The sequence below is a fragment of the Nitrospira sp. genome (assembly GCA_030692565.1).
In the GTDB taxonomy this organism is placed as follows: Bacteria; Nitrospirota; Nitrospiria; order Nitrospirales; family Nitrospiraceae; genus Nitrospira_D.
On sequence record JAUYAO010000026.1, the window covers coordinates 1 to 57,671 of the forward strand.

Genomic DNA, 57,671 nt, shown 5'->3' on the forward strand with positions numbered 1-57,671 from the left:
GGGGGGGGGGGGGCCTTATTGGCGCGGCGCCCGCCCCCGCCGATGACTACCTCTGCAGCAAGGCCAAAGCCTGTTGCGGGAGGTTGTTGGCCTGCGCCAGGACCGAGATACCGGTTTGGACCAGGATCTGGTTCTTGGTAAACAGCGCCGTTTCCGAGGCAATATCGGCGTCTCGGATACGTGATTCTGCGGCGGTGAGGTTTTCGCTCGTCACCTGCAGGTTCGCAATCGTCGCTTCGAAGCGGTTCTGGATCGAACCGTATTCGGCGCGGGCGGTTGCGATGGCGCTGATCGCGCTATCGATGTTGGCCAGTGCGCTCGTGGCATTGGCTGAGGTGGATACGTTCACGGAGCTGATGCCCAGTGAATTCGTGGTAATGTCGTTGAGATCGAGGCTGAGTGAGTTGCCTGCTCCGCTTCTGAAGCCGATCGCGATGGAGAAGCTAATCGTGCTGCCGCTGGTCAAGGCCTGGCCGTTGAATTCGGTGACCTGTGCGATACGATCGATTTCCGACCGCAACGCCACGAATTCCTGATCGATGTACGACCGTTCCGTGTTGCCGACCGTGCCGCTGGCTGACTGAGAGGACAATTCCCGGAGCCGCGACAGGAGGTTTCCGATCGTCGCCGCCGCGCCGTCGGCGATCTGCGTCAAGCTGATACCATCCGAGGAATTCCGGACGGATTGATTGATGCTGCGGATCTGCGCCCGCAAGGATTCGGACAATCCGAGACCGGCGGCATCGTCCGCGGCCCGCGTAATCCGAAGGCCGGATGAGAGGCGCTCGACCGAGCGTCCCAATTGGTTGGTGCTGATCGATAAATTCCGCTGAGCGGAAATCGATGCCGGGTTGTTGTTAATGATTAATGCCATGGATGCTTCCTCCTTGCCGACTGCTGTACTGTCCTTGCCTCGCTTCCGCGTCCGTGCAGAAGCGTCTTATCCCTCTACGCCTAGAGAGCGGTTGCATCCCTTATCGGAGGATACCCTCAAGACTTGAGAGGCCCGAAGGAACAAGGGTCAACCACACGGGTCGGCAGAAACCGAACGTAATGAACACGTCGGTCATTCTACGACTCCAACCTGGGCGCGAGTTCATACTCCAGGAGATCGGCCACACGAATGAGGTCTCGTTGGGCGCGCGCATCGAGTAAGGCCTGCACCCAGGGAGTCATCGCACGCTCGGGAGGAGTCTTCGCTGGCTTCGACTCCATCAGCTCGAGATAGTCGGCCAATTTTCCGAGCCAGGCGTCCAACGACATAAGGCGTTCGTCTCCCATGCGGATCTGCGAGGCAAGCTCATGGGCTTCGTGGCGAAGGAGATCGGCGTACTGGCGAATTGTCGAGGTGGCACCGCGCACCACCTCCTCCATGGTTTGAGAAACAGCTTGAAGGCGCGTAAACCGCGCGATCGGCTCGCCGAGAAAGGTCGAGTCCAAGTCGCGATCGGTAATGGTGCGCTGATCCACGGTCAGGGATGTGATCAGGCGAGAGCGGGCATGCGCTTTCTCGCTGATATCGGCCAGCACGTCGCCAAGGCTGAGTTCATTGACGACTTCCCACTGATCTTGATCGAGCATGACATGCATGATGTTCTCTCCTTCTTGACGACGCGGGATAGGCGGAGCGATCCGGCCGCTATCCTGAATGGGCGACTGAGGAATCGGTGAACATCGTCAATCGCCGCACGGTGGACTTCGGGTGACTCTGAGTCAGGTGTCGATGGATCTCTGTAAGATGTTTTCTCCATTGGCGGTAGGCCAGGGCATGATGCCGGGCCATGCGGTCGAGCCCTCTGACATGATCATGGTGGATTGAGCGCACGAACGAGGTTGTCACCGGGGAACTGGCGATATGGGCCATCCCCAGAAGTACGATGCGCTCGCGCAGCGCTGTTTGCTCCCGCTGTAATGACTGCAAGGAGCCGGGCGATGGCGATGCCTGTGCGGCGGCCTGCAGAATCGCATCGGCTTGACGGCAGAGGCGCTCCACGTCCGGCATCATGCCGGCCAGGTGGCGGGCCGCCGCGGCGGCGTTGTGAGGCAGGGTCGAGTCTGCAGGGATACGGCTCACGGTGTGGGTCAGCGTTTCATACCAGTACCGTCTCCAATACCGGCTGTACCAGTCGAGATCTGATGTCTCTTCCGTTTCTACCGCGCAATAGCTGCCCAACTGATCGTCGTCGACGGACGAGCGAAAGAGCCGGTAGCCTGGCGCCGTCGGGGGGCACTCCCCTTTCGCCAACACGTGTAACAGCAATTCCGCTACCATGGTCACTGGAAGACGATCCTTGCAGGTTTGATGGGCGCAAACCTGGTCGAATCCGCAGGGGGCACATTCAAGCTCCGGCTGCACGACCCAATGCCCCGATCCATAGGGACCGGTCTCCCGGAAATCCACGTGCCCGACGGAAAGATCAATCACCGGTACCTGAACGCCGACGGCCAGATGCATCGGGCCGGTGTCGTTGGTTAAGAGCAGACGGCACTCCGCGAGCAAACCCACCAACTGCTCCAGGGTCGTGTGGCCGGCCGCATTGAGGACGGGATTGCGTCCTCCGGCCTCCCGGTAGATTCGTACGACCTGAGCGATGGTGTCTTGTTCGGCCGGGGTTCCAATGAGGACGATTCCGCCCGTCCATCTGCTGCTCAGGTGAGCCAGCGTGCGGCCGAAATGCTCAGGCCGCCAGGCTTTCATGACGTCGCTTGCTCCGGCTTGCACGGCAATCCATTCTTGTGACGCGTCCGGCGCCGTCGTGAGAAAGCGCCGGGCCCATTCGCGCGCGGCAGGGGTGACTCGCACCGACAATGGCGCGTGGGTGCCTGGCCCGCTGCCTCCCAGCGCATAGACGTCGACCAGATTGAATCGATTCATGGCGCGGAAGTGATGCATGTCGGTGAAATACGCCATCCAGGGATTCTCGATGACACTCTCTCCGTCCCAGGCGCATCGGGCTCCGCGGATATCCGGTGCGCCGATGTACGAAGCCAACAATGCGCTCGGACGATTGAAGGTCAGGTTGATGACGCGATTGTAGCGTCTGTCCACCAAGGGGCGAGCCCATGTCGCGAGGTCGGTATAGAGCGCGGTGACACTCTTCACGGCCGCCCGGCTGTCATCGATCAGGGCATGGAAGTCGTAGGTGATAATGTCCCGGATCCCGGGCAGCAAGGACGCAACGGCGGCAAACCGGCGATCCACGATTACATCGACCGCCACGCCCGGCCATTCTTCTTGCAGCCGGGCCAGCAACGTCCCCATCTGGACCAGGTCGCCCATCCGCGTGATATTGAGGATCAGCACCTGCCGGTTCATACCAAATCCCTGGTTTCAGTCCGATAACTTTCCAGCATGAGGATGAGCAGATCTTCGCGGCTGAGTTCTGTGCGGGGACCGCGGGCGCGAATCTGTGCCGCCAGATCCTTCAGTTCGACCCGCTGATCGGGCGCAAACCGGTTCAACATCGGCGCCAGTTCGGACGGCGTCGTCGTCTGTGCGGCGAGCGCCTCTGCAGTCCGTTCCCCTCGCAGGATCGAGCCTAAGCGGTCGGGTTCCCGCATGCCTAATTCGGCCAGAAGGTCTTTCATGCGATGTTCGTAGGTATGCTGCCGCAAGACCCGCCGGCGGGCCGCATCGGCGATGGTGCGGCGGCCGACCGGATCGCGAAGCCAGGTCCTGATCAGGGATGGCACCTCGTCGGCGTTTTCGAAACTGACGATCTCGTCCTCGGTAAAGCAGGCAGGAAGAAGCGCTCGTTGATCGACGAGTTGAAAGGCGCCTGCCGCAGCCAGTTCAAACGTACGGGGATTCACAAAATCTGCCGCCGGGTCCAGTCCCCCACCGGTATTTGAGTGGAGATTCAGATTGATGGCGGTGGCATTAAACACTTTGAGGCACGTATCGGTGTCGATGCGCGCTCCGTTCCGTTGTAAGACGGGCGCCATCGCGTCGGCCCCCTCCCATTCATTTCCCCATACCTTGAATGTCCAGTCCTTGCTGATCCAACGAGGAAGGACGGCCCGGCGATTGGCATAGCCGGCGCCGACAAATGACAGATCCGATCCGAATTCCAGTTGGTCGTTCGTCGTCAAGGTCAGCGGGCGATGCACGGATGGATCGGCCGCCATGGGGAGGTAACTGACATGCGGCGCACCGGCCCGCCGGAGGGCGTCGTGACAGTCCTGCTGTTGGATGGTGAACCAATAATCGTATCCGGGAGCGAGTTGCTGCCAGTACGTCAAATGCCGATAGTTTTCGACGAACCACATGGCCGTGATGAATTTCTTCCGTCGCAGATGCTCCAGGGCGCCGAGCGACATAGGGGCTTGCGCCATCGCCAGGACGAGATCCGGAGGATCTTCTGCGAGTTCCGTCAGCGTCCCCATGCTGAGCACATCGGCAAAGCGGCTTTGCATCGAGAGCCGATGGCGAGGATCGCGGAAGGTGTTGAACCGCGCATAGCTGGCGTGATGGATACTGTGGTCCACCCAACTCACCCGGTGCCCGAGGGATTCAAGGGCCCGCACGACGTATCCGGTGATCGGCAATGAGCCGCCGTAGATCGGCCCCACGACGGCCACATGTAGACGTCCATGTTGCCTGGTCGCGAGCAGCCGGCGAAGTTCCACATCGAGGGCCTGGTGTTGTGCGGCATACGGGCGCGCCGCCGGTGCGTAGGTGAAGAAGCGGAGCGGGGCCGATTTGGATGCGAGCTGCGTCGCCATTTCATCGGTGCCGCCCCAGATCCATTCAATGGCGTTAAACCAGGGGCCCAGAGGGCGGACAGCCAGGGCATCCTTGAACGCCGCAAGGTCAGCGATCACGACCGCCAGTCGAGCACCGGCAGGCTTTGATGCGACTAAAGCCTCGATGTGATAGAGCAGTCCCGCGCCCAGCACCACCCCCAGCTCTCCGGCGTGCCACTCCTTGGTTTGCAGCGCGGCCCAGGACTGGGCTTCCTTTCTCGGGTCGTAGGCACTGTGAATCCATTGCCCATCTTGCGTGGCAGACGGACTGCCTTCTCGGGACGGTGCGATGGCGAGGACTCCTCCAGCGCTGTCTGAAACCGCCGCAACCAGGTCCGGAAAGGTCTTTCGAATACCGTCGAGATGTGTCTGTAGAAGATTCATACGCTCCTCATGCCGGCATGGCTGGTGACAGCTCATGCCACAGGGCTTCACGTTCCCGTGGCGATGCCGAGGATTGCCCGGCTTCGGTGTAGTAGGTGCCCCATTCATCGGTCTGACTGGTCCATAGTGACCATGGGGTCTGCGTTCGAGGGGACTGGTTCATGAGCGCATCCAGAGCGGGCTCGATGGGCCACGCGGTCGGGACCACGGCTCCCCCATCTTCACTCTCGGATTGCCAAATGCGGTGATCTGAACCATAGGGGCCGGTTTCGTGGACCCGGGCTCTCGAGAAATACCACCCCAGGGTCGGAGTGCCGACCGCGGCGGCCAGATGCAAGGGGCCTGTATCTGAACCAATGACATGATGACAACGGGTGAGCGTCTGCGCGAGCTCATGAATGGTCGTCTGTCCGGTGAGGTCCCAGATGCGTCCGAGTATCGAGGGCGGCAGTGTCTCCTGGATGTCCCTTGCGCGCTCGCATTCCGCTCCCTGGCCGATCAAGACGACACGGCCTCTCGGAAGCACGCTCAGAAAGCGCACAATCCATGTACGCCAGACGTCAACCGGGACCAGGCGGGCCGGATCCCCTGCTCCGACAATGATCCCGATCCAGGGCCCCCCGCCTCGACCGATTTGCTCCAGGTTTCTCGACGGTGAAACAAGCGGCGTCAGGCAGCGGGGCGGCGTTCCCGGAGGAAGGAGGCCGCACATGCCGCAAAAGGCATCCGATAAATGAATGCGGTTTGAGCGGCGGGTCCGCGCAATCTCCCGGACATAGGCCGCCCAGGGTGTCAGCTCCTCACTCAACGGTCCCTGAGCGAGCGGTCCGATACATTCATTCGCCAGCAGCGTCCCGGCGACGATGGCCCGGGTATGCTGATTGAGAACGAATGCTCGATCGTAGGGCCGTGGACAGAGGGCGGCGAGCTCCTGCTCGATCTCCTTCCGCTGGTCCGGCTGAATCCCCTGTGTGGCACGCGCGGCCCAGCGGTGCCATCTGGCGCCGTCCCATCCGATCACTCGATCGAGCCCGGGAATCAGCGTGCCAAGGTCCCGAAGCGGCTCAGGACAGAGGAGGTCAATCGTGTCGCGAGGACACTGCTTCCGCAAGGCGGCAATCATCGGCATCGTTTGCACGAGGTCGCCGAGCCGCGCGAGTTGAATGACAAGCGTTCTGGACATGCGCTCCTAGGCGTTGGACACATTCAGCGCCAACACGCTCTCTTTGGCGGCGATGGCCTGGCCGAGTTCAACCAATCCCTCATACGCGGGAGCCAAGGCGCGCAGCTGATTGTATTCCTGACGCGCCGCGTCCACCTGATCGTCACGCAATAAGACGCCGGCGTAGGCGAAGCGGACCGACAGATCGCTGGGGTTCCGCGCGAGGAAGTTGTGCAGCTGGACGCTGAGCTCCCGCCAGCGATTCTGCGCGGTCCCCGCACGCAGCAGCCAATGAATCACATCGGCGTCATCGGGGTTCTCCGCAAGGACCCGTAGGAAGGTCTGCCAGGCTCCTTGCGGATAGGATCTGCCCATCGACGCCATGCCGATTCCCATGAGACATTTCTTCCGGTTCGCCCCCTGATTGAGCGCCGTGGTAAAGGCAATTTCGGCTTCGCGGTATTGTTCCCGCTGCATATGGAGGATGGCTCGAAGAAGGAGCGCCTCCGCATGGGTAGGATATTGCTTCAGTAACGCGTCGACGCGGCTCGACGCCATCGACAATTGACCGGCAGTGAGTGCGGCGCGAATGTCCTCCAGCTCGCGAAATGCCGGATCATTCAGGCTGGCAACCCGGCGTCGATACTCCTCCGCAATGCTCGGGAGTTTCATGGCCGTCGCAACGGACGCGGCCCATTGCAGAATGGACGCGTCGGCCGGCCAATCCGCAGAGCGTCGCAAGACAGCCTCGACGGTTGCCAAGTCCTGATGATGTGCTGCCTGTTGCATGGACGCGACGAGGTCCCACGCCTGTCGCTCTTCTGTGCCGTCGATCAAATGAAGCTTATACGACGGTCTTCCATTCTGATCCTCCCCAACGGCTTTGTAGCCGTCCCCTGCGTAGATGCTGTCGTCATCGACCAGCCACCAGCAGTGCCCCCAACGCAGGTGTAAACGATTGGCATTCGCGCGGTCGTGTTGTTTACGGCCTGGCGTTTGACTTTCCAGGTGATACAACACGCTGTGAGGCTGGTAGATAATGCGGCCCTGTTTCTCCCGTACTCTCAGGCAGAGATCGACATCTTCAAAACCGTTGAGGTAGCCTTCATCAAACCCACCGAGATCTGCGAACGCCGTGCGGCGAATCAGGAGACAGGCGGCTGTCACGGCGTTCAGTTCGCGCCGTTTATTGACGGCCGGATGATCGGCTGCGAATCCATTATATATATGGTAGGGAGTGAGGTTATTGCGGTCGATCGCGACCCCGGCATGTTGTATTGTGCCGTCCTGATACAGCAGTTTACTGCCGACGACGGTGACGTCGGGCTGTGTTCGGACTTCATCGACCAACGCGCTCAGCCAACCTTTGAGTGGAATCGTATCGTTGTTCAAAAACACGAGATACTCGCCCGTTGCAACGGCAGCTCCTTGGTTGCAGGCCTTGGCAAATCCCAGGTTCTCGTCGTTCGTGATGATCCGGACATCCCCACCCAGCGATGCGAGAAATTCAGGCGTGCCATCGGTCGAATGGTTATCAACGACGATGAGTTCGAATGACACATCTTCAGTGGCTGGACCGAGTGCGACGAGACATTGACGGGTGAGCTCGAGCTTGTTCCAGACCGGAATGATGATGGAACAGACAAATGATTTGCGAAGTGGCTTATTTCGGAGATTGGCGAGATTCTGCTGCTGGTTTTCCCGCACGCCTGCATACTTGGCGGCATAGGGCGCGTACTTACAATAAATGAGTTCCATCGTTCTCAGGAATATATCTTTCCTGTGACTCGTCATCGACGAGCCGTCCGTACGCCACGTGAACTCGGCCGTCGTGACGGCAAGGTGCTTGAACGGATATCGAGTCGCCATCCGGATCCAGAGATCCCAATCTTCATGGACGAAGAGGCTTTCGTCGAACGCGCCGACTTCATCAAGGACGGCCCGCTCATGCATGAGGCACAAGACCGGGAGATAATTGTTGATCAATAATTGATGCGGATTGAAATCAGCCGCATAGGGCTGATCTCGTCCGATTTCGGTCGCCGTGTTGTCGATCAGAGATTCATGCACCCGCCATGCATCGGTGTAGGCGACCTTGTCGCCGGAGGATTCAAGATGCGTCACCAATGTCCGCAGATGGTGCGGAAGGAACCGGTCGTCGTCATCCAAATAGCACACGTATTTCCCTGACGCCTGTCGCAACCCGGTGTTGCGGGAGGCCGCGAGGCCTCGGTTGCGATCATGTGTCACAAGGAGGATGCGACCATCGCGGTTCAAACCGGACACGATGTCTTCGACAGGAGTCGTCCCGTCGTTGACCACCACGATCTGAAAGTCGTGATAGTCTTGGTTGAGTACGCTCGTTATCGCCGTGCGAAGACGATCCGGACGATTGTGTGTCGGAATGATGACGCTCACCATCGGCGGCTTATTGATCATTGGACGCGCCTGACCCGGTGAACTGATCGTTCTCTGTGCGATCCACACCTGATAAATGGGAAGCAAATTCATGGTCTTGAGGTTATGCGGAGTGGGCGCGGGAATGTATCGGAGAGTCGGTATCTCAACGTAAATCCGTTCGAGACCCAAGGGCGTGAAGCCCTGAGCCGTCATATGCTGAGTGAGCCGTTCTTCAGTGATCCAATCTTCGATTGGCTGGCAGGGGGGTGCAATGCGTTGCCACTGTTCCCACATTTCTCCTCGTGGCGTGGTCAGAATGAGGTATCCGTCGGAAGTCAGAAGCTGCTTCAACTCGTCCAGAAAAGCCGGTTTCTCAGGGTCCGGTACGTGCTCAATGACTTCTGAGCACAGCACCACATCATAGGGGGTGAAGTCCGGGCGGCTCAGCACGGCTTCTGCCGTGCCGGCTTCGAAACGAATGTGCGGAAACATCTTTCGGGCGTGGGCTACGACGCCTGCGACCGGTTCAACGCCTTCCACCGTCCCATATTGGGAGGCCAAATTGCTCAACCATCCGCGGCCGCTTCCGACTTCAAGGATGCGGAGCATGGCATCAGGATTATTGGCCTGTACCCTCCGGAGGATATGTTCGAGGAATCCGGCGATTTTTGACCAGCGTGCGGCTTCATCATCATTCGGTTCGGATGTTGACCAACCAGGACTCTTCACAAACATGTTGATGTAAAACTGATCTTGGTCCATTGAGCCCTCGTGTGATGTTGTGACTGGTGTGTGAACTGATCGATTCACGTCAGGTGAAACAGGTCTCGTCAGTCGCGGCTTGCTTCCTGACGGACTCTGGCTGTGAAGGGATCCTGTCGCTGCCGTGCGCAGTGTTCGGTAGCGAGCGCGAAGATCGTCACGCATGCGGGCGATAGGTTCGGGGGTATCGCACGTGTGCGTGAGTCGCCCGTCTCGAATTAATTCCACCCAGGCTGCGAGGAGAGATTCCCATCGATAACACGTCCTCCAATGGTCGTAACCTGCCTGAGCCAGCTGTGACGAATAGTCCGGATGTGCCATCAGGCATTCAATCGCCGACCTGAATTCATCCAGCGGGAGTATCAACCCCCCGGCCTGTTCATTGGCAGTCCCGCAGCCAGGGGTGGCTAACCAAGGGCGTTGTAAGCTCATAGCTTCTAGCAGGCATAACGGAGAGACTTCCGCCTCAGAAGATAAGACCACAAGATTGGCAGCCTGTATTGCTGCCGCCACGCCATCTCGATGCAATCCAGGAATATAAAGTACGTCAGGGCGAGTCGAGAGCGCGCGTTGCACTTCCGCAACGTATGCGGTTTCGTGAGTGGGATGGCCGATCATGACGAGCGTGGCACCGGTGGGCAACGTATCCAGGGTCTTGAGCAGGCTCATATGGTTCTTGATTCGATAGAGATTGGCGACATGCACGATGAGGAATTGCTGTTCGTCAATCTGGTACTTCAGCCTAAAGTCAAATGCGGGATTCAGTGTGGGCGTGCCGTTCGGGATAATGGTGGCAGGAATCCCCGTCTCTCCACAGAAGCGAGCATCGAATGTGTCATGACCAAGCACAATGATCGCGGTCGTCTGTTTGGCCAGGCGCTCCAGGAGTGACTGGACAATCGGTCTTTGCTGAATGAAGGCGTACCCTTCCCGGTTGATCGTGGGCTGGAATAGAATGCGTCGATTCTTCAGGTCCTGTAACTCTAGGATGGCATAGAACAAGGCATTCATTGGTGAGCCCAGTAGGATACAGGCGTCGTAGCGGTTCGACTCAACCAGGTGCTTCACCTGGTTGGCTGCGGTAGGAATACCGTTCGTCATTTGGTCATGAGGGGCCAGCTGGGTAATGCTGATGCCCCGATGACTGTCCATCCTTCGGTCGGGCTGTTCATAGCAGGCGACCTCTACATGGAATCCGGCGGTAAGCAAACCCGCTCCCAGATCCTCCGCCACCGTTTCGACGCCACCGACAGAGGGCCAAAAATAAGGAGTCACGATAAGGATGTGACCAGGCTGCGGTGTGGGGTGTTTGGGTGTTGGCGCAAGGCTAGGGGTCGGTTGTTCCGATGCCGAACGGGAAGCGTCGGTATGCGGTGGAACCGGCGCACTCTTCCACTGCACCTGATCAAGGGGGATTGGTGGATTCTTCAGAGGTACTGCTGCACGAGAGAAATCGTAGCTCTGGCTTACCGGAGGAGTAGTCTTGAGAAGCCGTCCAAAGATCTCCAGCTCTTTGAAATGGTACGCGCGGGCGTCCTTCTCTCGGTCTGGCGCCATCGGGGCATCGATGATTCCGTGCGCAGCTCCGAGGAGAGCAAATAGTTGGAGAATATCGCCGGTCTCGCGAAACTTGTGTGCTTTGCGGTGGATATCCGCAGTCAAAAGATTCCACTGCCGAATGTCCTTTTCGTACATCGTTTTATAGCGCCGATAGATGGTCTCTGGCGTATAGCGTGTTCCGTGGCGCCCCAAGGCATCGGGATGGAGAATCCAGCGAATCCCCTGCTCGCCCATCTGGTCGAGCAGATTCATTTCACTGGCCTTCAAGTCGCGGAACGCCAGCCGTTTCATCAGCTCCGTCCGATAGATTTTGATGCCTTGGATCGGGCATTCCCGGTCCTCGTCATAGAGGTGGAAGCAAATCATGCCGACTTCAGCCGGCGCCTGCGTCATCGCCTGCTCCATTCGACCGACGGCATCGGGATGCAGTACCATGTCTTCATCAACCTGAATGAAGTATGGAGTCGTACAGCGCACAATCATTTCCTGGGCGGCGGCGCTGAAGGGACAGACGTCTTGTATCGTCTCGATCTTGAATGTCGCTCCCGTTTGCTGTTCGACCGACTCTTGACAGGCTTGGAAGGTCGGATCACCGACTGTCAATAGAAACACAGTGGTGGAGATGGGGTGTGGCCCCTGAGGACGTGGGGCTGACGAGGAATTGACGGGCGTCACGGATTTGACGCCCGTCGGTTGTTCAGCAAGGGTGGGAAGGTTCCCGTACTCAGGTTCTTTCCCGCTTTCAAGCCACTGGAGGATGTCCTTCATCCGACGTTCCGCCGTATGATGCGCGAGCAGTTTGCGCTGTCCCTGGATGCCGATCGCTTGGGCGAATGGTGTATCTTGCAGGATGCGATCGATCTGATGAGCCAGCTCCGCGGGATCATCAGGAGAGAACAATAGGATCTCCCGATTGTCTTCAAACAAGGCGTCGACTCTGGGCCGGTCGGGAATGCGCCAGGAGATCACCGGGCGTCCCGCCGCCATGGCTTCATAGACACGGCCACCGAAACAACGAGTCAGACCGGGAAGGTTGACGATACCGGCCCAGTCGGCGAGTCCAAACAGCCAGTCACGAAACTCTGCCTCACGCACGGTGTGCAAGGCCCGAACATAGCGCTCCAGGTCTACAGCGGTTACCATTGGAAGATGGCGCACCCGCTCGCTTGCAATCTTTTGGAGCTCATCGAACTTCTGTTGATTGGAAGTGTATTGTGCCGGGGCCTGAGCGAAGGTCATGCGGTCGCGCAGCAGCGGATGCTCGATCCACTTGGCGCGATCACCATACACATTGCCATGAAAGACGGCCCGATTGTAACGAGGAGCACGTGAGGGATCCGCGATGAAACGGCGAGGCACTAATCCTGGGCACCAGAGCGCTGGCTTTGTTCCGAGTGCCGTGAGCTCGGCCACGTCGCGTTCATCGACCATCAGTGCGTGAGTCAGGTGCTCGAGCTGGCGGTGAAAGGCGACATGCCGACTGCGCAATCCGGGAGCCCAACGATAGTCCTCTTCCTCATACCGTAGCGACTCCATGAAAAACCCGATGCGGACAGGGGCCAGCTCCGCCGCCCATTCGAGAATTCGTGTGTCGAGGGACGCATGCACGAGCCAAATCCAGACCTGGTCGAAGCGCTGTCCGGCCAGTATGCGGCGGGCGTGGGATAACCAGGAATCGGGAGAGGCGGCCGTCGTATCAGGAAGAACCGGGACCGTCAGACAGGTGACTCCATTGGCAGCGAGTCCCTCCGCTACGGCAAAGCTCGCGCCGTAGGTCCAAGGTCTGGCCGTCTTCCATGTTGGAAACTCGAGTTGGAGAAGCAGCGCTTTCATCGACATCCTGTGACACGGCCAGAAGGTTTGCGCTCACGCGCCGGTATCCCGGCCGATGGCGCAGTTGCAAGATCTTCAAGGAATGTGCCAGCGCCGGTTGGTCTCGCTGTGAAGAAAGTGGGGCAGATTGCGTGGGTCTATGCGTGTCCGATCGTTGAGGGGAAAATATTGCCGAGTGATCCGGCACCAATGTCCCTGCGAATAGCTGAGGTGAACAGCGGGCGGACAAAGACGTGGCACGCCATGCGGGGAAAAAGCTTAGGCCGCCAGAGGCATCGCTCGAGCGTTCGCGGCTCGAACACGACCGGCGATCTCACTCATGCCCAACACGGTAAAGCGCGTTGTCCAGTAGGCGGATTCCTCCTGAAAGCGTTTCGCCAATGCGAGACGCCGCTGGCTCTCGCCGAATTCATGCAGCTTTGATGCAATGACGGCGAGAAACAGGTTGCCCATCGCGTTGTCGACGGTGTATTCGTCGGTGATTTGCTGCAACATCACCCTGATATTTCGCAGCTTGACCGGTTCGTCAATGTGAAGCAGCTTTTCATAGTTCATTTTATAGTCGGCTACGAACCAGAGGTCATCCAACTCGGCGGCCGTCGGGACATGGTCGGCCGGGAGTGATTGCAGCAGATCCACAAAAGCGAGCGCCTCATGCTTCTCCGCCCGTTCACGTTGACGGAGCGTGCCGCCCCCTTTGCTCTTGGACCCGGCGGCCAGGCCTTTGAAACTGGCATCAGTGGGCGGACGTATCAGCCCCTGCTCGATCATGCTCAGCGTAATTTCGGTGCCGGGCAACGTGGTCAGCAATTGCAGCGGGTACCATCCGAACTGCAGCTCGCAGCCAAGATTGACCGTATCCCGTATCTGCGCGATGGTTTCATGCGGGAACCCGATAATCATGAAGCCTTTGACAAAGACATGAGGATATTGATCCAGAATGACGCGGGCCTGCCGGTAGCTCTTTGTCGTGCCCGGCTTGTGAATGGATTTTAGAATCCGGTCATTCCCCGACTCCAGTCCGAGATTGAATCCGATACAGCCGGATTCCGATGCCGCCTGCATGATCTCAGGCGTGATGGCAGCCGCGATCAATCCATTGCTGGCGTCCCAGGTAATGTGGAGATTACGCCGGGTAATCTCATTGAAAAGCGCAATCGCGCGTTTGCCGTTGTAGAGCAGATCATCGTCGAGCCACATAAAATGGGTGACACCGTAGGAGGAGTACAGGCGTTCTACTTCATCGACCACGCTGGAGACGGCCCGGCCTCGGACACTGATGTCGTTGAAATTCCTGACGGCACAAAAAGAGCACATTGCCCGGCACCCTCTGTTGCTGATGATGGTGGAGGCTTTCCGTTCACCCCGCATGAAATTGTAGGCCCCCATTGAACCATAGTTCGTATAGTCCCCAATCGGTAAATCATAATATTCCGGTTGAATATCCATCTCTTGGTCGGACGGCGTGGCCCGTTCTTTGGTTGAGACCAATTGCTCCCCTTTGAGCATCGCCACCTGTCTTATTTCAGAGACCGGCTGTTTCCCGTTGATCACGTCCAGTAAATCGGGGAAGCTGCGATCACCTTCATAAAAACTTCCGATGTCGATTTGGGGAACGGCTCTCAGGATCGACTCCACGTCATTCGAGACGCATACTCCGCCGGCTATAATTGGAAGCGAAGGGAAGTTCGCTTTGAGAAAAGCCGCCACATCGGCGAGCGAGGGCCGAGAAATGGTGAACATGACGCTGATCCCTATAATATCCGGCTGGAACTCTTCGATCTTTTCTATCAAGTGCTCCTTCCATATCTGAAATCTAAAGTCCGACGGATTCTCATGTGCGTGTTTCAAGACTTGGAAATTCAAATCAAGGAGGGCTGCTCGATAGCCGCGCTGCTCAAGGTTACGCGCCAGAATGCCGGGCCCATAGGGGGGGAAACAGGGATATCGTTTACTCAAGACCAAGTCGCGATTGAAGTCTTTCTCGGGGGATTCCGGCGGCGTAATCAAAAGCACGCGGTGGCATCCCCTTGGAAGTAGGGTCTGCAGCCGTTCGGAAATGATTGTCTTCGTCGCAGGGAGGGACTCTCCGCAACGGCCCGAGTCTTCAGCGTCTGTATGCTGCGGTATGACGTTCAAGGGTAATGTCTTCATGTCCGTTCTCCTCGGAAACGTATTGCCTCGACTTTCCGGTCAGCAGCGATCCTAGCTCCGCAAAGGTGTTCTGGTAATTGAACACTTGTGAATGTTGAAAGTCCTGAAAGCGTTGTTCCGGAAACTCCCGCATGCCGGACAGGAGTTCCGCGCACACCGCAATAAACGGCTGCCCGCTGTCGACCACATTGATGAATGGATCTAAGGGAGACCGTATCGAGGTGCGTTCAAATACATGCGGGATGCGATGCACCAGATGATAATAGGCCCGCATCGTGGACAGGATCTTCGTCTCTTTGGACAATTTGAGGCCGAGGGACAGTTTGCATCGGTCGATATAGTCGTTTCTGAGATAAGCCGGTATATGCGCTTCGAGTGCCACGACCGTAAAGTTTCTCGACCGGAGTTCGTCGAGCACCTTGATGCGATAGGGAGTCAATGTTCCGGTAAACAGAATATCGATGTCTTTTTCACGCCGCCGGACCGAAGCTGTCGGGCGCGATTGTGCCGGCGGATGGCAGAGAGGTACGAGATGCACGGGCTTGCCCAATTGAAAATAGCTCGTGACTCCTTCCTCGTACCCCGCAGGGAGTATTCCCCGAACCTTGTGCAGCCCGACCATAATGAAGCCGTCGACGACCGGCACGAACCGCATGAATTCCCTTGTTCTATTGGTCCAGTATTTAGCATCATCGTAATGATCTTCGGGATTTATCCGGCCCGTTTGCTTCGAATTCGACGAGTTAAAGCCAGACGGCGTGAGCAATTCAGTCACAATCATGAACAGTTTCGAGTGAGGCAATAGCTTTCGCATCACGTACAGCTGGTCATAGACGGCTCCGAAGGGATGTTCTACGAGGATATTGATGCCATGGGTTAAATAATCGGTTTGCGAGTACCCGACCTTCAGTCCGGCGCTGGTGAGCCCTTCCCGTACATACTCCAGCAAGTCTTCAGTGTGAATGGCTTGCCCGAGGTTGCCCGTAATGATGTTGACGTCTAATCCCATTCTCGTATTGTTCCGTACCTCAGGCGATAGGCTCTGAGTCCGACTGATCCCCTCTTCAGGCTGCCTCTGGTTGAAGCGGCGATTCTGCAAATTTGCGTTTCAAACGATGGGTCGTCATCGATTGAATATGAGCGACGGTCTCTGTCCCGAAGCGCCGCTCCACATGTTCGAGATACCGCGGGTGCTCAAAAAATGTGTGGAACGCCTGGTCGCGGAATTGGAGGACTGCGGAGGCCGAGACGTGGTCGGTCGGTAAAGGCAGCGCCTCGTACGCGTGCTGCGAATACCCCACCCATGTGTCGGGCAAGGCGGTGCCGTTTGTGACCGCGAGGTCGTATAGTTTTGAACCTGGATAGGCCATCGCCGAATAGAAGTTCGCCCAATCCGGGCAGAGCTCGATAGCCAGATCCAGCGTCTCCTGCATGGTGGCCAACGTGTCATCAGGAAGGCCGAAAATAAAATTCGCCCCGATATTGATGTCCGCCGCACGAATCTTATCGAAGATCTCTTTGATGTCTTTCTTGCCGAAACTCTTGTCTACTCCGTCGCGAACGTACTTGCTGGCGGATTCGATGCCGATGCCCAGCCAATTGACACCGGCCTGCTTCAGCTTCGTCAACATGCTGTCCTTGACGGTATCGATCCGTGCGTACGCCCATATGTTCAAGTCATAACCCCGGTCGATGATGAGATCGCAGATACCGAGGACCTGCCGCTCATTCAGGATGAACATTTCGTCGGCCATCTTAATGTTGCGCACACCGTATTGCGTGACGAGTTCATCGATTTCTTGAATTACACTTTCCGGACTGCGGTAGCGAATCATCGGTTTTACGAATGGCGTATTGATGCAGCAGAAGGAGCATTTAAAGGGACATCCGAGGCTGGTATACATCGACGCATAGGGCTTGCGATCGTCGATACGCCCGAAACAGTGCCAGTTGTGGGCGCGGTATTTCTCCATCGGGAGCAGGTCCCACGCGACCGCGCGCAGGTCTTTGTCCAGGTCTTCGATCACCGGGGCTTGCGGCGTTGAGCAGATGACGCCCTGCTTCCGGTACCAGAGTCCGTTGATCCGGCTATAGTCGACGGGACCTTTCCACTCAGGCTGCTGTAGGAGGCCGAGCAGGGTGTAGGGCCCTTCACCCTGACAGACAAAGTCGACGGACTCTTCCTGCATGGTCCGTTCCGGAAGAGCCGACGGATGCAATCCGCCCATGAGCAGCGGCCGGTCAGGCGCAAGACGTTTGATGGCCTTGCAGACTTCTCCGGCGGCCGTCATGTTTTGGGTCGATGCGGACGGTTGTTGACCATAGACAATGACGGCCGTGAGTCTCGGATTCAGTTGGCGAACCCGCTCTGCGACTCCTTCCGGTCCGATACCTTCCGCTTCCGCATCCATAATCTTGACGGAATAGCCACGGTCACGGATGAAGGTTGCGATCAAACCGATCCAAACCGGCGGTTCTACCGCAGCCAGATCGGAGCCGAGGCTTTGATAGACCCGGGCTCGCGAGTTCGGATTGATGAGTACGAGATCAAGCCGGCCGGGAAGTGTCACGGCAGGCTCCTGTGAGCTGTGAGCTGAAGTTACTGGTCCGATCTGGATCATTGATCCCCTCCTCTACCTGCCTACGACGAATAGCTATGATCGGCGCTATTCAACGGTGGCTCCTGCCGGTATTGTCCGTCCGCTTCGAACCAGTTCCCGAACGACGCGTACAATCCGTTCCGGAGTGGGCGTCGGATTGTCCAGCGATTCGGCAACGCCAGCTGAACGGTCTTCCAAGCCAAGGGCGAATACCGGCGCTCCCGATTGATGCATAAGGTCATAGGCTATCGACCGTGACGGGCCGCCGATCTCGAAGTCCGAATCGATGACGAGCCCGAGTTTCGTTCGGGACAGACTGTGCCGCATCTCGTCTGTCACCGAGAATGGTTTGAGCCACACGAGGTGCTGGATGTTGCAGACGATGCCTTCCCGACGTAAGGCTTTCGCCGCCTCAACGGCATTGAGCCTGGCAGCAGAAATCGGGAACAAGGTGATGTCTGCTTCTGGCTCGATGCTGTTGTCGAACTCGTAGTCGATGGCAAAGCTCCGTCGATGCTCGCTGACATAGAGCGGATCGTCATGGCGCATGAACCAATTCCAGGCCTCCGTCCATTCGTTGGGCGACATGGGCGCGCACACCGGCATCCCGGGCATTCGCATGATGAGACCGTGCTGTGACGCCGACGCGACCGGACCGATGCCGCTCCCTTCCATCGCGATGGCGCGGAGAAACACGGGGCAGGGTACGCCCCAGACATCCTTCGATTTCGCCGCATAGTTCACAATGGGCGCGGCGTTGTACCACATGAAACCTTGATAGCGCACTGTATAGATCGGCCGCCGTCCAGTCAGCGCCGCTCCGACGGCGATGCCGGCATTGGTCACATCGGCGAGCGAGAGTTCTACGATGCCCTCTGCCTCGGACATGTCCGGTACCGTGCCGCCGATCCATCCGACCGCCGTCACACACTGTCCCAAAAAGAGACCGCGGTTGTGTGTCAGATGATTCCGGGTGGTGTCTCTTATGACTTCCGCAACTGTTCTGCCCATAGATTCTGCACGGTCCTTTCAGTGTCGGACTCGATGGCGAGGACATCGCGCTCCAAGCCAAGTAACGTCATGGTGTCTTTGATCAATGCATACCGATCCCACTCCGGTGGCCCGTCGCACCCGGAGCCCGCGTGCCATAAACCGCGACAGGTTCTAATATTGATCACAGCCGGTAATTGCAGGCTGAACTGTCTTACATGATGCGCAATCAACCAAGGATCGTCAGTGATGTCGACTGCGGGAAGTCCGAGTCCTTGAGCGAGACCGCAGAGGGTCCATGAACGACGGACAGGTGTCCTGGTCAAGATCGACAGATCATTGTCCTCGCAGACGAACAAGACCGGGAGTTTCTTGGTGACGGCAAACCCCAAGGCTCCGTAGATGTAGTCCTCTTCTGCGGAGGCATCGCCCATCACCGTCAGCACCGGTCTCCCGGCGCCTAAGGCCGCTCCCACCGCGATGGGGACCTGGTCTCCCATCAGTCCGCTATGCCCGAACATGCCGATCTGCGGGGAATGTATGGAGGCAGAGCCTCCCATGCCGCGGGCGCACCCGGTCCGGCGTCCCAGGAGCTCGTCGATGAGTTGGAGCGGATCGCCGCCGAACGACAGATACACCGAGTGGGCCCGGTGCTGGGCAAAGATCAAACAGTCGGAAAAGACCGATGCGATGGCCGCCGGGATATGTTCCTGTCCGACCGACAGATAGATCGGCAGCTTCATCAATCCCCGGTCGTAGGCCTTTTTTACTTCGAACTCGAAGAAACGGTTAAAACAGGTTTGAGTGAAGAGTTTCAGGGCATAGTCTTTTGTAAACGTCCTGGCGACATCGGAGATAAGGCCAAACGTGGGTGTTCTCTGTTCCAGCTCGCAATTCATCGATAATCCTTCTTATCAGCTAGGGACCACTGACTCATAAACTCTTTGAGTCGTGTCAGGCCTGCTTCCAGCTTCTCCACTCGTGGAGTAAACGCGATACGGATATACTTGTCGGAGGTCGGGCCGAAGGTTGCTCCCGGAGCTACGACGACATGGGTGTCCCTGAGCAGACGATCGGCGAAATCGTCGGAATCCAGGCCGGTGAAACCGATATTGACCAGCAGATAAAAGGCGCCCTCGGGCCTGCGTCCGGCATAGGGGCCGAGCATGTTCATCACCAGATCGCGTTTCTGTTGATAGGCTGCTCGCATAGACTCGGGATAGGCGCCGCCATCGGCTAATGCCTGGAGCGCGGCGAATTGAGAGATGGAGGGGGCGCAGGAAATATAGAGTTCTTGCGCGTTCAGTAATGCGCGGCGCAAAGACGGATGTCGTGTGACGACATAGCCCACTCGAAGGCCGGTGATGTTATAGCTTTTTGAGAAGCTGTAGAGGCCGACGACATGGTCGCTCCCCGTGAATGACAGCGGAGAGATATGCCGGCACCCGTACACATAGGTTTCATACACCTCGTCAGAAACCAGCCACAGGCCGCGTTCACGGGTCAGGTGGACTAGTTGTTCCATCCTGCCGCCATCGATAACGGCACCGGTCGGGTTCCCAGGCGAATTGACAATCATGACTTTGGTGGCCGGAGAGATAAGCGCTGACAGCTCATCCAGGTCCGGCAGGAAACCTGCTTCCTCACGCAGCTGGTAGAATTTCACCACGCCGCCGTAATGCCGCACGGCGGCGGCGAAGTTGGGATAGCCCGGATCAGGCACCAGGACCTCATCTCCGGGGTTGATCAAACATCCAATTGTAACGGCGACGCCATAGGTGGCGCCGGGCGTGACAAATATACTTTCGATATTCGTCTTGACGTGATTGCGGACGGCGAGTTTCTCCACGATGGCCTCACGAAGCACCCGCATGCCCGCATTTTCCGTATATCCCAGCGTGCGCTCTCCGGTAGCTTTGATGATGGCCTCCCGGATGAGGTCGTCCGTCGCTTCCTGTGGCTGCCCGAATCCCAGCTGGATCGCGTCGTCCATGTCCGGGCTTCCCATGACCTGGTCTGTCAGCCGGCGAATGCCGGAGCGAGGAAGGCTTCCCAGCACATCGTTCACCGAGTGCTGGGCAGCCGTGGTCATGGTTGAAGGCGTGCGGGTCATGGTTTAGCTCGCTAAGAGCACGCCGGGCTCATGCATCCACTGACTGACCGATTCGTACGAGATCTTGTTGATGGCGACATGTGAATGAATGGCGTGCAGAATCGAATCGGCGGCTTCCTGCACGGACATGCTTTCGTCGTTATGCGCTTTTCTCGTGGCCTTATCCCAATGAGCGGTGAAATCGGTGTTGACGGACCCGGGATTGATGAGGGTGAAGACCATGCGGTATTGGACATATTCCTTTTGCATGGCCTCGACCAGCTTCTCCACCGCCCCTTTCGCTGCGGTATAGACGCTCAGCTTGGGCAACGTGCGCTCGCCTGAACGGGACGACAGCATGAGGACGTGACCCCGCTTGGTATCCCGCCGGTCGATCTTGTTTAGCTTCATGTAGGGCAGCAATGCGCGCATCCACATGATCGGGGCCTTGGCATTCACGTCAAAAATCGCATTGATGTCCGCCATGGTCATTTCTTCCAACGTCCCATAGACGTGGCTCCCGCCTGCTGAACTCACGAAAATATCGATTTGGTCTTTCCCTTTGGAGTACACATCGCCGATCCAGGCTTGGGCGGATTCGATGTTACGGACGTCCATGGCACAGGTATTAATCTCCGTATGAATGCTATTGCGTGTATTCTTTTGCAGCCGGAGCAGCGTTTCCCGCGCTTCGGCAAGTTTGCCGTTCTCATTTCTCGAGATCAGGGAAATTTTTCTGCATACTCCATTGAGGCGTTTTGCGACTTCGAACCCGATGCCGCTGGAACCTCCGGTAATCACAACGTGTTTCCCAATGCCCCAAACCGGTTTCGCAAGTGTCAACGCATGTTTCATAGTGCAGCTCCTATTGTGACAGTGAGGTGGTGTAATGGTGCTCGGTTGTTTCCTTATCAAGCGCTTCGAACGCCGCCAGGCGGGCCGGCGTTCCGATGTCGTAGAGTGGAACGTCGCAGGCAAAGCCGTAGAGCCTGCCGTCCACCAGGGGAGGGAAAAAGTCTCGCTCGAGTGAACAAGGGAGAGCATCAGGTATGAGGTGGATCGCTTCCGTCTGGATGGCGTAAGTGCCGGCATTTAGAAACGAGGCCGTTTGTTTTTCCTGAAATGAGCGAATCCATCCCAGTGCATCCATCCGGACTCCTCCCGCGTCGGTCCGTTCATTCGATGGAACCACGGCCATCGTTGCCACGGCTTGTCTGTCTTGATGCGCCGTCAGGAAGGCGCGGAGGTCGATTCGACATAGGGAGTCCCCGTTTAACACGAGGATGGTCGGTGTTGCGATCAAGGAGTGGCAGGCCCGAAGGGCTCCGGCTGTGCCGAGCGGGGTCTGTTCATGTGAGATGATCGCACTACAGTCCATTCGTCGGCCGACATGCTGCTCGATCCAATTCCCATGATGGCCGGTACAGAACACGATCCGGTGAAAGCCGTGTGAGAGGACATGGTCGACAACTAAATCGAGGAATGGCCGGCCATTGATTGAGGCCATGGGCTTGGGGCGATCCGTTAGGACCGGTTGAAGTCTGGTTCCCAAGCCTCCGCAGAGTATGACGACGTCAGTCGATGCGTGCGTCATCAGGCGGCGTCTTTCTTCCACGTCTGAACGGTGTGTTCTTCGAGCTCTGCAGAAGTCGGCACGTCATTCCAGAGGGGAGCCCGTCGGACAGGAACTTCCTGTTGGAAAAATACGATCTGGCTTCCCGAGCCTTCAAACTGAAATGGAACTTGCAAGAGGCCCGGCAAGGCTGCATTGATCTTGGCGTGCAGCTCCGGTTTGGCATAGATCAGCATAAAGCCTCCCCCGCCTGCACCGAGCAGTTTCCCGCCGAGTGCGCCGGCATTTCTCGCGGCGTCATAAATCTGATCGATGAGCGGAGTGGTGATTTTACTGGTTAGTCCCCGCTTGACCATCCAAGCTTCGTGCAGAAGTTCGCCGAACTCTGATAGGTCATGGTCGCCGGTCAGGAGAGATATGCCTTCCTGAACCATCTGTAGCATGGCAAATAGTTCCACCCGCCGCTGCTTAGTTCTTTCAATTTGCTCTTTAGCGATCTCGGAGGCTGTCCGGGAGAAGCCGGTGAAATACAGCAGCAGATGATCTTGAAATTGCTTGAGCCGTTCGGGCTTCATGATCAACGGGGTGTATCCGATCTCTCCGGTGGGAGAGAAGGTGAGCCGGCACAGACCGCCATGGGCAGCCAAGACCTGATCTTGGCATCCGACCGCTTCTTTGACGATATTCTGTTCAACATGAATGGCCGCATGAGCCAGTTCGGATTTGGTCGGCATCCGATGTTGCATCGCATAGAGGGCATGGAGGAGGCCCACCGTGAACGAGGAACTTGATCCCAGTCCGGTACGGGCCGGGAGATCGCCGTCATGATGAATCTCAAGACCTTCGGTCATCTTGAGATACTGGAGGACGCCTCGGACGGCTGGATGCTCGATCTCGGCATTATTATTGGCATGTTCGATTCGCGAGTAGGCAATCCGCGTCTTATGTTCAAAGAAGGGCGGAAGATGGCGGCACGAGATATAGCAATACTTGTCGATCGTGGTGGCGAGGACGGCGCCGCCGTGCTCTTTAAACCACACGGGGTAGTCGGTTCCGCCTCCGAAGAAGGAGATGCGAAAGGGTGTGCGGCTGATGATCATCGAGCCCCTCCTTCTATCCGTCGGATGCCGGCGCTAGACATTGCCGTATCCCGTTCCGGTCACGATGGTGTAGCACTTGGTCAATTCCCGAATGCCGCGTTCTAACGACCAATCCGGCTTGAACCCGGTCGAGAGCATCCGTTCATTCGAGACGATGTAGTCCCGTTTGTCGGGATCTTCTCCGATCGGGGCTTCAAAGAAGACAAACTGAGGAATGTGTCGTTGAATTTCCTGGCACAGTTCCAGTTTCGAAAGATTGGCGTCGTCCAGGCCGACATTGTAGGCGCGATTCTTCATGCTCTCGAACTGATCCATCGAGTGAAGAAAGGCCTTCACGACGTCACGGATATGGATGTAGTTCCGTTTGCAATGCCCCTCGAACACCACGACGGCTCGATCATGGACCGCGCGCCACACAAAATCGTTGACCAGGAGGTCCATCCGCATTCGAGGAGACGCGCCAAAGACTGTGGCCAGCCGGAGGGTGATCGCGTTGCCGCGATCCAGCACGACCCGCTCGGCCTTGACCTTCGTCTCGCCATACAAACTGATCGGACGTAACGGCGAATCCTCTGTGCAGGGAACGCCCGGTTGCCCGATGCCATAGCCGCTGTTCGTGACGGGGAAGATGATCTGCTGCTGTTGCGAGCTGAGCTTGCTCAGCATCTGCACGGCTTCAAAGTTGATCGTGTAGGCGCCGACCCGATCGCGATTGCACAACGGCGCTCCCACCAGGGCGGCGAGCGGAATAATGACGTCCGCGTCATGCAGGAGATCCGTGATGATTCGTTCGTCCCGGCAATCCCCTCGCACGACACGAAAGGTGTCAAAGGCGCAGCAATCCAACAGGCTGTTTTGTCGATACATGAAGGTATCGAGCACGGTGACTCGATGACCCCGGTCTAGGAGCTGTTTGCACAGCACCGATCCGATATAGCCGGCTCCCCCGGTCACCAGTACATGTGTCTGTTTTGTCGGCATTGAGATCGCGACTCCTTAAGGCTGATGACAGAGCGGAAGCGATGCGCGTGACACCCCTTCCCCCGATGTTGAGTGATCGATAAACCATCGCACCGTCGCTTCAAGACCCTGTCTCAGGTTGGTGAATCGGCAATCCGGAAACAGCGATGAAAATGTTCTGCTCTGCAAGCGTTTCACCGGCACGCCTTCAGGTTGAGTCGAGTCGAATACCATCGGACCCGTATACCCCATGACGGACGCAATCGTTTCGGCTAAGGCTCGAATCGTGATGCCGCCGTCAGGAGTAATGATGGTTGTCGTCGAATCGAGGTTACGCTCGATCGCATCGACGGCGATCTTGGCCACATCGTCGACAAAGACGAATTGGCGCACCGCCCGGCCGCTCCCCCACACGACCAACGGAGTGCCGGTCGTCTTCGCCGCCCAGCAGCGGCTGATCAGCGAACCCACCACATGACCGCTCTCGGGATCGAACGAGTCCTGGGGACCATAGAGCGTGACCGGTGTCAGCGTGGTCCACTTCCACCCCTCTTCTTTCGCCACGAGACGGGTGTGGAGATCCAGCATGCGCTTGGCATAGCCGTATCCCGCATTGCCGTCATATGGGAGTGCGGCCTGGAGATCGTCTTCGGTCGTTGCCCGATCCGAAAAGAGAGGGAAGGCGCAACTTGAGAGCAGCGATACCAGCCTCTGTATTCCAAGGGCGCGAGCGGCGGAGAGTACTGCTGTATTGATCAGCACATTGTCCTCAAAGAAACGGCTATTACAGGCGGCATTGGCCTTTACGCCTCCGACCGCACCAGCCAGATGAAGGATTTGCCCTGGCCGAATATCTGTTATCAGCCGTTGCGCAACGCTGCGGTCGCGGAGATCTCCGTCTGCGCGCGAGAGATAGATCGCGTCAGGACGGATCTTCCGAATGGCCGATCCCAGCAACCCGGTTCCGCCAGTGACCAGCAGCGGGCCTGTCATGCGGCCTCCAGGACGATTTGCGAAATTGCGGCGACATCGTCCGGCGTCAGCGCCGCATGGTTCGGGAGGAAGAAGCCGCAGTGATGAATGCGATCGGCTACAGGGAAACTGGTCGCTCCGTATCGACTGGTCCAAAACGGGTGGAGGCCGAGATTCCCCGCGGAGAAAATACGAGTTTCCACGCCTCGCGCGACGAGCGCTTGAACGATCCGCTGGCGTTGCTGGCGGGATTCCGCCAGCAAGCCGACCGAAATACTGGCGACCTGACTATTCTTCGGGGCCCGTTGGACATAGAAGCTGGAACTGAGACGATCCAGGTAACGCCCGTGATTCGCCCGACGCTGTTCCGTCATCCAATCCAGTTTCTCCACTTGCCCGATTCCAATGAAGGCGTTCAGATCGGTCGAGCGAAGATTGAATCCCGGTTCGTAGAAGACGAACGGAGAGTGAAAGTCATCGATCAGGTGTTGTGTGACCAGTCCACGATGGGTCGCGGTATCCAGATCCTTGCTCCACCCGTGACTCCGAAGCATCAGGAGGAGATCGGCGAGGGCTTTGTCATTGGTCGAGACCATGCCGCCTTCGATGGTCGACATTTGATGGCCGAAATAGAAGGAGAAACTTGCCATATCGCCGAATGAGCCGACTTTGCGTCCTTCATAGCTCGCGCCGATCGCGGCACAGGCGTCTTCCAGTAAGATGAATCCATAGCGTTCTTTCAGCGCCATCAGTTCCCGCATCTTATGCGGGACACCCAAGACCTGAACGAGCATGACCGTCTGCGGTTGATGCTGTTTCAAGAGCGCTTCAAGATGGTTGAGGTCGAGCGCAAAGGTGTCCGGATCGGCTTCGCACATGATGGGTTCGAAGCCGAATTGAATGGCGGGCGCAATCGATGTCACCCAGCCTACGCTGGGCACAATGACCTTCTTATTCCTCAATCGTCCGGAAGCCAGGAGGGTGTAATACATGAGCAAGTTCGCCGACGATCCCGAATTGCAAAACACGGAATGGGAGGCTCCCAGCCATTGCGACCAGCGCGACTCGAAGTCGACGGTGATCGGACCTTTGGTCAAACGAGGATAGGTTTGCAGCCATTCGACCAATCTATCGATGTCCTGGCGATCGATGGTGTCGTACGCAAGACACCATCGCGGGTTCATGGCTTGCTGAAGTGAATGACGGCCTTCCATGGCGTACTCTCCTCGATCGTAATCTGGATGCGCTGAGTCTGGCGGGTGAGACTAGTACAAGTTGTATGCCACTAAGTTTTTCAGGGAATCTGACGACTTATCTCGAAACAGTGGGAGGTCGTGTGAGGAGGTCGGCACAATGTGCCGCCCCAGGAGGAAAGAAACGACAGGAGAAGACGCTGAAGGAGAACGAGTGGAACGGCAGGTTATTGAAGTGGAAACGAATCGGTAACTTTTTGCGTGGTCCATTGTTCGATGGCCTGATGGACGGATCCACCCCACCCGCGGTACTCGATGTATTCCATTTCTTGAAAACGAAATTCGAGGCCGAGCGTCCAGGTACCCTCTGCGGCTTCGGCACTTTTGACAAGCCCAGTCAAATTTGTGACGTGACCGAGTCCGGCCAGCTCAAACTCCAAGCGTAGCGTGGCTCCTGCCCGGAGCCAGACCGGAGCATGCGGGACGATGACGCTACAGCCTCCGATACTCAGATTTTGAAGCAGACCGCCGACGATCGCCGACGACGGCGCTCCGCTGATCGCGTTCCCCTCCACCCGTTCAAGGACAATCGGCTCGCAGGAAGACACGCGGGCATGTTTGCGCAAATGCATTTCTTCCACGGTGTGCGGAAAGGCAATGAACAGCAGCGGCACCGGCGCGCTCAGCATGTCACGAACTTCCGTTCGATAGCCGACCAGCTTTCCGTCGTGGAGATAGCTGACCGTGCAGGGCGTTCCCCTGGGAATATCGGTCCCATGGCCGACCTGCAGCGGCCATTCGCAGACCAGCCAGGCATAGTCTTTCCAGCCCAGTAGTGTCGAGCCGTACATCCCCTTCTGCCCGTTGAGGGTGAACGACAGTTTAAGGGAAAGGCCGACGGTGAGAAACGACGTCGGCGTGGGTTGTGTCGTGGTCACGTCATTCATGCGGGCTCCTGATCGAGATAGACAGTGGGATTGATGCCGGTGCTGACAGGGTCGGTCACGGCTGCAATGGTTCGCTGCGTCGCTCCTTGGGGGCGAGTAAGATCGACGGTCTCGGGATGCGACAGGATCGTATTGCCTGCGCTTTTGACGACCATGATCTCGGGCTGGAGTGGTGTGGCCCGATTGATTCGCCTGACGACCGCCACCTCCCCGGTATTGAGCCGGACGACTGAGCCGACCGGATAGACTCCGACGACCTGGATGAACCGTTGGACGAGCGTATGCTCAAGGTGGCCCTTTTGCGAGATAAGATAAAGGAATTGCAGCGCTTCATGCGCCGGCTTGGCTTTGTGGTAGCAGCGATCGCTTGTGATGGCATCGTAGATATCCACAACCGCGGCCATCATCCCGAACTGGCTGAGGTCGCCTTTGCGGCGCTGATACGGATAGCCGGTCCCGTCCACGCGCTCGTGATGTTCCAGCGCCGGCATCAGGTAGTTGTCCGTCAAACCGGTCGTCCCTGACAGGACTTCGGCTCCTCGCATCACATGCTGCTTCATGATTTCAAATTCATGGGCTTCGTATTTCCCCGGCTTATTCAAGATCTCCAACGGGACTTTCGTCTTCCCGATATCATGGAGCAAGGTGCCGACGCCGAGCTGATGCAAGAGCGTTTCGTCGATTCCAAGATTGCGCCCAAGCGACAAGGCCAGAAGCGACGTGTTGACCGAATGGAAAAACGTATATTCGTCGAAGTGCTTTAAGCGGGAGAGGCTCGTGAGGGCATCAGGATTCCGGAGGACGCTGTCGGCCATCTCTGATACCACCTGATTGACCGCATCCATGTTGATGTCGCGTCCCATGCGAACGTCGAGCATCGCTTCTTCGATCACATTCTTTGCCGCGGCATACACGAGTTTGGCGGCCGGCAGTTCCTCTTCGAATGGAATACCGGTGTCCCCCGGCCCCGCGGTGAGTACGGGAGAAGGATCATGAGCCTCAGCAGGCTCTTGGAAGAGTTCTTCCGTTGCCGGAGCCTCAGTCTCAAGCTCTCCTGAAATATCGAGCGTTTCAACACCGCAGGCTTTGAGTTGCTCCACCTGCTCCATCGACGTCACGGCCATACGGTGCCGGAAAAAGGGTGTGGCAAACCAGGAACAATCGAGTTTCTCGATGCGCATGCCGGGACGAAGCTGGGTGATGTGAATGCGTGTCGCCATGAGTGACTGCTGTGGGTATCCGTCAGAATTGCGCGCAGATCGCCGCTTGCTTCTGTATCGGAACAGGCCCAGGAATTCTTGAGGGTAATCTCACGAAGAGGGGAAGGATGACTCTATACGCTCTCGAGCCAGGGTGCGGGCGCCCTCAAGCCGTTAAGATCGTTCTCCTGGGGACCGATATGACATGTGGGATCCTCTCGAGGTGAACAGGCGTATTCGGACGGCGGCAACCGGGGAGATACGAATTCATGAGTGGGACGAAGCAGATATCCATTGAGCAATTGATACCAGGCATGTTTGTCGTCGAGATGGATCTTCCGTGGTATCGCACGCCCTTCCTATTCCATAAACGTCTGATCCATGATGTAGAGACGGTCGACGTGATGAAACAGCATGGAGTCCGACACGTCACCATTGATACGAGCAAGGGAGTCGATGTGCAGGCGGCGGCGAACACGCCGCCCGCCACAGCCGATCATTTACCTGCCACATTGGACGCGGGGCCTGTGGGCGATGAGGCCTCGCAGAAAGCCGGTTCGGTCCCTCTGGACGGCGGTGAGAACCAGGTGGCGGCCTTGTATGGCGAAGCGCAAGAGGCCGTGGAGCGCATCTTTGCCGATCTTGAGCGCGGAGTCCCGCCGACGCCGGCCGCAACGAAGGAGATCGTCGGGGGTGTCATCAACCAGGTGCTGCACGACCGCAGCGCACTCCTGCTGCATAGTACCTTTCTCAAGGTGAAGCAGTTCGATCGTTCCCTGGGCGCCCATGCTCTTGATACGGCAATCTTGTCGTTGGTCGTCGCCGTCGAGTGCGGAGTCGACCCGTCGGTCTACGAACAGCTTGGGATGGGAGCCCTCCTGCATGATATCGGCTATGTCCGCCTTCCCCGCAATCTGGTCCGCAAGCGAGACGAATGCAATGACTCTGAGCAGCGACTCCTGGAGCAGCACACCCAATTGGGCGTCACAGTTCTTGGCGAACAATCCGGTTACCACCAGGAGGTCTGTCGCGTCGTGGTGGAGCACCACGAGCGATGCGATGGAAGCGGGTATCCGCGGAAGCTGAAGGCCCAGGACATCTCCCCGCTTGCCCAAATCGTCGGGATCGTGGACCTCTATGACAAGATGGTCAGCCGCCGCGGCGGCCGACCGGCGATGATCCCTCATGATGCGGTCCGTCAATTGTTTATGGTCGGAGAGCGCGGGCAATACCCCAAACCGTTAGTTGAGGCCGTGATTCGAAGCATCGGCGTGTACCCCGTCGGCAGCCTCGTTCGGTTGAATACCGGAGAGCAGGCAGTGGTCGTCGGGGTCAACCCGGAACAGCGCTTGAAACCTCAAGTGAAGATTACCGGAGGGCCGCACGGAGAGTCCTATCCCAATCCGGAGCACGTCGACCTTGCGCTCCCTTCGCAGGATAAGGTGTCGCGCACGGTCTTACGCGTGTTGGATCCCGTCCAAGAACGCGTCAATATTGCCATGTACCTGGACGATGGCATGGATCAGGCGGCCTAATGAAGCAGCTTCCCCAACGGCGGCGTTCGGCGTCGACTCGGCCAGTCAAGAAGCGGTCGCCGCAGTCGTACGAAGGACTATTGGACGGATTGCCGATCGGCGTCCTCCTGCTGAGTCCGACCGGGATCATCTCTGCGATGAATGCCGAAGGCGCCCGTTTGTGCGGGGTGGTTGGAACTGGTTATATCGGAGCACTCTTTCCGGAACTGTGGGAGCAGTTGACCGGGCGGAATGCGGCTATCACCCGACAGCTCATTCAGCAGGTGCACTGCGAGAAGCAGCCCAGGCAGCCGGATCAGGTGGTCATACGGCAGGGCCGGGGCCGCGCGATTCCGGTGGAGTGGACCTGCATGCCCGCCAGCTTCGATCAACAACTCGCAGTCTCCGTCAGCCTCAAAGATATGTCACGAGAGCAGGAATTGACGCACGATCGTAATCGTCTTGCCGCAATTGCCGACGAGAGTCCGTATCCCATCCTTGAGCTCGACGATCAGGCCAGCCTGATCTATGCCAATCCGGTCATGACCGGACTTTTGGCTCAGTTCGGTTATGGAACCGACGGATATCCACAAGTGGCTCCGCAGGGCTTGCCCGATCTGGTGCGGCGTTGTTTAGACGCGGACACGCCCATCCAGGAAATCGCTTATCGCCTGCCCGACGCGCGTTTCGCGTGGGTCTTCTGTCCCGTGAAGGCCGATCGGCATGTCCGCGGGTATGCCGTCGATCTGACAGAGACGCAGCGAGCGAAAGAGGCGCTTCACGCTTCGGCGGCAGAGCTGACCGCTCAAAACCTCCGGTTGGATCGGGCGCTTCAGGAGGCGCAAGCCGCCACTCATACCAAGGCGGCGTTTCTCGCCACCATCAGTCATGAACTGCGCACCCCCATGAATGGGGTGATCGGAATGACCAGTTTGCTCATGGACACCGCCCTCGCCCCCGAACAGCGTTCGTATGCCGAGACCATTCGGCAATGCGGGGAAGCGCTCCTGCATTTGATCAACGATGTTCTGGAGTGCAGCAAGATCGAAGCCGGCAAGCTGGAACTGGAATCGATCGAGTTCAATCTTCGGACGACCGTCGAGGACGTGCTCAAGCAGTTTGCTGAACGCGCCGAGTCCAAAGGTTTGGAATTAAACGGCCTCATTCATGCGGCCGTGCCGACCGGATTGAGGGGCGATCCCGGCCGGCTTCGCCAGGTCCTGACGAATCTGGTCGGAAATGCCATTAAGTTCACCGAACAGGGAGACGTCACCCTACAGGTCTATCTCGAAGAGGAGACCGAGGGCGATGCCTTGCTCAGATTTGACGTGACGGATAGCGGTATCGGCATTAGCCCGGAAACACAAGGCAGGCTCTTTCAACCGTTTGTCCAGGCGGATTCGACGATGACCAGGCGGTATGGAGGAACGGGACTCGGGTTGTCGATTTCCAAGCAATTGATTGAGTTGATGGGCGGACAGATCGGCGTGAAAAGTGCGCCGGATCGCGGCAGTATGTTTTGGTGTACGGCCCGGTTTCCGAAACAGCCCTCGTCGGTGTCGGCGATTCTTCCCATGGCGGATCTTCAAGGCCACCGTGTGCTCATCGTGGATGACAATGAGTCCAACCGGCTTATCTTGCACCATCTGGTCTCCGGATGGGGCATGCAGGATGTGCTTGCGGAGGATGCGGGAAGTGCCCTGGCGCTCATCGAGGAGGCCTCTCGGCATGGCACCCCGTTCGATTGCGCAATTGTCGATGTGGTGATGCCCGGAAAAGACGGTCTGCAATTGGCGGCGGAGCTTCAAAGCCTTTCCTGCGCCGCTTCCATGCGTATCGTCGTCATGACCTCGCTCTTACAACGGGGGCATGCCGAGCGTGCCAGGAAGGTGGGGGCGAAGGGCTATCTCACCAAGCCCGTCCGGCACGATGAATTGAGGGATTGCCTGCGCACGGTGCTCGGAATGGCGCCCGCGCCGGTCGAGCCTCCGCAGGCGGATGATACGGCCTCTCCGCGTCTGATTACGCGACACACCCTAGCGGAGCAGTCCACGCGCCGACGGGTCTTGGTCGTTGAAGATAACGGCGTCAATCAGAAACTGGCCGTGCGGATGCTGGAGAAGCTCGGGTACCGGCCCGATCTGGTCGAGAACGGGCAGGAAGCACTGGCCGCACTTGATGCGGGGGCCTATGACGCGGTGCTCATGGATTGCCAGATGCCTGTCATGGACGGGTTTGAGGCCACGGCCGCAATTCGCCGGCAAGAGGCTGCAGGAAAGCGCTATGTGAGCGAGGGCCATTTGCCGATCATCGCGGTGACGGCCAATGCGATGCAAGGCGATCGTGAGCGCTGCCTGGCCGCCGGCATGGATGCCTACCTTGCCAAACCCATTAAGCTGGAGGATGTGCGGACGACTCTGGCCCGGTGGGTCATGTCCCCTGCGTCAGAAGATACGGGTAAAGGCGTGGCGAGGAGCATGGGCCCGGTGTCCGATGGACGGTCGATTTTCGATCCGGCCCAAATGCTCCAGAACATCGGAGGCGATCAGGATCTTTTGGTGCAATTGGTCGACCTGTTCCTCGAACGACAGGCCGACATGATGAGCCAAATCAGGCAGGCGTTGTCTCTTGGGGACACCGTGACGGTCGAGCGAGCGGCTCATACGCTCAAGGGGACGGCCGGCAATCTTTGCGCTCCGGAGGTGGCACTGGCGGCGGGCCGTCTTGAAGCCATCGGCCGGCTGGGGACGCTGCACGACGCTCCGGCGGTCTATGCGCATCTCGAAATGGAAATGCTTCGCCTGCTTCGGATCCTCGAAGATTATCGTGGTGCGAGCGGCGCCATGACACAGGCCGCTGCCTGACGCCACTCTTCCGTCACCGTAGGTGTCCTGCCGAAGAGTAGTCAGACGGAACAGACAGCCGATGCGACCGGCTTGGGGGCGAGGGTGTCAGCCGCGGGCTTGTGCGCGAACAGCGGAAAGCGTGTGGGATAGTCGTCGGAGAGGATCAGTTGCTTGCAGAGCTTGGTGCGAGGATTCATGAGAAGCGGTCCCCGCAGATTGGCCGTGATGCCTGTCGGGTCGTTGGACGGAATGGTAAGCAGCACGGACAGGATCAACTCGTCGTCATCCTTGCCGTCCACTTCAACGAGGGCTTCATGGGGCGCCTGGACGTTATATTCAGGGTGGAACGTGGCCGGATCGAGAATCACAAAGGCCAATCCCGGTTCATCGAGTGACTGCAGCCATTTGAACGGCGCATCCGTATCGTGATCGAGAATCACGTAGCGGCGGCAGTCTGGAAATCCAAGAATCCCGTTCGGAAATGTCAGGACCGCGTCGGGTCGAACGTCACAGTTGCCGAAACGGGTCGAACGACATTGCATCATGCATCCTTATGGCGCGCTCCGCCGCTTCGGCGGTGCGAGGTGGCGAAAGGCGTCGAGCGGAATGACTTGTGTTTTCGAGGCCAAGTGATTCTCGTCCTGAATCCGCGCATAGACTTCATCGCGATGTACCTCAATGGTGTGCGGAGCCTCGATCCCCAGGCGCACCTGTCCGCCTTTCATCCCGAGGACAATGACCCGGATATCCGGACCGATGGTCACACCTTCGCCGCGTCGTCTTGTCAGGACCAGCATGAACGCCTTCCGTGGCTGTTGAACCGATACCCCCTACGAGTCTATCGGTCTATCTGCTGAAACCTTGAGTCCCCTGTCCTGATTTATTGCAGATACTTCAGGAGCGAATTGCCGAACAGTTGATTCAGGGTACGACTGGCGGCTTCGATCGCGTATTGTTGCAAGGTAAGATCGGAAATCGCTTTGGCGAGATCCACATCCTCCGTTTCCGAGAGGGTTTGGGTAAAGAAGGACTTGAATTCATCCAGCCGGCCCGCGCTGCCGGTCAGCCGATTCGACAAGGCCCCGACTTCTCCCAGGACGGCGCCGGCCTGGCTGAGCCCTGTGCCGACATCCCCGATCGTGTCGCGGATGCCCCCGCGGTAGTTTGTTCTGAGCGAGGTGACGAGGGTCTTGATCGAGTCGAACAAGTCGATATTGGGACCGCTAAACACACGATCCCCGGACACGTTGGTGGGCACCACTTGATTATTGCCTACCTCTACCTGATGCACGCCGGCATCGCCTTGATATTGCAACCCCGTCACCACGGCAAACCGGTCGCCCGTGGCCGGAGCGCCGCTGCCGGTGGAGAGCTGCAGCCGGATTCCGTCGAAACTGATGTCGCTTCCCGTGCTGTAGGTTTGATTGGCCAACACGGTCCGTGGAGCGAGACTCACGGCATACGCGTCACCGCTTTGCGGTCCGCCGCGATCGCTATTGGAGAGGACCACCCGAAGACCGTCGAACTCAACGGCGTTGCCTGACACGTAGGTGTTGCCAGAGGACACTGTGGCGCTCGTCGTCGTGTTTACAATGTTGTATTGGGTACTGGAGGTGAACTGGATCGCATAGGAATTGAGCGTCAAATTGCCCGGTCCGATAATCCCTGCATCAGAGGCAAAGGCTCCCCCCGTATTGGCGCTGTTCCTGGTCACATTCACCGGGACGGTCACATCCAAGACGTCATACTGGGTCGCCGATGAAAACCGGATCACGTAGTCGTCCAAGGTGACGAGATTGTCATCTACGACGGTCCCTTGGCTGACCACCGCGCCACCGGTATTGGTCGATCCAGGGCTGGTCGTGGCCGTGAGTGCAAAAGGCTTATCTCCGGTTGTCCGGCTCCCCCCCACCAGCCCTAACGCAGCGCGAGAGGTGCCTCCGGTCACCGTCACGGTGGAGTCCGATCCATGCGTGTCGGACGCAATGACGAGATGATCTGTCTCAAACGTCACCGTCACGTGTTTCCCCGCTGCGGTCAGTGCGGCATCGGCATTGATCTGCGTTTGGACCCGCGCGGCGAGTTGAGCGCCGGTCAAGCTACCCGTGGCCGATGTCAGATCGATGGTGCCGGAGGTGACGCCGTCGACAGAGACGACGAGGGTATCATTGATGCCGTTGGTCAACGTCACAGGGGCGGTGATGGCTAACCCCGTCGTCCTTCCGTGGGTACTGGTCCCGGTGAAGACCGCCTGCCCGTTCAACTCCGCATTGGCATATTGCTGCACCAGCGAGTAGAGCTGACGCACTTCCTGGGAGCCGATGACGCGTTCCGCCGGACCGTTCGTATCGCTGCCGAACTGGACGGCGAGCTCTTGGACACGGCTGAGGGTGTCTGTCGTACTGCTCAGGAGTTTGTCGCTCAGATCGAGGCGTGTCCTGCCGAAGGAAATATTCCGTAGCCGTTGCTCAATCGACGCGACCGAAGCCTTATCGAGGCTGATACGGTTGAAGGCACTGGGGTCGTCGGAAGGCTGGCGCACTTTCTTTCCCGTCGATAGCTGCTGTTGCAGCTCCAAAGACCGCGCGCGGGAACGTTGCAGGTTCTTGACTAGCACGCCGAATGTTTGTTGCTCAGTCACACGCATAGAGCACCCTTCTTTCTAGCGCTTCAGCGACAACAAGGTGTCGAACATCTCGTCGGTCACACGGATCAAGCGAGCAGCCGCTTCAAATCCCCGTTGAAACTTGACGAGATTGACGAGCTCCTCATCGATCGAGACGCCCGAAACTTGTGCCCGGAAGGTGTCGATTTGATCGCGGAGGATTTCCTGTGCCGTTTGCTCGCGATCGGCCGTTTGGGCAGAGACTCCGAGATTGGCCGCGGTGCTGCGATAGGCGTCATGCAATGTGTTGTTATTTAAACTCGCAAAGTTTGTGTGCTGGAGCGCCACGAGTTGGAGCAACGTCGCGTTGTTGCCCGGGATGCCGGCCCGTGTGGCGGAAGCGGCGACCGTGGCCGGATTCGTGAGGGCGACGGCAACGTTGCCCGCGCTGTCGCGATAAGAGTTGACTCGAAACACGTCATTCGCTGCCGGGGCGCCTGACAGCCTGACACTGATGCCATCAAAGATGAACGTGGAGGGGTCGCTATAAGTGCCGAAGGCAGCCGTGCTGGTCCCGCCCAGCAGGCCGAGGCTGGTTCTGGCGCTGCCGCCTGTCACATTCACGGCCGAGGAGGTGCCCGTTCCGTTGGACGTCAGCACGATCCGATTGGTGATCGTGTCGAATCTGGCCGATACTGTCAGTCCTGAGGCCTGCAGTGTCGCATCGGCATTGATCTGTGCCTGGACCTCCTGGGCCAGCGCCGCACCAGAGGTATAGGCCTGGCCCGGAGACGCGGCGCCTGTCAGCGTGATGGTTCCGGACGCGACCCCGTCGACTGAGACGGTTACGGTGTCGTTGGTCCCGGTAATGATGGAGAGTGGCGTGGCACTCGAAGGGGCCGTAATAGCGGTGCCGGTATAATTGCCCCGAATGGTCGCTCCAGTGGTGGTGTCCACAATCGAGTACGCCGTCGCAGAAGTAAACCGGACCTCGTAGTCGTGGAAAGTCAGCAAACTGTTCGCGGTCACGGTTCCGCTGCCGATCGCCGCCGTTCCCCGATTGTTGGAGGCCGCCTGAATCGTGACCGTGGGCGGCGTAAAAAAGTCTCGCCCCGTGGACCCATCAAGACCATAGCCCTGACGATGAATCAGGTTGACCGCATTCGAGAGCGTCGAGGCAATGCGATCAAATTGATCTTGCAGTCCCTGGACCGTAGTGTCTCGCAAATCAAGCAACGCGCGAAGGCGGCCGCTGGTGATCTGCCGGTCGAGACTGACGGTCCTGGTTCCGCCTGTCGAATATCCGACTTCAAGCAGTCCCCCATTGTCAGCCGAAGCCACAGCAGCCAGGTCTCGATGCGTATCGCCTTCCACAACAACCTGCCCACGAGCCGCAAATACCGTCAGCCCTCCGGTGCTGCTTTCAATGCTGGTGATATCGATGCGCTGGGCCAATTCATTGAGCGCCAGTTGACGCTGGTCCCTCAAATCGTTGGCATTCTGTCCCGTCACTTCCGCCGTGATAATTTTTCCGTTCAGCTCGGCCAACTGGGTCGAGAGGCTATTGATCTCGGTAATGGTTTGGGAGACCTGGAAGTTCAAAGAAGATCGGGCGTTGGTGAGATCTGACGCGGCTTGGTTGAGACTCGACGTCAATTGAGTCGCCTTTCCCAACAAGACCGACCGTGCTGTCGATTCGCCCGGCGACGTCGAGACGTCCTGTAACCCCTGAAAAAAATCGCTGAGGGCGGCCCCGATGCCTTGATCGTTACTATCGCCGAATATATTTTGCAGGCGAAAGAGTTCGTCTCGCGTCACGGACAGACGCCCGAGCGTTTGGTCGGAAACGGTGAGCTGTTGCTCGACGAAACGATCGACATGGCGTCGGATAGAGGTGACCTGTACGCCGGTCCCCGTCATGCCGGGTTGGCCGTTAAGAGGTGGCCGCTCCGTCAGTACGGCTTCCTGTCGTGAATAGCCAGGTGTATTGACGTTGGAGATGTTCTGTCCGCTCACCGTCAGCGCTTGCTGAGCGGTGTTCAGGGCAGTGCGGGCGATGTCAAAGAGGGAATTTAAGCCAACCATAGGCTATCCCTGCTGGTAGAGGACGGCTGATGACGGGTGTGCGAGCGCAGGCTTCCCCGTCCGGTTGTACGCCTTGCCGTCCGTCAGCGCGGCTGCTCCGGCGGTCAAGGCATGTTCGACAAACCCACGAATGCCATCGATAAGGACCACATTCTGCTTGATCTCTTCACGCACATGCTTGGCGGTGGCCATCAAGGTCTCGTGATGACGACGAACGGTGGACGCCTCCGATCCTTGCCAGCGATCGAGCAGGAGATGCAACGACGCGATGGAGTCAGGCAACGACAGCGCGAGCACAATCTGGCGGACCGTCTGGTCTCGCGCATCTGCAATGGATTGGAGTTGTTCGAGTATCGCAAGGCGGCGAACATTGATGGGGTGGAAGTCGCCGATGGCGAGTGTTTTGATCGCGTGACGCTCCGCCTCGACCGTTTCGAGGAGGGACTGGCAGGCGGCCAGTTCCCGGAGGAGGATCGTGTCTAATTGTGCTGACAGTGCCGTTGAAACCGAAGGCATACGCGCTCCCTGCGAACTTGCTTCGGACGCGACGCAGCCATCCTGGCTGCGTGGTCGATGTGGACCGTACCTGCTACAACACCGCGTCGGTCAGGACTTGCTTGATGAGTGCGTCGCCGACCTTGCGACCGCTGACATCATAGGTGCCATGTTCGATGGCTTTCTTGATCTGTTCGACGCGCGCGGTCCGTTCGTGATCGGGGGTCTGGCCCAGCGCGCGAATGCGCTGCAGCTCTTTGGCCTGATCCGAAATCTGGACCCGGTCGTTCCCCGTCTCTTTTTGAGACGGTTGCCGTTGCGTCGACGGACCCTTGGTCTCCTGCGTGCCTAAGAGAATCTTGGCCAGTTGATCGGAACGACCTGAACCTGAGATCTGCATATCTCTCTCCTTCTTCTGGGAAACGGCTGAGCCCACCGGGGTTTTCCCCTCTCGGTTGCTTCAACCCCTGTCGCACACCTTATCGGTCTTCACTGTCCGGAACTTTAGCGGTTGGCGGATAATTCTTTTCGATATATTCCTGAACCATTTGGGTAATCCCGATGCCCCCCGACTCGGATGCCCTATTCCCAATCTCCTGGTCGTAAAAGGAGTAAAAGTATGAGTCCATCTTGCCGGACATCTCTGATTCATGAACGGTTTCCCGCATGACCTTCATTAGATAGGACACAAAGAATGCTTCATACTGCTTAGCGGCTTTCAATAATTCTTGCCGATCGCCAGGACTCCCCTTTACTTTCAACGAGTTGACTTCATTCTGGTTCCCCAGTGGATCAGTGAAGACCGGGGAAGAAAGAAACTGCGCCTGAGTCGAATCATGAATATTCATAAGGATTCTCGTATCGTACAACAGCGATTGCCAGCCTCTAACCTACTAATACTTGCTAATACAATCATGGCTTTATCTATATAATTTCAAGAGTAGCTTGGAGTGCTCCGGCTGCCCGGAGCGCCGAGAGAATCGAGACCAGATCTCTGGGTGTCACACCAACCGCATTGAGCGCCCTCACGACTTCTCCCAGCGTCACGGTCTCATCCACGACGATTAACCGAGACTCTTGCTCCTTCACCTCAGTCTGAACATCTTCCGTCACAGTGGCTGGTTGATTGCCTGCAGCGCCGATCAGTGGTGCATTTGGCTGAGAAACACTCAAGGTATTCTTGACCGAAATCGTCAGATTCCCATGAGAAATAGCACAGGTGGAGATTCGCACATGCTCGCCAAGTACGACCGTACCGGTTCGTTCGTTGACCACCACTTTGGCGGCCATATCGACCGAGACATCCAGGCCTTCAATCGAGGCAATATATTCGACAACTCGACCATGGAAGTTTGCGGGAATCGTGGCCTTTACAAGGCCGGCATTGACGGGTAAGGCACTACCTTTGCCGAAGACCCCATCGATTGCTTCGGCCGTCCGAATGGCGGTCGTGAAGTCCGGCTGCCGGAGCATCACCGAGACGGTCTCCCAGGCATCGATATTGACCACCAGCTCCTTTTCGATAATCGCTCCTGCCGGTATCACTCCAGCGGCCTGGTGATTCTTGGTGACCGTCGCTCCTCCCGGTCCGCCTGTCCCACCCAGAAATCCCCCAACCGAAACCGGACCCTGCGCCACGGCAAACACTTGCTGATTGGCCGCTTTGAGAGGAGTCAGCAAGAGCGTCCCGCCCTGCAAACTTTTCGCATTGGCCATGGAAGACACAACTACATCGAGGGTTTGGCCAGGCTTGGCGAACGGAGGAAGCTTGGTGGTGACCATGACCGAGGCAATATTTTTCGTGAGGAGCTGGATCGGATCGATAACCAGATTGATCCCCATCTTGTTCAGCATGGACATCATGGCCTGGATCGTAAACTGGCCGCCGATGACTTGATCGCCGGTTCGATCAAGCCCCACGATCAATCCATAGCCGATCAATTGATTTTCCCGAACACCTTCAATGGCCCCGATGTCCTTGATCCTGACCGCCTCCGCAGAAAGCGGCGCACACAAGAATCCGACGAGCGCTCCCGCAATCCATGACTTGGTATAACGTGTCTTCATTGGTGCGACGATCCCCTCGTATTACAACTTGTGCACGGATTGAATGGGCGACTTTCGACCTAAGAGCATTCTTGAAATCCATCCCTGTTCCGAGGCCGACTCTTGCGGAATGCTGACTCGGTTCTTCCCGCTATGCCAATACCCCGTTCGACCGGGATCCTGCGGCGGATCCAAGTCCGCTCTCCTCACCACGCCGCTCATCACCATCATCTGCAACGACTGGAGCGAGACCGCGCCACGCCAGACGCCCCATTTCGCCGAGACTTTCCGTTTAGGAATCGTTTTCACTCAGGACACCCTTCTTAGAACGGGTACACCCAATCAAGAATGCGGACCAGCCATCCCGGCCGCTGCACATCGTCCAACACTCCCAACCCTGCGTATTCGATCTTGGCATCGGCGATCGCCGAAGAGAGCACGGTATTCTTCGTGTCGACGTCGACCCGCCGCACAATACCGGCAATCGTCATCATTTGCTTTTCACTGTTGACCGTGACTTCTCGCCGTCCTTCAACTCGCAAATCACCGTTCGGAAGCACGTCCACGACAATCACCGAGATCGTACCGGTTAACGTTCCTTCCCGGTTGGTGGCGCCTTTTCCGCTGAACTTGTTGCTCGCGGACGCATCAACTCCAAGACCTCGTCTGGCTTCATCGCTGATTCTGAAACCAGGGATTCCAAAATATCCCACTCCGGATCCTGCCAGGGAGTTCGAGAGAGTCGAATCTCGTTGCGCCGCGGTGTCCGCCGACTTTGACCCTTTATGCTTTTCGACAATCTTGACCGTGAGGATATCCCCCACCCTCATGGCGCGCAAATCTTCGTAGAGATAGGCCCGACCATTCTCTTCTTGCCACAACGATCCAAGAGTCTTGGGCGGAGGCAATGACGGCACGGTCAACTTGGTTGAAGTCGAGGCTGTGGGCATAAGACTACAGGCGCTCAGCATCACGCCGGCTATCACCACGCCCCATGTTCGAATCTTTGGACTGCGCATGCGTGATCCTAAAACTCCACTTGCACGAGGCCTGGAGCGACGATCTTCGCGCGCAGCTCTCGCCCCGAATCAAGGTTGGCCACCATCACGGTCTGTCCGACTTGTCCACTCCCCTTCGTCACGCCTGATGTTTGAACAGAGAAGTTGCCACGCCGCGCTTCAATCATGACGTGGTCTCCCTTCTTGACCATAAACGGCTTTTTCAAAAAGGTCGGACGCAACGGAGTATTCGGCTGGAGCGGACGAACCGTGCTCTTCCCAATGACGGCCTCCGGATCGGTGATGAAGGGATGTTTCACATCGTAGGTGACGATCCGCGCGGTCGTCAGATCATCCGGTTCAATCGTTTCTTCAGACTTCAAGTAGCGGGATGGGACGACCACATCGATCATGGCGGATATGTCGGCCAGCGCTTCAACGGTTTTCCACGGGTTCCCGTTGACTGTCACCTGGATGGCAAAGCTTCTGCGCCCCATCGTCGTGGAGCCTCCGGCGACGGAAGGGATCTGCAATTCGATCACCCCCACCGGAATCTTGATCGGATCCAGCGGTTCCAGAAGGGTAACCTGCACTGATTTCACCCGTGTGCCCCATTCTCCTTCGAGAAATCTCTGAATGGTTTTCTGGATCTGCTCAAAATGCAGCTCCCGCATCGTCGGCCGGGTCGCATCCAGCTTGCCGAGGGCCGGTCCGTTGGGCCCTTGCCCTCCAATCGAGACCGGTTTGGCGAGCTTCTCCGCCGTGGCGCCGATGGCCTGGTTGGCCCCGGCGGCGAGCATACTTGCGGCGACGATGATGCGAATACTGGTCATGGCTTCTTCCTTATCGTCTGAGATTGTTCGCGATGGACATCATCTCGTCAGACGCTTGAATCGTTTTCGAGTTAATTTCATAGCTCCGCTGCGCAATGATCATATTGACCATTTCTTCAGCCAAGTTGACGTTCGAACTTTCCAGGAAGCCCTGCTGAATGGTCCCGAATCCGGTGGAGAATCCGCCGGTCCCTTGGGTCGGAGGGCCCGACGCAAAGCTGTCGATGAACAGATTGTTTCCCATCGCCACGAGTCCGGCCGGATTGTCGAATCGCGTCAATTGAATCTGGCCGACCTGGGAAGCCTGCGTCACGCCAGGGAGCAGGACGGAGACGGTCCCGTCCTGACCGATATCCATTTTCAAGGCACCGGAGGGAATCGTAATAACGGGATTCAACAAGTCACCGTCACCCGTGACCAAGTTCCCGACGTTATCGCGCTTGAATGACCCGTTCCTGGTGTACATGATGGTGCCATCCGGTCTGGAGACTTGAAAGAACCCCGGTCCATCGATTGCAATATCCAGGTCGTTATTGGTCTGGCGCATGTTGCCCTGGAGCCATTCCTTCGAGACGGTCGTGGGACGGACACCGGCGCCGACTTGAATGCCCACGGGAAAGACGCCCACGTTGGATGCGCTGGTGCCCGGCAAGCGTTGGATTTGGTACAGCAGGTCAGCAAACTCCGCCCGGCTGCGCTTGAAGGAGTTGGTGTTGACGTTGGCCAGGTTATGGGCCACGGTATCCACGTTGATCTGTTGTGCCGTCATTCCGGTGGCGGCTGTCCACATTGCCCGAATCATAATCGCCTCCTAAGCCACTCGTCCGACTTCTTGAATGGCCGTTTCAGCCATCCGGTCCAGGGTCTGAATCAACTTTTGAGCCGATTCATATCCGCGCATGCCCTCGATCATCTTGACCATTTCACCGATGGAATTGACGTTGGAATCCTCGATGTGCCCGACCTGGACTTGGGGAGCTTTCGCAGGGAACCCCTTATCGGAGATGAACATGCCTTCCGCGTACTTTTGCGGCATGTTGGAGTCGGGAAAATCCATGACCTTGATGGTGCCGACGGGGTTGCCGTCGACCTTGATTTCACCCTGATTGGAAATGTCCATCTTACCGACGGGAATCTTCAATTCTCCCTTCGTGCCCATCACCGGATACCCGAGATTCGTGACAAGCCGGCGTTGATTATCCAGAGAAAGCATTCCGTTGCGGGTATATCTGGTGCCTTGAGGGGTTTTAACTTCTAAGAAGCCGCGGCCTTGGATGGCGAGATCCAGGGGATTTCCGGTAAGCCGAATGCGTCCCGCGTCATAGGTTGTTTTGACTGTATTGGGAGCCGCATACACGCGTTCCGTCGGGCCGAAGGGTTTGGCCACGATTTGATTGGCGAGGGACACGGTTCCTGGAATTGCGGGAATCGCAAGATGCGCCTTGGGGAAGACCGCTTTGAAGGTCTGCTCATCCTGCTTAAACCCGGCGGTGTTGACGTTCGCCATGTTGTTCGCAAAGACTTGCATCCGGCGTTCGTGCGCCAGGGCTCCTGAGAGAATTGGATAGATACCTCGATTCACGGTCTTGGCTCCTTGGTAGTTCGTTTCGCAAGGAGATACAGCAACGTGCATGCCAGGCCGTGACACTCAGACGGCGTAGACCTGTTCGATGTGGGAAGTAAGAAATGCTGGGGAATCTGGCAGGCTGTCAAAAAGCCGACGGTCTGACGGAAAGAGAACCGGACACGGTCTCTCCTTCGATCGGCGAATACTTCCGCTGACGAGGTAGAAGTTGCCTAGCGCAAAAGGGATTCGCTGGGAGCTGATTGCATCGCCATGGAAGATGGGCTGGGAGCGGCAGTGAGGGAATCGGAAAACCGGATGGGATTCTCAGAGGTCGCGAGAGCGAGTGATTTCACGGCCTGACTCAGCAAGGTTTCTCCTGATGCGCCAGAGGAGCCATACATAGCTCCCCCAATCTGACAGGTCAACAGGATCTCCTGTCCTTCAATCATCAGGGGAAGCGACATCGTGCGATAAATATTCTGTGCGAGAGTATCGATCTCCTCCCGTGCGATCACGTTTTCAATTAGGATGGCGAACCGCCGGTCGCCGATCCGGGCGACGGTGTGGTTCGAGGGCAGCGCGCTCTTGATGCGGGCGGCCTGCACGCGCACGATCAACGAGATATTGGAGATATTGGGAGTGGGTACGGAGGTCGGAAGCGGACGAAATTGATGAAGATCTGCAACGAGGACGCCGATACTGCGGCCCATGTTCGATGCCCGAGTGAGCCCCTGTTCGAGAAGCACGGTAAAGAGGCGCAACGTAGGCAGGCCTGTCACGTGGTCGTATGCCGCCAAACTGTCTTCACGGGGCTGGAGTCTGGTTCGCCGGCCAAACGGCCAATACCATATTCCGGCAAGGCTGAGGCTGATGCTTACGAACAGTCCTACTCCGCCAACGAGTAATTCGGGAGCGATGAGGGACGCACTGCCCAGAGGGCTGCCGATGCTCGTGCCGGAAGGGGTTCTCCCCGGTGAATTCATGAGCCATTGGGCTGCCACTAGGCCGGTCGTGAGGGCCAATGCAAAACAACTGATGGCCTTCGAGCGAGACGATGCGCTGACTCTTGAGCGAGAACGACCCAGGCGGGAGAGACCCAGGGTGAACGGCCCGCGGTATCCGACGGAAGCACTGAGGGTCGTCGAGCGAGTTGATGGAGGCTGTTCTCTATCCATGAATGAGAGGCGGAGACATCCTTCTAAGTGATGCCTCTGTCTCGGCTATTCAGAGAGAGAACTGAAGCCCTTCTAGGGGAAGGATGCGATCCGGCACCAACCGTCACGAACAATCACGGGAAGGGCTGCCTCAAGACAAGCGAGTCGCACCGCTGCGGTTTCTGTCTGGCCCTACCCGTCGGCATGAAGAAAGGCTTTCAGCCGGAGGATGGCCTTGGTGTGAATCTGGCACACACGGGACTCCGTGACTTTCAACAGCTCGCCGATTTCCTTCATCGTCAGTTCTTCATAATAGTAGAGGGTCAGGACCAGCCGCTCTTTTTCAGGCAATCCTTGAATGGCATCGCCGATCGCTTCGCGCTCTCGCTCGTTCACTAACGTGGACAAGGGATCCGGGTGATGCGTATCGGCGAGCATCTTGACGACTTTGTGCCCATCCGGCTCTTGAAGTCCCAGGTCGTCGATACTGATCATCACGGCCCCTCGGGCCCGCGAGATAAAGTCGTCGAGTTCCTCCAGCGGCATCTTGAGTTCGGACGCCACTTCTTCATCCAACGGAGGGCGTCCCAGTCGATTCAATAACGTGATATGGGTCTTTTGCAGGAGGCCGATACGTTCGTGCACGGATCGTGGAATCCAATCCATCGAGCGAATCTCGTCCAACATGGCGCCGCGAATCCGGAACTCCGCATAGGTCTTGAATTTCGCTTCTCGATTGGGGTCGTATTTCTCCATCGCATCCATCAGGCCGATGGTCCCGACGGAGATCAAATCCTCGGCATCCAGGTACGCGGGCAATCGAAAGGCCAGGCGATGGGCCATCGCCCGAATCACATGCGCAAATTCTTTGATCAGTTGCTCCCGATGAGCATCGCCGCTGGGAATCGCTTGATGAACACGATGAACTGCCGTTTTACTCATAATAAGTGCGCCTTTGACTCCATCACATGACTGCGGTGGTCTGAAGTAAGCGGTGCCACAACAGCTGCACAGCGCTCTTAGGAAAATTCGGCTTCGGCCACTGCAAAACTTGCCCAGCGAGCCGCGTCAGCGCCAGAGCCGCCGGCGAGCCTGGAAACAGCTCCAGCAGCGCCTTTTGCTGCTTCACAGCGAGCGGAACATAATCATCCTGAGGGATATAGCCGACATATTCGAGGACAACATGCAGGAACCGGTCCGCTGCGGTGTCGAGTTTTCTAAATACTTCAGCCGCTTCTCTCGGGCTCTTTGCCATGTTGACCAACACCTTGAAGCGCCGTTCCCGATATTGTCTGGTCAACACCTTAATCAGGGCGTAGGCATCTGTGAGGGAGGTAGGTTCGGGAGACACGACGACAATGGTATCTTGAGCCGCGGAGGCAAAGAAGGTGACATTCGGAGAAATTCCCGCCCCGGTATCGATCAGCAGGACGTCGACGTCCCGCGAGACCGCCTCCAATTGCTCCATGAGCAACATTTGTTGTGATTCACTCAATGCCGTCAGCTGAGGCACCCCAGAGCTGGCGGGCAAAACCCGGATTCCACCGGGACCGTCGACAATCACGTCATCCAAGCAGTGAGTCCCGGCCAGCACATGCTCGATCGTATGCTCAGGAACCAAACCCAGCAGCACATCCAGATTTCCCAATCCGAGGTCGGCATCCAAGACCAGGACACGCTTTCCTGCTTTACTCAGTCCCATCGCCATATTGGCCACGATGTTGGTCTTTCCCACGCCGCCTTTGCCGCTGGCCACGGCGATGACGTGCGTCAGCGACGAGGCTCGCTCCGACACGTCCCCTGCCGTTGGTGTATACGATCCGCTCTGCATAGTCTTTCCTCCTACCGCGTAACAGTGTCCATGGTCACTTCGTGTGCGCTGCGTAACGGTGACCGCTCCGCCGAAGCCTGAGAATCCAGCGACGATCGGAACGGAACGGTGTAGCGACGGCTGACGAGAAGCTCGGCCAGCCGTTGCGGCGTCGCGACTTCAAGGTCTTCTGGAACCCGCTGACCGGCGCTCCAATAGGACAGTGGAATGCCTGATTGGTGACTCAATTCGTACAGGGCTCCGAAGGAGTCCGTCTCATCGAGCTTGCTGAACAGGAGTCGCAAGAGCGGGAGCGCATGGATCTGCGCCACCTGACGTTGCAAATCCTGCTCACGTGTCGAGGCCGAAACCACGACGTGCGTCTGCACTTCCGGTTCGGCCTTGAGGAGCTGATGCAGGGTATGCACCAAGGCAAGATCGTTCTCGCCGAAACCGGCCGTATCGATCAGGATCAGATCGGCATCGGCATGCTTGTGGACATAGGCCGCAGCCTGCTTCGCAGACATCGCCGATTCGCAAGGAATGCCCAACACATCGGCATACATCCGGAGTTGCTCGACTGAAGCCAATCGATAGGTGTCCAGCGAGACAATGGCGACGGACTTCTTTTCTTCCAACTGATAGTGGGCCGCCAACTTTGTGATCGCGGCCGTCTTGCCGGCCCCGTTTGTTCCGATCATCATGGCGATAGTCCGATCACCCTGACCGGAGAGCAGGGATCCGCTCACGCGCATGTCCTGAGCCAGACACTTCGCCAATGCCTTCTGCAGGTGGTGCGGCGCCGTCGAGTTGCGACGAGCCAGTTCCACGCCCACGGACCGTCCGATCCTGTCGGCGCTCGACGGGCGCAGCCCTTGTGCCACGAGATTGCGGCACAACGACGCGATGGCCGGCTCCGCATGTTGACTCAACGATTGCGAGGCCGCCGGCAAGGACGCGCCGATCTCCCGGCTTAACTCGCGTAAGTCTTTGCGCAGATCTTGTAAACGACTCTGTGTGATATCCGATGAACGCGGCGCAGCCGGGCGTGTCTGCCGAGGCGCAGGCGCAGTCGCCGGCGGCTGATTCATGCCATACACATGAGATGCAGATGCTGGTTGCGCCAACATTCCCTGCAGGGTGTCACGAAAGACGTCCGGCCCGACCGGCTGGGTCCATGTGCTGGCCGAAGATGGCGCCTGCGAAGCTTTCCGTGGCTCGCTCGCAGCCGACGTGTCCCGCGACGGCTTGATCGGGGGCAACGGATCATATTCGGCCGCAGCCATGACCTCCAAGACCGGCTTATTGAAATAACTCATCAACCGGCCGCCTTGATGCACTTCCTTGGATGAAAGAATGACGGCATCCGGCCCCAGCTCTTCCTTGATCGCTCGAATCGCATCCTGCATGGTCAAGGCATGAAACGTTTTAACTTTCATGATTCACCTCACGACGGTTGTGGAAGCTCTGAGTCGAGCCGGATGGTATCCAGCGACTGCAAGCGCACCATGGCATCGATTTCATTCAGCCCGATCACCGGCACAGAGTGCAAGAGCCGGTCCGTCAATCGCCGCAAGTGCCGTCGCACGGCCGGGGAACAGAGCAGAATCGGCTGCTGGCCGCGCGCAGCCACGCGTTCCGCTGATTGCTTGAGCGCCGTCAGAAGTTTGTGCGACAGCGCGGGATCCAGATTCAGCATGGCTCCCTGCGGCAATATTGACGCTTGCTCGGCGAGCGTCCGATCCAGCCGCGGGTCAAGTGTGATGACCGGGAGCGATCCATCCGGTGCCTGGTACTGCTTCGTAATGGTCCGGGCCAGCGATTGGCGGGCCATTTCCGTCAACAGTTCGGCATCTTTGGTCGTCATCGCATGATCGGCGATGGCCTCCAGGATGGAACGAATATCCCGGATGGGAATTCCCTCCTTGAGAAGATTGCCCAAGATCCGGACCACTGTACCCAGGGAGACCATGGTCGGAATGAGTTCTTCCACCAGCTTGGGATGCGTCCTCCCGACTTCGTCGAGCAAGGCTTGGGCTTCCTGCCGGCCCAACAATTCATGACCGTGCCGTTTGATGATTTCGGAAAGATGCGTGGTAATGGCCGAGCTGGCGTCGACGACGGTATAGCCGGCCATCTGGGCCTGCTCGCGCTGGTCCTCGACGACCCACAATGCCGGCAAACCGAAGGCCGGTTCCTTGGTGGGAATACCTTGGACCATCCCGCGTTGCGCCGTGCCGGGATCGATCGCCAGTACATGGCCCGGAAGCACTTCAGCCTTGGCGACTTCGACGCCCTTGAGCATGATCGCGTATTCATTCGGGCGCAGCTGCAAATTGTCCCGGATATGAATGGGAGGGACGAGAAATCCCATGGATTCGGCAAACTGCCTCCGCAGACCCTTGATGCGCTCCAGGAGTGTATTGCCCTGCGTGCCTTCAACGAGGTTGATCAGGCCGTATCCCACTTGCACTTCCATCAGATCGAGCGGCGCGATGTGGGCGACCGGTTCTTCAACCTTTGCGGTCACGGGCGGAGGAGCCTGAGTCTCCGGCGTCTGCTCCCGTTGATAGAGATGGTAGGCGATCCAGCACACGCCGGCTCCGAGGACCAGGAAGGCCAGATGCGGCAGCCCCGGCACCAGGCCGAGGGCCAGCAGGATTCCTCCGGCCGTTCCCACGGCTCGGTGTGAATTGAGGAGTTGCTGTGTCATCTCCGCGCCGAGGTCGTTTTCTGAGGCCGCGCGCGTCACGATCATACCGGTGGCGGTCGAGACGATGAGGGCCGGAATTTGAGCGACCAGGCCTTCGCCGACCGTCAAGAGCGTGTACGTTTGCGCCGCCAGGCCTGGGCTCATCCCCTGCTGGAGAATGCCGATGGTCAGTCCTCCGACGATATTCACCACCACAATGATGACGGCCGCGACCGCATCCCCTCGCACAAACTTGCTGGCACCGTCCATGGCGCCGTAAAAGTCCGCTTCTTCCGCGATATCCTTCCGCCGCCGTCTGGCTTCATCTTCTTTAATGAGGCCGGCGTTCAAGTCGGCATCGATGGCCATCTGCTTACCCGGCATGGCATCCAACGTGAAGCGGGCGGCGACTTCAGCGACGCGGCCGGCGCCCTTGGTGACGACGACGAAATTGATGATCACCAGGATGGCAAAGACCACGAGACCTACGGTGTAATTTCCGCCGACGACAAAGGTGCCGAACGTGCGGATGACTTCCCCTGCCGCCGCCGCCCCCTCATTGCCATGCAACAGAATCAGGCGGGTCGACGCAATATTCAGGGACAGCCGGAGGAGCGTGACCATCAGGAGAATCGAAGGGAATACCGAAAAGTCCATCGGCCGGCGGACCTGTAGTCCCACCAGCAAAATGATGATTGAAATCGTGATGTCGAAGCTGAGCAACAGGTCCAATAGAAACCGCGGAAGCGGTAACAGCATGACCATGAGCACGCCGACGACACCCACGGACATGACGATGTCGGGATGCTTGAGGAGTGGTGGATGCTCGACTGGAGACACAGTGGTCGTGGATGCCATGTAATACAGCCCTTCTTATAACTGTCCGGGGTTGATCCCTCTGGCCCGGTAGACAAAGGCCAGAATTTCGGCGACGGCGCGATATAAATTCGACGGGATTTCTTTCCCGATATCGACCAGCCGATACAGCGTTCTGGCCACCAGCTTATTTTCGACCACCGCCACCCCATGATGACGAGCCAGTTTGCGAATACGCTCCGCGATAAAACCGGCCCCCTTGGCCACCACGAACGGAGCGGCCTTTTGGGTGGCGTCATACTTCAATGCCACCGCCAGGTGCGTGGGGTTGGTGACCACGACATCGGCGGTCTTCACCGCCGCCATCATGCGTTTCTTGGCAAGATCGCGTTGCGCAGATCGGATACGGCCACGGACTAACGGATCGCCTTCAGATGCCTTGTGCTCTTCCTTCACTTCTTCTTTGGTCATGCGCAAATCACGGGACCACTCAAACCGTTGGTATATGTAGTCCACGGCGGCGAGGACGGCCAATGCGCCCACGACACCCGTCGCCACTTTTAGCGTGAGGTGCCCGGCCATTTCGATCGCCGCCGGCAGGTCGTAATCCATGAGGCCCGGTACCATGAGCAGATCGCGACGGGCGGTAAAGAGAGCCACCGCCATGATGATGGCAATCTTCACGAGACCCTTGATGAGCTCCATCACCGATCTGGTGGAAAACAGTTTGCCCAACCCCTTGATCGGATTGAGCTTGCTGAAACTGGGCTGCAGCGCGTTCGGCCGCCACATAAATCCTGTTTGCGCCAGTGATGCGCCGGTCCCCATAAAGAGCACCACGCCGAGGATGGGAAGGATCAGCACCATCGTGGTCACACTGATCTGCACGACAATGGTATGGATATGTTCAACCGTCAGCGCTTTCCAGAACGTTTCATCGAACGACAACGACAGCCCGCGCCGCGTCACGTCGGTCAGTTGGCGCAGTCCGATCGGCACACCGATCGCCAGAAATCCGACCCCTCCTATGAGGACCGCCGCAGTACCGACGTCGCGGCTTATGGCGACCTGTCCATCGGTCCTGGCCTGCGACTTACGTTTCTCAGTCGCCTCTTCTGTCCGGCTGCTCTTATCTGACTCTGACTCAGCCACGTCCGAGACTCCGCAGTAAGGCTTCAATCGTGAGCTGGAGCTGTTCGAACTCCGACCCGATCAAGGCGACAGTAAAGGGCATTCCGAGACTGAGGACGAGCAATCCGCCGGCAATCGTAATGGGAAAGCTTAAGACAAAGACCTGGACTTGCGGAACGGCGCGACCGAGCAAGGCCATAAGGACATTGATGAGCAAAATAGTAATCAGCACCGGCGCGGCCAATTTCATACCGATCGTAAACATCCGTTGTGACAGCAGGAGAATCTCTTCTCCCAGATGCGAGGACAGATGGGCGCCGAACGCCGGGATGGCCTCATAACTGTGGATGATGGTCGCCATGGCAAATAAATGCGCGTTCAATGAGAGGAAGATCAACGAGGCCAGCATGGTGAAAAACTGCGCGACCATCGGGGTTTGGACGGAGGTCGTCGGGTCGAACAGATGGACCGCCCCGAACCCCATTTGGATACCCAAGATTTCGCCGGCCACTTCCAATGCGCCGAACATCAACCGCACCGCCAGTCCGATGGTGACGCCAATCGCCATCTCGCTGAGCATGCCACCGACCAAGATCATTGGATCGAGCGACAGGGTAGGCATCGGAATCGACGGAGCCAGCATCAGGCTCAGCGTCAGCACTAAGCCGAGCTTGACCTTGACCGGAATCGTCCGTCCGCTGAAGACCGGCAGCGCGGCCAGCAACCCCCCAATGCGGGAGATCAGGACAAGAAACGCCTGGAATTGCGGAAGAAGGATGAGAATGGTTTGCGTCAGTCCCATACCGTCCTAGCGAATGTAATCAGGAATATTGGTCAGGAGATTCGTCATGAAACTCGTCATGATGCCTAACATCCAGGGTAAAAAGACGAGAATGGCGCCGAAGAGCGTTAAGACCTTGGGCACAAAACTCAGGGTCGGCTCATTCAACTGTGTCATCGCTTGAAAGGCGCTCACGGCCAAGCCCACCAGCAAACTCAACCCCAAGATGGGTGCCGAGACCATGATGGTCGTTTCCAATGCCTGCCGTCCGAGTTCCGTGACTAATTCCGGTGTCATAGGATTACTGGAAGCTCCTTACCATCGAGCCGACGACGAGATACCATCCGTCGGCCAGGACAAATAAAATGAGTTTGAACGGCAATGAAATGACTGCCGGCGGCAAGAGCATCATGCCCATCGACATGAGAATGCTGGCCACCACCATGTCCACGATCAGGAATGGGATATAGATCAAGAAACCGATCTGAAAGGAGATACGGAGCTCACTGAGAATGAAGGCCGGGATGACGACATGCGTCGGTACATCCGCAAGCTTTTCCGGTTTCGGGATCTTGCTGAGCGTAATAAAGAGCTCCAGGTCCTTGTCCCGTAGCTGGCGCAACATGAATCCTCTGACTGGCTCGATACCTTTCTTCCAGGCATCTTCATAGGAAAGCTGTTCTGCCAACAACGGTTGCAGCGCGTCGCTGTACACTTGCTGTCCCACAGGGGCCATGATGAACATCGTGAGAAACAAGGCGAGCGCCAGCAGGACTTGATTCGGGGGAACCGACTGCGTCCCAAGGGCCTGGCGGAGGAACGAGAGGACGATCACGATCCGCGTAAATGACGTGACCATGATAAAGAGGGCCGGCGCCAGCGAGAGCACCGTCATGAGGATCAGAATCTGGATGACGACGGCCGTCTGCTTGGGCGAATCCGATCCCAGATCGATACTGACCGAGGGACCCGCTGCCCAGACCGGCTCCGGCGCCGCCAGCCCCAGGCCAAGAAGGATCAGAATCCCCATCAGAATGAGCCTGGTCCACGGCGTTGCCACGTGCGTCAGGCTATGCATGCGGTCCGCCTTGCTTTCCCTGCCCGAATGCGTTGGCCACATGCTGCCACCAGTCAGCCGACAGTAGGTTGTGAGGAGAGATTCCGCACGAAGTACCGGTCTGACCGGAGGCTGATACGAGGGTCGCCAGATGTTCTGTGGCGTCGATACGACCGAGAGGAATCAACGTCTCTGACGTCACTCCGACGGCAAAATATTGACCGGCAATGGCCACGAGGGCGATCGATTGTCGTGGGGCCAGGTAACTGTTCGCGATGACCTGGATGAGGGGCGTGCCACCGGGCGTGCCGATGCGTTGCGAGAACACTCGCCGGGCAACCCAGGCGACGGCTCCCATGAGAAGCAGGACCGTCCCCAACGCCAAGATTGTTCGGCCCATGCTGTCCCACACGTCAACCACGGTATCGCTCCCCTATTGCTTAGGCCAGCTGCTTGACACGTTCCGCAGCGCTCACCACATCGGTGAGCCTGATACCGAACTTTTCATTCACCACCACCACTTCGCCTTTGGCTACCAGCTTATTGTTCACCATGACTTCCATCGGTTCCCCGGCCAACTTATCGAGTTCGATGACCGAGCCCTGCGCGAGCTGCAAGAGGTCGCGAATGGCCATCTTCGTCGAGCCGACATAGATGGAAACCTTCATCGGAATATCGAGAATGAAATCGATATTCTTCGTCTGTTCCGCCACCGCGGTGTTCGTCACCGGCGGAAACGAGGCCGGCGTTGCGGCGACCGGCTCCTGAGTCGTGGTGTCAGCGGATTGATTGGCATCGTCGTCAGCCATACGGTCGTCTCCCCTACGTACGAGTTAAGTCAGCACCTTCGTGACGCGACAGGCGTGATTCCCCTTAAATACCCCAGGGCTTCCCAGAAACTTGAGATAATCCTCGACATAACACTCCAACGGATTACCGGGGCGCTGGTCCAACATCACCACATCGCCGGGCGCGAAATTCAGCACGTCCTGGACGGTGACGGTGGTGGAACCGAGCTTCACGGCGATCGGCAGTTCGCACTCGTGGATCAAGTCGCGGAATTTGCTGTTCCAGGATCCATCCTGTTCCAACTGATTCGACACCAGCCCCGAGTAGAGCTTTTCCTTAATGGGTTCGAGCATCGAATAGGGATACACCACGAATAAATCCCGCGTGGTCTCGCCGATGATGACTTGCAGCGTCACCACGATGACGACCTCTGAGGCCGTCACGACCATGGCAAATTGGGGGTTGCTCTCGGAACGCACATAGTCCACTTTCACCGGCATAATCGCCTGCCAGGCTTTCTCAAGGTCGGCGAGCGCCAGCATGAGCAGCTTCTTGATCATGCGTAGTTGGACGGCGGTAAAATCCCGCCCTTCCGGCTTCACATGAGTTTGTCCCTTGCCTCCGAAAAAATAATCCACCAGGAGGTAGACCAGAAAGGCATCCATCACAAACAGCCCGCTGCCTCGCAGGGGAGCCATGTGAAAGACGTTGAGGGACGATGGCATCGGAATCTTTTTCAGAAATTCGCCGAATTTGATGACCTGCGTTCCGACCACCACAAATTCAATCGCTTCGCGCAACACGCCGGTCCACGCCACGGCCTGGCGTCGAACAAACCGGTCGTTAATCATCTCCAGGGTCGGCATGCGTCCCCGGATAATGCGCTCCTGATTGAGGAGATCGTACCCCTTCACGCCGGTGGTGGCTTCAGCCGCAGCTTCCGCCGGTGGCGCTGTTTCGACCTCGCCGGAGACCACGCCGTTCAACAGCGCATCGATCTCATCTTGTGAAAGAATCTTTTCCATAGTCTTCGATCTACTGGACGACGAAATCCGTAAAGTAGGCGGTTTTCACGCCTGGCTTAGGCAGCAGGCCGTTGATCCGCTGGGTAATCTCATCGCGGAGTTGAAATTTGCCTTGCGGACTCCGAATCGACGTAGAGTCTTTGCTCGACAGCAACACCAGGATGGTGTCGCGCAATTGAGGAATGCGAGCGGCGAGATTCGCCGAAACCCCTTCATTCTCCACCTCTAACTTAATGGTCATCTTGAGGTAGCGGATATCCGGCGCGTCGGCGAGATTGACAATGAACGGGTCCAGATCGAACACGACGCCTGGCGCGGCTCCGGCGGCGCCCTTTCCGGCCGGTTCGCCATGCCCCTCCGATTTCGCGACGGCTTCTGTCTTATGCTCCTCCGCCGCCTCTCCTCCTCCGCTACTGTGACCGCCCATGAATTTCACGATCACAAACGCGCCGCCGAGTCCGGCGACGAGCGCCGCGGCGACGACGATAATGAGAAGCTTAATAGGAAGCGCGGGCGCTGGCGCCGCGGGCTTGCCTGGTTCTGGGGTTGCTGCTGGTTCGTCTGACATGGAGACCTCCTCAATTCGCACGCACAATTGTCGTCACAGGGGTTTGTGCAATGGATATGCCATCTGAGATTGAGTCGCCTGTCATGGAGTTGGCAGACAACTACACGCCAAATGCCTGTGATGAACGGGCTCATCGGAAGAAATGATCAGAAGACCGCCCGTGAGGAGCCGGTCCCTTGACGCTGTCAGAAATCTGACGGTGAAGTGAGGTGAGGCCCCGTGCCCTGCTGGTGATCTACAGGAGGCTCGAGAATGGAAAGAGAGAGAGGGAAGCCGGGGTGAGTTCTTGTAGGAACTCACCCCGGCAGAGGCGCGTTACTTACCGTTTCAAATTCACGAGTTCTTGAAGAATTTCGTCTGACGTTGTGATGACGCGGGAGTTGGCCTGGAAACCCCGTTGCGCGGCAATCATATCGATGAAGCTTTGACCGAGATCGACGTTCGAGAGCTCCAACGAATTGGACAGGACGCGACCGAGGCCGGCGCTATCCGGGGAACCCGTCACCGGCTGGCCTGAGTTGCCTGATTCGGCAAACGTGTTCTTGCCGGTCCGGGTCAAGCCGATCGGATCCGGGAACCTCGCAAGAACCACCTGAGCCAACGCGCGCAGTTGTCCATTGGAGAACCGGCCGCTGATGGTGCCGTTCGTATCGACGCTAAAGGCCTGAAGAGATCCGGCGGCATAGCCGTCTTGGGTCTGCTGGACCAATGCGGAGGTGGAGCCGAATTGCGTCGATCCGGTCAGCCCGTTCCCTCCGTCCGTAATGACGCTATCGCCGAAATTGAAATCGATGAGCTGGTCTTGCGTGGCTCCGACAAAGTCGACCTGCAATTCCCCCGGAACGGTCCCCACGGTACCCGCCGCCGTATTCGTATCGAATCGAATCACGGGCCCTTCACGCTGCAGCGTCCCATCGGTCCCGAACGTCAACGTTCCGGCTCCGACTCGAACAATTCCGAGTGTCGTATCGATATTGCTGGAGTGGTAGTTAGCCGTATTGATATCAGCGGTGGGTGAAACCACATTATAATTCCAGGTATTCGAGCCGACCTTGGTGAAATAGGTGGTCAACAGATGGTCGTTCCCCAGTGAGTCATAGACGGTGAGCGACGTGGTGAAGTTGGAAGTGCCGACCGGATCGGTCACATCGAAATCTGTGCCGGTGGTTGAGGTGCCGGCGAGCATGTTCAAGTTCGCGGCCAGCGTATTGGCGCCGCTGGCGGCGACGATAACAGCACCGGTATTGGCCGCTGCATCATTGGTTGTCCCTGAGATGCCCGATCGGAAGGTGAAAATGTTGCTTGCGCCCACTGTGGCTTCGAAGCCGTCATAGGCAGCTTGCACGTACGGGTTTGTTGCCGTCAAGCTGCGCACGGCGCTCTGGATGGCGCTGGCGAGCGCCGACCCAGTGAGACCGTTCGCAACTGTCACGGTCTGGACTCCGTCGCCGTTCAGATTGATGGTAAAGGCATTATTGCCGGCTGCCGAGGTCGTCACCGAAGCGGACGATCCGATAATGTTGCCTCGGATTCCGGTTGTCGCCGTGCCGGAGTTCAGGTTGGCGGCCAAGAGCGCGGTCGTAGTGGGATTCGGTGCCGCGGTCGTGGTCGGCAGCGCGATGTCACCGATATTGCCGGTGATGGTCCCGGTCGTGTCAGCGAGGAATCCCTGCAGTTTGAATCCGGTCGGGTCGACCACGACACTGTCTTTGTTCAAGCGGAAGAGGCCGTTACGTCCATAGAACGTCCCGTTCTGCGCATCTTTCATGACAAAGAACCCGTTGCCGTCGATCGCCAGATCGAGCACGTTCGAAGAGGTCGCCAGCGAGCCCTGGGTGAAATCCCCCTGCACGGAGGTGAGGGCCACACCGATTCCGGTCTGCACTGAGCCTGATCCGCCTGAGATCGAGGAACTGATCAAGTCGGCAAAGGTCGCACGACTCCCTTTGAACCCGACCGTGCTGAGATTGGCGATGTTGTTACCGATGACCGACAACGCCGTGCCGTTGGCATTGAGACCGCTCACACCGGCAAACAGGGACGACAGAATACCCATGGATCAGACCCTCCTTTGTAGCAAATGCTCTCTCGTTCGATTTATCGCAGTTCGACAATGTCTTTCCGGTCAATCACATAGTCGCCGGAAGCCAGTTGCGGGGTGCCGTTGACCATCCGCACACCGGAGATCTTTAGCGTCGCGCTTGGTGCGGCCAGTACCGCTGCGCCCTTCGC

At 57.8% G+C, this 57,671-nt stretch carries 50 protein-coding genes (1 of these 50 running past the window's edge); 2 read left to right on the forward strand and 48 right to left on the reverse strand.

Features of this window, described 5'->3' with window-relative positions; genetic code table 11:
• Positions 1 to 46: 46 nt before the first annotated feature.
• From Q8N04_06275 to Q8N04_06370, 20 genes are all read right to left on the reverse strand, one after another.
• Entirely contained in the window at positions 47 to 874 is an 828-nt protein-coding gene (locus tag Q8N04_06275) for a flagellin (protein ID MDP3090266.1), read from the reverse strand.
• A gap of 197 nt (positions 875 to 1,071) precedes the next feature.
• A complete protein-coding gene (locus tag Q8N04_06280) occupies positions 1,072 to 1,590 on the reverse strand; it encodes a hypothetical protein (GenBank protein ID MDP3090267.1) in 519 nt (172 codons plus the stop codon).
• Positions 1,591 to 1,639: 49 nt separating this feature from the next.
• Complete coding sequence (locus Q8N04_06285; protein MDP3090268.1) at positions 1,640 to 3,316, reverse strand: glycosyltransferase family 9 protein; 1,677 nt, start codon at positions 3,314 to 3,316, stop codon at positions 1,640 to 1,642.
• Entirely contained in the window at positions 3,313 to 5,130 is a 1,818-nt protein-coding gene (locus Q8N04_06290) for a glycosyltransferase (protein ID MDP3090269.1), read from the reverse strand. Before Q8N04_06290 ends, Q8N04_06285 begins: the two co-directional genes overlap by 4 nt.
• Before the next feature lie 7 nt (positions 5,131 to 5,137).
• Complete coding sequence (locus Q8N04_06295) at positions 5,138 to 6,313, reverse strand: glycosyltransferase family 9 protein (GenBank protein MDP3090270.1); 1,176 nt, start codon at positions 6,311 to 6,313, stop codon at positions 5,138 to 5,140.
• 6 nt (positions 6,314 to 6,319) lie between these two features.
• Positions 6,320 to 12,847, reverse strand: coding sequence for a glycosyltransferase (locus Q8N04_06300; protein ID MDP3090271.1), 6,528 nt, complete (start codon positions 12,845 to 12,847; stop codon positions 6,320 to 6,322).
• A gap of 258 nt (positions 12,848 to 13,105) precedes the next feature.
• Positions 13,106 to 15,001: a radical SAM protein gene (locus tag Q8N04_06305; protein ID MDP3090272.1), complete on the reverse strand. Its 1,896-nt coding sequence runs from the start codon at positions 14,999 to 15,001 to the stop codon at positions 13,106 to 13,108.
• Positions 14,955 to 16,010, reverse strand: a complete 1,056-nt coding sequence (locus Q8N04_06310; GenBank protein ID MDP3090273.1) for a hypothetical protein — start codon at positions 16,008 to 16,010, stop codon at positions 14,955 to 14,957. The genes Q8N04_06305 and Q8N04_06310 overlap by 47 nt, the downstream gene beginning before the upstream one ends.
• 55 nt (positions 16,011 to 16,065) lie before the next feature.
• Positions 16,066 to 17,571 carry a cobalamin-dependent protein gene (locus tag Q8N04_06315; protein MDP3090274.1) on the reverse strand — a complete coding sequence of 502 codons (1,506 nt, stop codon included), beginning with the start codon at positions 17,569 to 17,571 and terminating at the stop codon, positions 16,066 to 16,068.
• 96 nt (positions 17,572 to 17,667) lie between these two features.
• Positions 17,668 to 18,612 (reverse strand): transketolase C-terminal domain-containing protein, encoded by a 945-nt coding sequence (locus tag Q8N04_06320; GenBank protein ID MDP3090275.1) that lies wholly within the window; start codon positions 18,610 to 18,612, stop codon positions 17,668 to 17,670.
• A complete protein-coding gene (locus Q8N04_06325) occupies positions 18,585 to 19,490 on the reverse strand; it encodes a thiamine pyrophosphate-dependent enzyme (GenBank protein ID MDP3090276.1) in 906 nt (301 codons plus the stop codon). Before Q8N04_06325 ends, Q8N04_06320 begins: the two co-directional genes overlap by 28 nt.
• Positions 19,487 to 20,704 carry a pyridoxal phosphate-dependent aminotransferase gene (locus Q8N04_06330; GenBank protein MDP3090277.1) on the reverse strand — a complete coding sequence of 406 codons (1,218 nt, stop codon included), beginning with the start codon at positions 20,702 to 20,704 and terminating at the stop codon, positions 19,487 to 19,489. The genes Q8N04_06325 and Q8N04_06330 overlap by 4 nt, the downstream gene beginning before the upstream one ends.
• Before the next feature lie 3 nt (positions 20,705 to 20,707).
• Positions 20,708 to 21,538, reverse strand: coding sequence for an SDR family oxidoreductase (locus tag Q8N04_06335; GenBank protein MDP3090278.1), 831 nt, complete (start codon positions 21,536 to 21,538; stop codon positions 20,708 to 20,710).
• 10 nt (positions 21,539 to 21,548) lie between these two features.
• Positions 21,549 to 22,277, reverse strand: a complete 729-nt coding sequence (locus tag Q8N04_06340) for a sugar phosphate nucleotidyltransferase (GenBank protein ID MDP3090279.1) — start codon at positions 22,275 to 22,277, stop codon at positions 21,549 to 21,551.
• Positions 22,277 to 23,356 carry a kinase gene (locus Q8N04_06345; GenBank protein ID MDP3090280.1) on the reverse strand — a complete coding sequence of 360 codons (1,080 nt, stop codon included), beginning with the start codon at positions 23,354 to 23,356 and terminating at the stop codon, positions 22,277 to 22,279. Before Q8N04_06345 ends, Q8N04_06340 begins: the two co-directional genes overlap by 1 nt.
• 33 nt (positions 23,357 to 23,389) lie before the next feature.
• Complete coding sequence (locus Q8N04_06350; GenBank protein MDP3090281.1) at positions 23,390 to 24,337, reverse strand: NAD(P)-dependent oxidoreductase; 948 nt, start codon at positions 24,335 to 24,337, stop codon at positions 23,390 to 23,392.
• A gap of 15 nt (positions 24,338 to 24,352) precedes the next feature.
• Positions 24,353 to 25,309 carry an NAD-dependent epimerase/dehydratase family protein gene (locus Q8N04_06355; GenBank protein MDP3090282.1) on the reverse strand — a complete coding sequence of 319 codons (957 nt, stop codon included), beginning with the start codon at positions 25,307 to 25,309 and terminating at the stop codon, positions 24,353 to 24,355.
• Positions 25,306 to 26,502: an aminotransferase class I/II-fold pyridoxal phosphate-dependent enzyme gene (locus tag Q8N04_06360; protein MDP3090283.1), complete on the reverse strand. Its 1,197-nt coding sequence runs from the start codon at positions 26,500 to 26,502 to the stop codon at positions 25,306 to 25,308. The genes Q8N04_06355 and Q8N04_06360 overlap by 4 nt, the downstream gene beginning before the upstream one ends.
• A gap of 206 nt (positions 26,503 to 26,708) precedes the next feature.
• Positions 26,709 to 27,428, reverse strand: coding sequence for a flagellar brake protein (locus Q8N04_06365; GenBank protein MDP3090284.1), 720 nt, complete (start codon positions 27,426 to 27,428; stop codon positions 26,709 to 26,711).
• Entirely contained in the window at positions 27,425 to 28,648 is a 1,224-nt protein-coding gene (locus tag Q8N04_06370; protein ID MDP3090285.1) for an HD-GYP domain-containing protein, read from the reverse strand. The genes Q8N04_06365 and Q8N04_06370 overlap by 4 nt, the downstream gene beginning before the upstream one ends.
• A gap of 248 nt (positions 28,649 to 28,896) precedes the next feature.
• Here Q8N04_06370 and Q8N04_06375 point away from each other — a divergent pair, with 248 nt between their 5' ends.
• On the forward strand, positions 28,897 to 30,162 hold the full coding sequence (locus Q8N04_06375) for a DUF3391 domain-containing protein (GenBank protein ID MDP3090286.1): 1,266 nt from the start codon (positions 28,897 to 28,899) through the stop codon (positions 30,160 to 30,162).
• A complete protein-coding gene (locus Q8N04_06380) occupies positions 30,162 to 33,005 on the forward strand; it encodes a response regulator (protein ID MDP3090287.1) in 2,844 nt (947 codons plus the stop codon). The genes Q8N04_06375 and Q8N04_06380 overlap by 1 nt, the downstream gene beginning before the upstream one ends.
• 41 nt (positions 33,006 to 33,046) lie before the next feature.
• Here the strand turns inward: Q8N04_06380 and Q8N04_06385 are convergent, their stop codons facing one another.
• From Q8N04_06385 to Q8N04_06520, 28 genes are all read right to left on the reverse strand, one after another.
• Complete coding sequence (locus Q8N04_06385; protein MDP3090288.1) at positions 33,047 to 33,532, reverse strand: flagellar assembly protein FliW; 486 nt, start codon at positions 33,530 to 33,532, stop codon at positions 33,047 to 33,049.
• Positions 33,533 to 33,538: 6 nt separating this feature from the next.
• On the reverse strand, positions 33,539 to 33,784 hold the full coding sequence (gene csrA / locus Q8N04_06390) for a carbon storage regulator CsrA (protein MDP3090289.1): 246 nt from the start codon (positions 33,782 to 33,784) through the stop codon (positions 33,539 to 33,541).
• Between the two features lie 83 nt (positions 33,785 to 33,867).
• A complete protein-coding gene (locus Q8N04_06395; GenBank protein MDP3090290.1) occupies positions 33,868 to 35,634 on the reverse strand; it encodes a flagellin in 1,767 nt (588 codons plus the stop codon).
• A 15-nt stretch (positions 35,635 to 35,649) separates the two neighbouring features.
• Positions 35,650 to 37,677 carry a flagellar hook-associated protein FlgK gene (gene flgK, locus Q8N04_06400; GenBank protein MDP3090291.1) on the reverse strand — a complete coding sequence of 676 codons (2,028 nt, stop codon included), beginning with the start codon at positions 37,675 to 37,677 and terminating at the stop codon, positions 35,650 to 35,652.
• 3 nt (positions 37,678 to 37,680) lie between these two features.
• Positions 37,681 to 38,193: a flagellar export chaperone FlgN gene (gene flgN, locus Q8N04_06405; protein MDP3090292.1), complete on the reverse strand. Its 513-nt coding sequence runs from the start codon at positions 38,191 to 38,193 to the stop codon at positions 37,681 to 37,683.
• A 73-nt stretch (positions 38,194 to 38,266) separates the two neighbouring features.
• Positions 38,267 to 38,572: a flagellar biosynthesis anti-sigma factor FlgM gene (flgM, locus tag Q8N04_06410; GenBank protein MDP3090293.1), complete on the reverse strand. Its 306-nt coding sequence runs from the start codon at positions 38,570 to 38,572 to the stop codon at positions 38,267 to 38,269.
• A 79-nt stretch (positions 38,573 to 38,651) separates the two neighbouring features.
• On the reverse strand, positions 38,652 to 39,020 hold the full coding sequence (locus Q8N04_06415; GenBank protein MDP3090294.1) for a rod-binding protein: 369 nt from the start codon (positions 39,018 to 39,020) through the stop codon (positions 38,652 to 38,654).
• 76 nt (positions 39,021 to 39,096) lie between these two features.
• Positions 39,097 to 40,239, reverse strand: coding sequence for a flagellar basal body P-ring protein FlgI (locus Q8N04_06420; protein ID MDP3090295.1), 1,143 nt, complete (start codon positions 40,237 to 40,239; stop codon positions 39,097 to 39,099).
• Between the two features lie 21 nt (positions 40,240 to 40,260).
• Positions 40,261 to 40,527, reverse strand: coding sequence for a hypothetical protein (locus tag Q8N04_06425; GenBank protein MDP3090296.1), 267 nt, complete (start codon positions 40,525 to 40,527; stop codon positions 40,261 to 40,263).
• 14 nt (positions 40,528 to 40,541) lie between these two features.
• Positions 40,542 to 41,237 carry a flagellar basal body L-ring protein FlgH gene (locus Q8N04_06430; GenBank protein MDP3090297.1) on the reverse strand — a complete coding sequence of 232 codons (696 nt, stop codon included), beginning with the start codon at positions 41,235 to 41,237 and terminating at the stop codon, positions 40,542 to 40,544.
• Between the two features lie 8 nt (positions 41,238 to 41,245).
• Positions 41,246 to 42,049 carry a flagellar basal body P-ring formation chaperone FlgA gene (gene flgA, locus Q8N04_06435; protein MDP3090298.1) on the reverse strand — a complete coding sequence of 268 codons (804 nt, stop codon included), beginning with the start codon at positions 42,047 to 42,049 and terminating at the stop codon, positions 41,246 to 41,248.
• A gap of 10 nt (positions 42,050 to 42,059) precedes the next feature.
• Positions 42,060 to 42,851, reverse strand: coding sequence for a flagellar basal-body rod protein FlgG (flgG, locus tag Q8N04_06440; protein ID MDP3090299.1), 792 nt, complete (start codon positions 42,849 to 42,851; stop codon positions 42,060 to 42,062).
• A gap of 9 nt (positions 42,852 to 42,860) precedes the next feature.
• Complete coding sequence (locus Q8N04_06445; protein MDP3090300.1) at positions 42,861 to 43,631, reverse strand: flagellar hook basal-body protein; 771 nt, start codon at positions 43,629 to 43,631, stop codon at positions 42,861 to 42,863.
• 215 nt (positions 43,632 to 43,846) lie between these two features.
• Entirely contained in the window at positions 43,847 to 44,599 is a 753-nt protein-coding gene (locus Q8N04_06450; protein MDP3090301.1) for a GGDEF domain-containing protein, read from the reverse strand.
• Between the two features lie 363 nt (positions 44,600 to 44,962).
• Positions 44,963 to 45,712: a FliA/WhiG family RNA polymerase sigma factor gene (locus Q8N04_06455; protein ID MDP3090302.1), complete on the reverse strand. Its 750-nt coding sequence runs from the start codon at positions 45,710 to 45,712 to the stop codon at positions 44,963 to 44,965.
• 22 nt (positions 45,713 to 45,734) lie between these two features.
• Positions 45,735 to 46,601: a MinD/ParA family protein gene (locus Q8N04_06460; protein ID MDP3090303.1), complete on the reverse strand. Its 867-nt coding sequence runs from the start codon at positions 46,599 to 46,601 to the stop codon at positions 45,735 to 45,737.
• An 11-nt stretch (positions 46,602 to 46,612) separates the two neighbouring features.
• The gene (gene flhF / locus Q8N04_06465) at positions 46,613 to 48,019 is read right to left on the reverse strand and encodes a flagellar biosynthesis protein FlhF (GenBank protein ID MDP3090304.1); all 1,407 of its coding nucleotides are present in this window, start codon (positions 48,017 to 48,019) and stop codon (positions 46,613 to 46,615) included.
• 8 nt (positions 48,020 to 48,027) lie between these two features.
• Positions 48,028 to 50,130: a flagellar biosynthesis protein FlhA gene (gene flhA, locus Q8N04_06470; GenBank protein ID MDP3090305.1), complete on the reverse strand. Its 2,103-nt coding sequence runs from the start codon at positions 50,128 to 50,130 to the stop codon at positions 48,028 to 48,030.
• A 15-nt stretch (positions 50,131 to 50,145) separates the two neighbouring features.
• On the reverse strand, positions 50,146 to 51,240 hold the full coding sequence (flhB, locus tag Q8N04_06475) for a flagellar biosynthesis protein FlhB (protein MDP3090306.1): 1,095 nt from the start codon (positions 51,238 to 51,240) through the stop codon (positions 50,146 to 50,148).
• Complete coding sequence (gene fliR, locus Q8N04_06480; protein MDP3090307.1) at positions 51,233 to 52,021, reverse strand: flagellar biosynthetic protein FliR; 789 nt, start codon at positions 52,019 to 52,021, stop codon at positions 51,233 to 51,235. Before fliR ends, flhB begins: the two co-directional genes overlap by 8 nt.
• 6 nt (positions 52,022 to 52,027) lie before the next feature.
• The gene (fliQ, locus tag Q8N04_06485) at positions 52,028 to 52,297 is read right to left on the reverse strand and encodes a flagellar biosynthesis protein FliQ (protein MDP3090308.1); all 270 of its coding nucleotides are present in this window, start codon (positions 52,295 to 52,297) and stop codon (positions 52,028 to 52,030) included.
• Between the two features lie 4 nt (positions 52,298 to 52,301).
• A complete protein-coding gene (fliP, locus tag Q8N04_06490) occupies positions 52,302 to 53,078 on the reverse strand; it encodes a flagellar type III secretion system pore protein FliP (protein MDP3090309.1) in 777 nt (258 codons plus the stop codon).
• A complete protein-coding gene (locus Q8N04_06495) occupies positions 53,071 to 53,457 on the reverse strand; it encodes a flagellar biosynthetic protein FliO (GenBank protein ID MDP3090310.1) in 387 nt (128 codons plus the stop codon). Before Q8N04_06495 ends, fliP begins: the two co-directional genes overlap by 8 nt.
• 40 nt (positions 53,458 to 53,497) lie before the next feature.
• Complete coding sequence (gene fliN, locus Q8N04_06500) at positions 53,498 to 53,866, reverse strand: flagellar motor switch protein FliN (protein ID MDP3090311.1); 369 nt, start codon at positions 53,864 to 53,866, stop codon at positions 53,498 to 53,500.
• Positions 53,867 to 53,890: 24 nt separating this feature from the next.
• Positions 53,891 to 54,871: a flagellar motor switch protein FliM gene (gene fliM, locus Q8N04_06505; GenBank protein MDP3090312.1), complete on the reverse strand. Its 981-nt coding sequence runs from the start codon at positions 54,869 to 54,871 to the stop codon at positions 53,891 to 53,893.
• A 10-nt stretch (positions 54,872 to 54,881) separates the two neighbouring features.
• Positions 54,882 to 55,439, reverse strand: a complete 558-nt coding sequence (locus tag Q8N04_06510; protein ID MDP3090313.1) for a flagellar basal body-associated FliL family protein — start codon at positions 55,437 to 55,439, stop codon at positions 54,882 to 54,884.
• Between the two features lie 319 nt (positions 55,440 to 55,758).
• A complete protein-coding gene (locus Q8N04_06515) occupies positions 55,759 to 57,495 on the reverse strand; it encodes a flagellar hook protein FlgE (protein MDP3090314.1) in 1,737 nt (578 codons plus the stop codon).
• A gap of 41 nt (positions 57,496 to 57,536) precedes the next feature.
• Positions 57,537 to 57,671, reverse strand: partial view of a flagellar hook assembly protein FlgD gene (locus tag Q8N04_06520; GenBank protein ID MDP3090315.1) — the final stretch only. 546 nt of this gene lie beyond the right edge of the window; only the last 135 of its 681 coding nucleotides appear in the window; its start codon lies beyond the right edge, outside the window; it ends in the stop codon at positions 57,537 to 57,539.

What these genes read in the sequence shown, in the direction of transcription:
- Q8N04_06275 (MDP3090266.1), bottom strand. Translation starts at nt 874, where the DNA reads ATGGCATTAATCATTAACAACAACCCGGCATCGATTTCCGCTCAGCGG.
- Q8N04_06280 (MDP3090267.1), bottom strand. Translation starts at nt 1,590, where the DNA reads ATGCATGTCATGCTCGATCAAGATCAGTGGGAAGTCGTCAATGAACTC.
- Q8N04_06285 (MDP3090268.1), bottom strand. Translation starts at nt 3,316, where the DNA reads ATGAACCGGCAGGTGCTGATCCTCAATATCACGCGGATGGGCGACCTG.
- Q8N04_06290 (MDP3090269.1), bottom strand. Translation starts at nt 5,130, where the DNA reads ATGAATCTTCTACAGACACATCTCGACGGTATTCGAAAGACCTTTCCG.
- Q8N04_06295 (MDP3090270.1), bottom strand. Translation starts at nt 6,313, where the DNA reads ATGTCCAGAACGCTTGTCATTCAACTCGCGCGGCTCGGCGACCTCGTG.
- Q8N04_06300 (MDP3090271.1), bottom strand. Translation starts at nt 12,847, where the DNA reads ATGAAAGCGCTGCTTCTCCAACTCGAGTTTCCAACATGGAAGACGGCC.
- Q8N04_06305 (MDP3090272.1), bottom strand. Translation starts at nt 15,001, where the DNA reads ATGAAGACATTACCCTTGAACGTCATACCGCAGCATACAGACGCTGAA.
- Q8N04_06310 (MDP3090273.1), bottom strand. Translation starts at nt 16,010, where the DNA reads ATGGGATTAGACGTCAACATCATTACGGGCAACCTCGGGCAAGCCATT.
- Q8N04_06320 (MDP3090275.1), bottom strand. Translation starts at nt 18,612, where the DNA reads ATGGGCAGAACAGTTGCGGAAGTCATAAGAGACACCACCCGGAATCAT.
- Q8N04_06325 (MDP3090276.1), bottom strand. Translation starts at nt 19,490, where the DNA reads ATGAATTGCGAGCTGGAACAGAGAACACCCACGTTTGGCCTTATCTCC.
- Q8N04_06330 (MDP3090277.1), bottom strand. Translation starts at nt 20,704, where the DNA reads ATGACCCGCACGCCTTCAACCATGACCACGGCTGCCCAGCACTCGGTG.
- Q8N04_06335 (MDP3090278.1), bottom strand. Translation starts at nt 21,538, where the DNA reads ATGAAACATGCGTTGACACTTGCGAAACCGGTTTGGGGCATTGGGAAA.
- Q8N04_06340 (MDP3090279.1), bottom strand. Translation starts at nt 22,277, where the DNA reads ATGACGCACGCATCGACTGACGTCGTCATACTCTGCGGAGGCTTGGGA.
- Q8N04_06345 (MDP3090280.1), bottom strand. Translation starts at nt 23,356, where the DNA reads ATGATCATCAGCCGCACACCCTTTCGCATCTCCTTCTTCGGAGGCGGA.
- Q8N04_06350 (MDP3090281.1), bottom strand. Translation starts at nt 24,337, where the DNA reads ATGCCGACAAAACAGACACATGTACTGGTGACCGGGGGAGCCGGCTAT.
- Q8N04_06355 (MDP3090282.1), bottom strand. Translation starts at nt 25,309, where the DNA reads ATGACAGGCCCGCTGCTGGTCACTGGCGGAACCGGGTTGCTGGGATCG.
- Q8N04_06360 (MDP3090283.1), bottom strand. Translation starts at nt 26,502, where the DNA reads ATGGAAGGCCGTCATTCACTTCAGCAAGCCATGAACCCGCGATGGTGT.
- Q8N04_06365 (MDP3090284.1), bottom strand. Translation starts at nt 27,428, where the DNA reads ATGAATGACGTGACCACGACACAACCCACGCCGACGTCGTTTCTCACC.
- Q8N04_06370 (MDP3090285.1), bottom strand. Translation starts at nt 28,648, where the DNA reads ATGGCGACACGCATTCACATCACCCAGCTTCGTCCCGGCATGCGCATC.
- Q8N04_06375 (MDP3090286.1), top strand. Translation starts at nt 28,897, where the DNA reads ATGAGTGGGACGAAGCAGATATCCATTGAGCAATTGATACCAGGCATG.
- Q8N04_06380 (MDP3090287.1), top strand. Translation starts at nt 30,162, where the DNA reads ATGAAGCAGCTTCCCCAACGGCGGCGTTCGGCGTCGACTCGGCCAGTC.
- Q8N04_06385 (MDP3090288.1), bottom strand. Translation starts at nt 33,532, where the DNA reads ATGATGCAATGTCGTTCGACCCGTTTCGGCAACTGTGACGTTCGACCC.
- csrA (MDP3090289.1), bottom strand. Translation starts at nt 33,784, where the DNA reads ATGCTGGTCCTGACAAGACGACGCGGCGAAGGTGTGACCATCGGTCCG.
- Q8N04_06395 (MDP3090290.1), bottom strand. Translation starts at nt 35,634, where the DNA reads ATGCGTGTGACTGAGCAACAAACATTCGGCGTGCTAGTCAAGAACCTG.
- flgK (MDP3090291.1), bottom strand. Translation starts at nt 37,677, where the DNA reads ATGGTTGGCTTAAATTCCCTCTTTGACATCGCCCGCACTGCCCTGAAC.
- flgN (MDP3090292.1), bottom strand. Translation starts at nt 38,193, where the DNA reads ATGCCTTCGGTTTCAACGGCACTGTCAGCACAATTAGACACGATCCTC.
- flgM (MDP3090293.1), bottom strand. Translation starts at nt 38,572, where the DNA reads ATGCAGATCTCAGGTTCAGGTCGTTCCGATCAACTGGCCAAGATTCTC.
- Q8N04_06415 (MDP3090294.1), bottom strand. Translation starts at nt 39,020, where the DNA reads ATGAATATTCATGATTCGACTCAGGCGCAGTTTCTTTCTTCCCCGGTC.
- Q8N04_06420 (MDP3090295.1), bottom strand. Translation starts at nt 40,239, where the DNA reads ATGAAGACACGTTATACCAAGTCATGGATTGCGGGAGCGCTCGTCGGA.
- Q8N04_06430 (MDP3090297.1), bottom strand. Translation starts at nt 41,237, where the DNA reads ATGCGCAGTCCAAAGATTCGAACATGGGGCGTGGTGATAGCCGGCGTG.
- flgA (MDP3090298.1), bottom strand. Translation starts at nt 42,049, where the DNA reads ATGACCAGTATTCGCATCATCGTCGCCGCAAGTATGCTCGCCGCCGGG.
- flgG (MDP3090299.1), bottom strand. Translation starts at nt 42,851, where the DNA reads ATGATTCGGGCAATGTGGACAGCCGCCACCGGAATGACGGCACAACAG.
- Q8N04_06450 (MDP3090301.1), bottom strand. Translation starts at nt 44,599, where the DNA reads ATGAATTCACCGGGGAGAACCCCTTCCGGCACGAGCATCGGCAGCCCT.
- Q8N04_06455 (MDP3090302.1), bottom strand. Translation starts at nt 45,712, where the DNA reads ATGAGTAAAACGGCAGTTCATCGTGTTCATCAAGCGATTCCCAGCGGC.
- Q8N04_06460 (MDP3090303.1), bottom strand. Translation starts at nt 46,601, where the DNA reads ATGCAGAGCGGATCGTATACACCAACGGCAGGGGACGTGTCGGAGCGA.
- flhF (MDP3090304.1), bottom strand. Translation starts at nt 48,019, where the DNA reads ATGAAAGTTAAAACGTTTCATGCCTTGACCATGCAGGATGCGATTCGA.
- flhA (MDP3090305.1), bottom strand. Translation starts at nt 50,130, where the DNA reads ATGGCATCCACGACCACTGTGTCTCCAGTCGAGCATCCACCACTCCTC.
- fliR (MDP3090307.1), bottom strand. Translation starts at nt 52,021, where the DNA reads ATGGGACTGACGCAAACCATTCTCATCCTTCTTCCGCAATTCCAGGCG.
- fliQ (MDP3090308.1), bottom strand. Translation starts at nt 52,297, where the DNA reads ATGACACCGGAATTAGTCACGGAACTCGGACGGCAGGCATTGGAAACG.
- fliP (MDP3090309.1), bottom strand. Translation starts at nt 53,078, where the DNA reads ATGCATAGCCTGACGCACGTGGCAACGCCGTGGACCAGGCTCATTCTG.
- Q8N04_06495 (MDP3090310.1), bottom strand. Translation starts at nt 53,457, where the DNA reads ATGGGCCGAACAATCTTGGCGTTGGGGACGGTCCTGCTTCTCATGGGA.
- fliN (MDP3090311.1), bottom strand. Translation starts at nt 53,866, where the DNA reads ATGGCTGACGACGATGCCAATCAATCCGCTGACACCACGACTCAGGAG.
- fliM (MDP3090312.1), bottom strand. Translation starts at nt 54,871, where the DNA reads ATGGAAAAGATTCTTTCACAAGATGAGATCGATGCGCTGTTGAACGGC.
- Q8N04_06510 (MDP3090313.1), bottom strand. Translation starts at nt 55,439, where the DNA reads ATGTCAGACGAACCAGCAGCAACCCCAGAACCAGGCAAGCCCGCGGCG.
- Q8N04_06515 (MDP3090314.1), bottom strand. Translation starts at nt 57,495, where the DNA reads ATGGGTATTCTGTCGTCCCTGTTTGCCGGTGTGAGCGGTCTCAATGCC.